The organism is Microvirga pakistanensis (assembly GCF_004458765.1).
GTDB classification, from domain to species: domain Bacteria; phylum Pseudomonadota; class Alphaproteobacteria; order Rhizobiales; family Beijerinckiaceae; genus Microvirga; species Microvirga pakistanensis.
In genome coordinates this window covers 170,656-226,169 of sequence record NZ_SPJX01000012.1, presented here as the reverse complement: position 1 = coordinate 226,169, position 55,514 = coordinate 170,656, and the positions used below count along the sequence as shown (strand labels likewise).

Genomic DNA, 55,514 nt, shown 5'->3' with positions numbered 1-55,514 from the left:
TCTGGCCGCGCTCGCGCCCGGCGGCGCCTTCGATCCCGGCAAGGCCCTTTCCGTTCTCTCCAGCCGGGCGGCCCTGCGGGCGGCTCAGGCGAGCCTGGAAACCGCCTTCCTGTCGAGCCTGCTGGCGGTCCCGCTCGGCACCGCGATGGCGTTGGTGCTGGGGATCACCGACATGCGCGGGCGCCGGCTCGCGTCGTTCCTCTTCGTCCTGTCCGTGATGATTTCGCCCCAGGTCATCGCGCTGGCCTTTCTGCATCTCGCCGGACCGGCCTCTCCGATCCTGAACAGCCTCGGGCTTGCGCCTGCGGCGGGCAGCGCGAACCTGATGCTCGGGCGCGGCGGAATCATCCTCGTGCTGGGCCTGCATCACGCGCCTCTCGTCTATGTGGTGGTGAGCGCGGGCCTCAAGCGCATTCCGCTTGCGGTCGTCGAAGCCGCGCGCGTGGACGGCGCAGGGCCCCTGCGCATTCTCGCCGACCAGGTGATGCCGCTGCTGCGCCCCCACCTCATGGGCGCGGGCCTGCTCGCCTTCGTGGCGGGCATCGGCAATTTCGGCATTCCGGCCCTGCTGGGCGCGCCGGTGAATTACCTCACCCTGCCGGTCCTCATTTACCGCCGCCTGTCGAGCTTCGGCACCGGCAGCCTCGGCGACGTGGCGGCGCTCGGTCTTCTCGTCGCAGCCATCGCCATCGTCTGCGTGGCGGCGAGCCAGATCCTGACGCGGCGCGGCAGCGTGCTCCTGGAGGACGATGCTCCGCTGGCCCCCTTCTGGCATCTCGACCGCGCCCGCGCGGCCGCCGAGATGTTCGTGGCGTTCGTCATCACGGCCGTTCTCGTCCTTCCCATGCTGTCCCTGCTCACGGCGGCGCTCGTGCCGTCCTACGGCATGCCGCTGAATCTCGGGACGATCACCCTCGACAACTTCGTCGAGGTCCTGGCGCGACAGGACGTGACCATGCGCGCCTTCGCGAATTCGTTCGCCTATGCGGGCGGCGCCGCGTGCCTGCTGGCCGGCCTGTCGATCCCCATGGCCTACGCCCTGGTGCGCCTGACGGGACCGGCGAGGATCCCCCTGACGGCTCTCCTCGAAACCTCCTATGTGCTGCCCGGCATCGTGCTGGCGATCGCGTGCATTCTCCTGTTCCTGAAGCCGCTGCCGCTGATCGGCCTCTCGCTTTACGCGACCCCGGCGATCATCGTCTTCGCCTATCTCGCCCGCTTCCTGGCGGTCGCCCTCAAGCCCGCGCTCGCGGGAATGGCGCAGATCGAGATCGCGCAGGAGGAGGCTGCGGCCCTCGATGGCGCGGGCCGCGCACGGCAGCTTGTCGACATCATTCTCCCGTCGCTCCTTCCGGCCGCCGTGGCCGGCGGCCTGATGACGTTCCTGCTCGCCTTCAGCGAGCTGACCGTGTCGGCCCTGCTCTGGTCGGCGGGCACCGAGACCATCGGTGTCGTGCTCTACAACCTGGAAGAGGCGGGCCTCGCGAGCCAGGCCTCGGCCGTGGGAGTCGTGATCGTCGCCGTCGTCATGCTCGCCATGCTGGCTCTTCACGCCCTGGGCCGGTCTCTTCCGGCCGGCACGCTGCCTTGGCACTGCCCGACGGAAGGCGCGGCCTTCTCCATCGCCAGGCCGGTGCGGGCGACCCCTCATGGCAGCATGCCCGGAGCGATCGACCCCAGGCCCGCCCTGAGCGCGTGAGACGCAGGCAGGCATGCCCCGCCAGGAGTGTTGAGCGCTCCTCCATCGTTGCGGGGCTGCGGGCGGAGGCGCTTCCGGCAATGATCCGGCAATGATCCGGCTTGTCCCCAAGCCTGGACCAAATCTGGAACCTTGCCCTATGCCGGCGCCCCCTCCCCGCTTTAACATCCTGTCATGGCTCACCTGTCTCACGATCCCTTTCACCTTGCCTTCAGCGAACCGTCCTGGGACGATCTCAGGATCTTCCTGGCCGTGGTGGCTCATGGATCGATGAACGGCGCGGCGAAGGCCCTGGGCCAAAGCCAGCCGACGGTCGCCCGGCGCGTCAGGACCCTGGAGGAGGCGCTCGGGATCGACCTGTTCCAGCGCGGCCCGAACAACCTCGACCTGACGGAGGCCGGCCGGGCGATCCTCGAGGCCGCCTCCCCCATGGGCGAGGCCGCCGCAATCGTGGCGCGCACGGCCGCCGCCTTCCGGCCCGATCCGGACGCGCCCGTGCGCGTGACCGCGACCTCCTCGGTCGCCCTGTTCCTGTCGCTGCATGCGGCGGAGCTGCACGGGGCCGCCGCGCCGGTGGAGATCGCCTACATCCCCACGCGCCGCAGGCTCGACCTCGCCTCGGGAGAAGCCGATATCGCCCTTCGCATGCGCGTCCTGCCCGAGGGCACGGACGATCTCGTGACGCGGAAAGTGGGGCAGATCGCCTTCGCGATCTACGCCACCACCGAGAATCCGGATGCCGTCATCGCCCCGCCCGAGGACCCGACCCTGTCCCGCCAGGCGGCCTACGTCGCCGAGTTCGCGCAAGGGCGCACCGTCGCGGCGCGCATCGGCGACATGCCGATCCGCTACCAGGCCGCGAAAGCGGGCCTCGGCGCGGCCTTTCTTCCCTGCTGGCTCGGCGATTCCGATCCCGATCTCGTGCAGGTGGTGAAGCCCGAGGGCGACCTGATCGAGGACGTGTTCCTGGTCATGCACCGCCGCAGCCGCAACCGGCCGAACGTCGCGCGCGTGGCGAATGCGCTGGCGACCTTGTTCAAGCGCAGTCAGAAGGCGCTGACGGGTGGATGATCAGCTTTCGGCCTTTGCGGGAGCCTTGTTGCCTGCACTCGCCTTCAGCCCCGGCAAGTCCCCCAGCGCATGCGCCAGCACCTTCTTCATGGCGCCGGGCAGCGCCTCCTCGTGGAGCTTCTGGCGCGGCGTCCAGCGCATGTCGTCGGGCGCCGGCGTGCCCCTGGGCACTTTCGCGAAGAGCACCGTCAGCTCCAGCGGGAAATGAGTGAAGACGTGGCGCACGGTGCCGGGCAGGCGCTGCCAGCGCGCCTCGATGGGAGCATCGAGCACCGCGCGGGAGGGCTCGTAATGCGGCTCCCAGTCGCTCGTCGGCGGCTCGGCCATGCCGCCGAGCAATCCGGTCGGCGGCCGCGTGCGCAGGAGGATCGTGTCGTCGGCGCGCAGCACCACGAAGGCCGCGCCCTTGCGCAATTGTCCCGCCTCCTTCTTCTGCTTCTTCGGGAAGGCCTCCTGCAGGCCCGCCGCGCGGGCCTGGCACGGCCTCATCCAGGGGCAGAGCGCGCAGGCCGGGCGCTTGGGCGTGCAGATCGTGGCGCCGAGATCCATCACGGCTTGCGCGAAATCCCCGGGCCTGTCCCCGGGCACGAGGTCCTCCGTCAGGGCACGGATGAGGGGCTTCGCCTTGGGCAGCGGCTCCTCAACCATGAAGACGCGGGACATGACCCGCTCCACGTTGCCGTCCACCGCGGCCGCCCTCTCGTTGAACGCAATCGCGGCGACGGCCGCCGCCGTATAGGCGCCGATGCCGGGAAGCTTTAGGAGTTCGGCTTCCGTCGCGGGAAAGAGCCCGCCGTGCTTGTCCACGACCGCCTTGGCGCAGGCATGGAGGTTGCGGGCGCGGGAATAATAGCCGAGCCCCGCCCAGGCCTGCATGACCGATTCGGCAGGAGCCTCCGCCAGAGCCTCCACGGTCGGGAACCGATCCAGGAAGTTCAGGTAGAACGGTTTGACCGCAGCCACCGTGGTCTGCTGCAGCATGATCTCCGAGAGCCAGACGCGATAAGGGTTTGCGGCCTCGCCGGGCTTGGCGCGCCAAGGCAGATCCCGCCGGTGACGGTCGTACCAGGCAAGCAGGTCCTGCGGGTCGGGCTTGGTCGCGCTCAAAGCGGGCGTTAACATGTGGCGTGGAATAACGGTCCTGCGACCATATTCCAACGCGGCTTTTGGACATTCAACATGAGACGACCGAGGCCATTGGCCCGCCCCCTCGCCGAGTTTCTCGAAGTCTGTCTCTCCCCGAGCCTGGCGGCGCAAGGCTTTGCGACCTCCGATATCATCATGGCCTGGCCCGAGATCGTCGGGGAGCGGCTGTCCGGCTTCACCCAGCCCCTCAAGATCGAGTGGAAGCGAAAGCCTGCCCATGCGGATCCGGAGGCGCGGCCGGAGCCGGCGACCCTCGTGGTGCGGGTGGAAAGCGCCTTCGCGCTCGAACTCCAGCACATGGCGCCCATCATCATCGACCGGGTGAACACCTATTACGGCTGGCGCTGCATCGGAAAGATCGTCCTGAAACAAGGCCCCGTGCGGCGGATCGAGAAGAGGAAGCCGGCGGCGCCCAGCCTCACGCCGGCCGAGAAGGCCAAGGTCAGCTCCGCCGTCGCCGGCATCGCGGAGGACGGCCTCAAGGCCGCCCTCGACCGGCTGGGCCAAGCGATCGTCAGCTCCGGTTCACGCACGAAAGAGTGAGATGGCGGCGCTTGCCTTGAGCCCTATCTCGTCTTACCGCAAAGCAGCATCTCTTCAGGAGTTCTCCCCCCATGATCACCCGGCGTCAGACGCTTCAGCTTCTCGGGACCGCAGCCGTTACCGCCACCCTCGCCATGAGCCTCCCGGCCTTCGCGCAGAACGTGGCCGTTCAGGATCTCGCCGTGGCCGGTCCTCTCGGCGACGTGGCCCTGGGCCCGGAGAACGCCAAGGTGACGATCATCGAGTACGCCTCGCTGACCTGCTCCCATTGCGCGAATTTCCACGCCACCACCTGGCCGGAGCTGAAGAAGCGCTACATCGACACGGGCAAGGTCCGGTTCGTCCTGCGCGAATTCCCCCTCGATCCCCTGGCGACGGCCGGTTTCATGCTCGCGCGCTGCGACGGGAACGACAAGTATTATCCGATCACGGACATGCTCTTCGAGCAGCAGAAGAACTGGGCCTTTGTGGACAAGCCCCTGGACGCCCTGCGCCAGCTCATGAAGCAGGCGGGTTTTTCACAGGAAAAATTTGATGCTTGCCTCCAGAACCAGAAACTTTATGACGCAGTCAACTCGGTGAAGAACCGGGGTATGGAACAGTTCAGTGTCGATTCCACCCCGACTTTCTTCATCAATGGTCAGCGCCGTCCGGGAAGCCTCTCGATCGATGAGATTGATAAGGTCATCAAGCCTCTGCTGGGCGAGTAAGCCCCAGCCGTCCGCCGCCGGACGGAACGGAAAGGCGCGTCCATGAAGCTGACGCGCCTTCGCATCGCCGGATTCAAGACCTTCGTCGAACCGACCGATTTCCTGATCGAGCCGGGGCTGACCGGCGTGGTCGGGCCGAACGGCTGCGGCAAGTCCAATCTCGTGGAAGCCCTGCGCTGGGTCATGGGAGAGAACTCCCATAAGAACATGCGCGCCACGGGCATGGACGACGTCATCTTCTCCGGCTCCGGCAACCGCCCGGCCCGCAACTGGGCCGAGGTGATGCTCACCATCGACAACGCCGAGCGCACGGCGCCTGCCGCCTTCAACGACACGGACCTGCTTGAAATCTCGCGCAAGATCGAGCGCGAGGAAGGCTCCACCTATCGGGTCAACGGCAAGGAAGTGCGCGCCCGCGACGTGCAGATCCTGTTCGCGGACGCCGCCACCGGCGCGCGCTCGCCTGCCCTGGTGCGCCAGGGCCAGATCAGCGAGATCATCTCGGCCAAGCCCCAGGCCCGCCGCCGCATCCTGGAGGACGCCGCCGGCATCGCGGGCCTCCACGCCCGCCGCCACGAGGCGGAGCTGCGCCTCAAGGCGGCCGAGGACAACCTGGTGCGCGTCGAGGACGTGATCCGGGAGCTGGAAAGCCAGATCGAAAGCCTGAAGCGCCAGGGCCGCCAGGCTTCCCGCTACAAGAATCTCTCGGCCGAGATCCGCCGCCTCGAAGCGCTGATGTACGCCATCAGCTACGCCGAGGCGCGGGAGCAGGCCGCCGCCGCCGAGAAACAGGTGGCCGAGAACCTCAAGGCCGTCGCCGACCTCACCGAGGAGCAGACCCGAACCGCGACGGCCCAGGCGGTCGCGGCCCACGGCATTCCCGCCCTGCGCCAGGCCGAGGCCGAGGCCGCCGCGGCCCTGCAGCGCCTGACCCATGCCCGCAACGAACTCGAATCGGAGGAACGCCGCTCCAAGGAGCGCGTGGTCGAGCTGGAACGCCATATCGGCGACCTGAACCGGGACATCGCCCGCGAGGCCGCCCAGCGCGCCGACGCGCAGGCCACCATCGAGCGGCTCCAGAGCGAGGCCGCCGAGATCACCCAGACCACCGACGGGGCCGACGATCTCCGCGCCGAGAGCGAGGAGCGGCTCCAGGCGGCCGAAGCCGCCCTCGCGGAGGCCGAGGCTTCCTTGAGCGCCCTTCAGGCCCAGACCTCGGATCTCAATGCCCGCCGCGCCGCCCTCGAGCGCTCCGTGCGCGACGAGATGGAGCGCGCCGCGCGCTTCCGCTCCGAGAAGGAGCGCCTGGAACGGGAGATCGTGGCCCTGTCCGCGTCGCACGAGGACGGCCCGCCGATCGACGATCTGCGCGAGGAGATGGCGCTCGCCGAGGAGACGGCCCAGGGCGCCGAGGAGGCGGTGATCGAGGCCCGCGAGGCTCTCAGCCATGTCCGCGAGGCGGAGCATCGCCTGCGCCAGCCCCTCCATGAGGCCGAGCGCAAGGCCCAGCGGCTCGAGACCGAGGCGCTCACGCTCGCCAAGCTCGTCACCTCCGCCACCGGCGACCTGTGGCCCCCGGCCCTCGACCAGATCACCGTGGAGAAAGGCTACGAGACGGCCCTCGGCGCGGCCCTCGGCGACGATCTCGAAGCCTCGACCAATCCCTCTGCCCCGCACCATTGGGAGATGACCGGCGCTGGCGAGAGCGACCCTTCCCTGCCGGACGGCGTCCGCTCGCTGGCCGATCTCGCCCGGGCTCCCGTGGAACTGCAGCGCCGCCTTCGCCAGATCGGCGTCGTGAGCAAGGCCGATGGCCTGCGCCTGCGCAACCTGCTGAAGCCCGGCCAGCGCCTCGTCTCCCAGGAGGGCGACCTGTGGCGCTGGGACGGCTTCACCACCGCGGCGGAAGCCCCCTCCCCGGCGGCTCGCCGCCTCGCGGAAAAGAATCGCCTGGGCGACCTGGAGCGCGAGGCCGCGGAGGCCCGGGAGCAGGCGGAGCACCTGCGCCACGAGGCCGAAGCGGCCCTCGAGGCCGTGCGTCTGACCGCCTCGCGCGAGATGCAGGCCATCGAGGCCGCCCGTCAGGCCCGTCAAGCGCTCGACGCCGCCCGCACCCGCCTCTCCGCCGCCGAACGCAAGGAAGCCGAGCTCGGCCAGCGGCGCTCGGCCCTCCAGGAGGGTCTCGCCCGCCTCTCCGAGAGCGAAGCCGAGGCCCTGGAGCGCGTCCAGGACGCGGAAGGCGCCCTGCAGGACCTCGCCCCCGCCCCCGACCTCGAAAGCCGGCTGCTCGAAGAGCGCACCCGCGTCGCCGAGCGCCGGGCCGCCGCCTCCGAGGCACGCGCGACCCTGCAATCCCTGATGCACGAAGCCGAGCTTCGCCGCCGCCGGCAGGATTCGATCAATGCCGACATCCGTCTCTGGACCGAGCGCGCCGCCCGCGCCGCCAAGGCCTTCGAGGATTTGGGCGAGCGCCTGGAGCGCGCCCAGGACGAGCATCAGCGCCTGCTGGAGGCGCCCGACACCTATCTCCAGCGCCGCCGGGCCCTCATCGCCCAGGTCGAGGAAGCCGAGGCCCGCCGCAAGGAGGCCGCCGACAGGCTCGCCGATGCGGAGACCGGCCTTGCCGAGACCGACCGCGCCGCCCGCGCGTCGCTCGAGGCGCTTGCCGCCGCCCGCGAGGCGCGGGCCGGATCGCAGGCGCGCCACGAGGCGGCCGTCCAGCGCCTGGCCGAGATCACCCGCGCCATCGCGGAGAATCTCGAGACCACCCCGGCCGGCCTCATCGAGATGGCCGGCCTCAAGGAGGCGACCGAACTGCCCTCCCATGCGCAGATCGAATCGAAGCTCCACGCCCTCAAGGCGGACCGCGAGCGCCTCGGCGCCGTGAACCTGCGCGCCGACGAGGAGCTGACGGAGCTGGAGGCCAAGTACACCGGCATCGCCACGGAACGCGACGACCTCGTCGAGGCCATCAAGCGCCTGCGCCAGGCGATCGGCAGCCTCAACCGCGAGGGCCGCGAGCGTCTGCTCGCCGCCTTCGACGTGGTGAACGCCCATTTCCAGCGCCTCTTCACCACCCTCTTCGGCGGCGGCACGGCGGAGCTGACCCTGGTCGATTCGGACGACCCGCTGGAGGCCGGCCTCGAGATCCTCGCCCGCCCGCCGGGCAAGAAGCCCCAGAGCATGACCCTTCTCTCGGGCGGCGAGCAGGCGCTGACGGCCACCGCGCTCATCTTCGCGGTGTTCCTCACCAATCCCTCCCCGATTTGCGTGCTCGACGAGGTCGACGCTCCGCTCGACGACGCGAATGTGGAGCGCTACTGCGCGCTTCTGGAGGAAATGGCCAGGCAGACCGAGACCCGCTTCGTGGTCATCACGCACAACCCGATCACCATGGCGCGCATGGACCGCCTCTTCGGTGTGACGATGGCGGAACGGGGCGTCTCGCAGCTCGTGTCGGTCGACCTGCAGAGTGCCGAGCGCATTCTCGAGGTGGCCTAAGGCTTTCAGGCCTGCCTTCGTTCAGCCTCAAAAACATGTGCGGTTTCGGGTCGAGCCTCCGAGAAAACGCGCTTAATTCATATATATCAACGACTTATATGTTTTCATACGGTCCTTGACAGGGTTGCCCCCCGCCCATATGTTGCGCCCGGCTTTCGGGGCTGGGCTTCCAAGCATTTCCCCGCAACGCTTTTCAGGAGATCGCAATGGCGGACCCTCGCGAGCGGAGCGGCGACAATGAGCGGAAACCGGATAGTGCCGATGACGCCGACCTGTCCGCGAGGCTGAAATCTCTCGATGCACGGATCTCCCAAGCATCCGTTCACCGGGCCGAGCCTGAACCTCGCAGCCGCCAGACTTCTGATACCAGCGCGATGGGCCAAGCCTTCAGGCTTTCGGCCGAATTCGTCGCAGGGGTCGTTGCCGGCGGGGTCATCGGTTGGCTCGTCGACTACTTCGCCGGGACTTCCCCTTGGGGCCTGATCGTTTGTCTCATTCTCGGCTTCTGCGCCGGCATGCTCAACCTCATGAGGGCAGCCGGACTGGTCAAGCCGGCCAAGTATGACGACAAGCGGTGACCTCAAGCCCGAATTTCGATAGCCGAACGGCAATGGACAACAGCGAGATTTAAGAGCGGATCATGGCGAGCCCGATCGAACAATTCCAGATCAAGCCCATCATCCCGGCTATCAACTTCACCAATTCGTCGCTGTTCATGGTCGGCGCGGTCGCCGTGATCGTGGGCGGCTTCATGTTGGCGACCCGCAAGCGCGCGGTGGTTCCCGGCCGGGGTCAGTCGATCGCCGAGATTCTGCACGACTTCGTGGCCGGCACCCTCACGGATGCCACAGGCCGAGAGGGGATGAAGTTCTTCCCCCTCGTCTTCTCCCTCTTCATGTTCGTCTTCACGGCGAATCTGCTCGGGATGATTCCTGGCTTCTTCACGGTGACGAGCCACATCATCGTCACATTCGCCCTCGCCATGCTCGTGATCGGCACCGTGGTCGTCTACGGCCTCGTCAAGCACGGCGTTCATTTCTTCGGTCTCTTCGTGCCGTCGGGCGTGCCCTCCTGGCTTCTGCCCTTCATCATCGTCATCGAGGTCATCTCGTTCCTGTCGCGCCCGATCTCGCTGAGCTTGCGTCTTTTCGCGAACATGCTCGCGGGTCACATCGCATTGAAGGTTTTCGGCGGCTTCGTCGTGGCGCTCCTGGGCGCCGGCGGGGCTCTGACGATCCTCGCTCCGCTGCCGCTCATCATGGCGGTTGCTCTCATGGCGCTCGAGTTCCTCGTCGCCGCTCTGCAGGCCTACGTCTTCACGGTGTTGACCTGCATCTACCTTAACGACGCGCTGCACCCGGGCCACTAGGTCTGCGCTCTCGTTACTCCCTCCCCTCCCGGTCACAGCACTACTCAAGGAGTTCACAATGGATCCGGTTGCTTTCAAGTTCCTCGGCGCGGGCCTTGCCTGCATTGGCATGGGCCTCGCCGCCATGGGCGTCGGCAACATCTTCGGCAACTTCCTGTCGGGCGCCCTGCGCAACCCGTCGGCTGCTGACAGCCAGTTCGCCCGCGCCTTCATCGGTGCGGCGCTCGCGGAAGGTCTCGGCATCTTCTGCCTCGTCGTCGCTCTCGTTCTGCTCTTCACCTAATTTCATAATGGTGATCGGGAGGTCGGGGCGCGGTCAGCGCCTCGCCTCGACAGGAGTGACGGCGGCGCCCCGCCGTCATTCGTTGTTTCTGGCATCGTGCGCGCAAGCGGGCCCAAGCTCCTCGCGAACATGATGCGGTGATAAGATCGAGCGTGCGATCCGGCTGCGCCGGACGGCACGACGCTCCAGGATTACTCATCCTTTTAGGATCTGCTCCATGGCCCAGGCTCAGGCTCAGACGACCCACGCCGAAACGCAAGCGCACGGCGGCGCTCACGAGGATGTCGGCTTCCCGCCCTTCGCGACCGAAACCTACGGCGGCCAGCTCCTCTGGCTGGTGATCACCTTCGCGGTGCTCTACACCCTGATGTCGAAGCTGGTCCTGCCGCGCCTCTCCGGCATCATCGAGAACCGGCGCTCCATGATCGCCCGCGACCTCGACGAGGCCGCCGCGATGAAGACCCGCGCCGAGGAGGCCGGGGCGACCTACGAGAAGGCTCTCGCCGAAGCCAAAGGCCGCGCCCAGGCCCTCGCGCAGGAGACCCGCGCCAAGCTCGCCGCCGAGAGCGACGCCAGGCGCAAGGCCCTCGAGGCGGATCTCAACAAGCGCCTCGCCGAATCCGAGGCCACCATCGCCGCCCGCAAGGCGGAAGCCATGGGCCATGTGCGCGGCATCGCGCGCGATACGGCCAGCGCCATCATCGAGCGCCTGACCGGCAAGGCTCCGGCCCCGCAGACGGTCGAGTCCGCCCTCGACCAGATCAACGCCTGATTAGGAGGCTTTCATGCAAGGCTTGTTAGGTAACGCCGAGTTCTGGGTTGCCGTCGCCTTCTTCATCTTCTGGGGCCTCATGTTCTATCTGGGCGTCCCCGGAAAAGTGCTGAACCAGCTCGATTCCCGCGGCAAGCGCATCGCCGACGAGCTTACGGAGGCCAAGCGCCTGCGCCAGGAGGCCGAGAAGCTCCTGCGGGAGTTCGAGACCAAGCGCGCCGCAGCCGAGCGCGAGGCCGCCGACATCGTGTCCGCCGCCAAGGATGAGGCCGAGCGTCTGGCGAGCGAAGCCCAGGAGAAGATGGCCGACTTCGTGAAGCGCCGCACCGCGTCCGCCGAGGCGAAGATCGCACAGGCCGAAGCGCAGGCCTCCGCCGAGGTTCGCGCCGCCGCCATCGACGCGGCCATCAAGGCGTCCGAGCGCGTCCTGCGCCAGGAGATCACCGGCAGCACCGCGAGCTCGCTGGTGACCCAGGGCCTCAGCGACGTGCGCACGAAGCTGCAATAAGCGGCCCGCCCATCGACTACGATTTCAGAGGCCGCCCCAAAGGCGGCCTTTTTGCTGGAGGCACCATGCTGCTGATTTTCGATTGCGACGGCGTTCTGGTCGATTCCGAGCCTCTCGCCTGCGAGGTCGATGCGGACGTTCTGACGGCGCTCGGCCTGCCTTATACGGCCGAGGACATCGCCCGGCAATTCGTCGGCAAGAGCATGAGGGACATGATCGCGCGGATCGAAGCAGATCACGGATGCACGCTGCCTGGCGACTTCGCCGACCAGATCAACCATGCCCTCTTCGCCCGCTTCGAGACGGACCTGAAGCCGATCGCCGGAGTCCGGGATGCGATTCTCTCCCTGCCCTTCCCGCGCTGTGTCGCCTCCTCCTCCGTGCCGGAGCGAATCGCTCTGTCCCTGCGCGTCACGGGCCTCGCCGATCTCTTCGAGAACGTCTTCAGCGCCACCCAGGTCGCGCGCGGCAAGCCTGCGCCGGACCTGTTCCTGTTCGCGGCCCGGCAGATGGGCGCCCGGCCCGAAGAGTGCCTCGTGATCGAGGATTCGCCCGCAGGCGTTCAGGGGGCGATCGCGGCCGGCATGCGCGTCATCGGTTTCACGGGCGGCGGGCATTGCGGGCCGGACCACGCGGAGAGGCTGCGCCAGGCGGGTGCGCCCGTCACGATGGCGCGGATGGCAGATCTGGCAGGGGTGGTGCAGGCCTGCCCTTAGCCGAGGCGCCATAGGCAATCTAGGCCTCTTCCCATATCATCACCGGCCTGTGCCGGTGATGACGCCTCTGTAAACCGCTCCGCTCTTCTACATCGAGATGGCCACGACAAACCCGGCCATGACAAACAAAAGCTGCCCGGCGCTAGGTCGGACAGCTGAGTCGCTGGAAGACCTTACTCCGCAGCCTCGGCCACCGGTACCGGCGGCGTCCACTTGAGCACTGGATTACGCGCGGCGCGGGTCTCGTCAAGGCGGCGGCGCGGGGCGTGGTAGGGAGCACCGGTGAAACGTTCCTTGTCGCCGTTTTTCGCGGCCATGGCGAGGTCGCGCAGGGTCGCGATGAAGAGGTCGAGGGACGCTTTCGATTCGGACTCCGTCGGCTCGATCAGCATCGCGCCGTGCACCACCAGCGGGAAGTACATGGTCATCGGGTGATAGCCCTCGTCGATCATGGCCTTCGCCACGTCGAGGGTGGTCACGCCCGTGTCCTTCAGCCAGGCGTCGTCGAACAGCACCTCGTGCATGCACGGCTTGTCGCCGAAGGGCAGCGACATCAGGTCGGAGAGGCCCGCGCGGATGTAATTGGCGTTGAGCACGGCATCCTCCGACGCCTGCTTCATGCCGTCCGAACCATGCGAGAGCATGTAGGACAGGGCGCGCACATACATGCCCATCTGGCCGTGGAAGGCCGTCATGCGCCCAAAGGGCTTCTCGGCCGCGTCGGAGGCCTGCTCCACCAGCTCGAAACCGTCCTGGCCGACGCGCACGAACGGCACGGGCGCGTAAGGCGCGAGGCGTTCGGAGAGCACCACCGGGCCGGAACCCGGACCGCCGCCGCCATGCGGGGTCGAGAAGGTCTTGTGCAGGTTGATATGCATGGCGTCGACGCCGAGATCCCCGGGCTTCGCCTTGCCGACGATGGCGTTGAAGTTCGCGCCATCGCAGTAGAAATAGGCTCCTGCCTCGTGGATCGCCTTGGCGATCTCCACGACCTGCGGCTCGAAGAGGCCGCACGTGTTAGGGTTCGTGAGCATGATCGCGGCCACGTCCGGACCGAGGCGCTCCTTCACGTCCTCCACATGCACCCAGCCGTCCTCGCGGGCCGGAACCGGCTTCACGACGAAACCGATGAGGGCGGCGGTGGCCGGGTTCGTGCCGTGCGCGGAATCCGGCACCAGCACCACGTTGCGGGTCGTGCCCTCGCCCTTCGCCTCGATGGCGGCCTTGATCGCCATCATGCCGCACAGTTCCCCGTGCGCGCCGGCCTTCGGCGACAGCGCCACGGCGGTCATGTTGGTGAGCGTAAGGAGATAGCGGCCGAGCTCGTTCATGAGCTCCAGCGCGCCCTGGACGGTCGAGACCGGCTGCAGCGGATGCACGTCCGAGAAACCGGCCAAGCGCGCCATGCGCTCGTTGAGGCGCGCATTGTGCTTCATGGTGCAGGAGCCGAGCGGGAACAGGCCCGTATCGATGCCGTAGTTCATCTGAGACAGGCGCACGTAATGGCGCATGGTCTCCGGCTCGGAGAGACCCGGCAGGCCGATGGCCTCCTTGCGTTCCAATCCGCCGAGGCGCGATTCGAACGCCTCCGGCTCGTCGATGTCGACGCCGGTCGTGTCATGGCGGCCGATCTCGAAGAGCAGCGGCTCGATCTGCGCCAGCGCCTTGTTGCCGGTGAAGGTCGGGTGAGAACCGGTGGCGGAGCCGGCGGCGCGGTTGGCGTCGCCCTGCAGGCGAGCGGCCTGATCGCCCATGCCGGCGGCTGGATCGGCCACGCCGTGGGCCTGAGGTGCGGAGGGACGTCCCTGGCGGTTCAACATCACAGTACCTCCTTCAAGGCGGCACAGAGGGCCGCGCGGTCATCAGCGGTGTTCACTTCGGTGGAGGCCACGAGCAGCAGGTCGTCGAGACCGGCGCCCGGCAGCAAGCGCGACACGGGCACCCCCGCGAGCACGCCCTTCTCAGCCAGACGCTCGACCACTTCAGCCGCGGGCTTCGCGAGCTTCACGGTGAACTCGTTGAAGAACGTCTTGTTGAGAACCTCGACGCCCTTCACGCCGGAAAGCTGGTCCGCGAGCTTGATCGCATTTGCATGGTTCACGCGAGCCAGACGCCTCAGGCCCGTCTCGCCGAGCAGCGTCATGTGGATGGTGAAGGCAAGGCAGCACAGGCCTGAATTGGTGCAGATGTTCGAGGTCGCCTTGTCGCGGCGGATATGCTGCTCGCGCGTCGAAAGCGTCAGCACGAAACCACGATGGCCGTCCGCATCCACCGTCTCGCCGCAAAGGCGGCCCGGCATCTGGCGGATGAACTTCGATTGCGTGGCGAAGAGGCCGACATAAGGTCCGCCGAAATTCAGCGCATTGCCGATGGACTGGCCTTCGCCCACCACGATATCCGCGCCCTGGCTGCCCGGCGAGGCCACGAGACCGAGCGACACGGCTTCCGTGAACACCGCGATCAGCAGCGCGCCGTGCTTGTGCGCCTTCTCGGCGATGGCTTCAAGGTCGCGCACGTTGCCGAACACGTCCGGCGACTGCACGACGACGCAGGACGTGGTGTCGTCGATCTGCGAGAGGATATCCTCGGTGCCCGACACATCCGGTTGCAGGGTGACGACGCTGTCGCTCGCCATGTCGGAGAGGGTGCGCACCACCTCGGCGTAGTGCGGGTGCAGGCCACCGGAGAGCACGGCCTTGCGGCGCTTGGTGACGCGGTGCGCCATGAGCACCGCCTCGCCCGTGCCCGTGGAGCCATCGTACATGGAGGCGTTCGCCACCTCCATGCCGGTGAGCGCGGCAACCTGCGTCTGGAACTCGAACAGGTATTGCAGCGTGCCCTGGGCGATCTCAGGCTGATACGGCGTGTAGCTCGTGAGAAACTCGGAGCGCTGGATCAGGTGATCGACGGTCGCCGGCACATGGTGCTTGTAGGCGCCTGCGCCCACGAAGAACGGCACGGAGGAAGCCGCCACGTTCTTCGACGACATGCGGGAGAGGATGCGCTCCACCTCCAGCTCGCCCTTGCGGCGCGGCAGATCGACCGGCTCCTTCAGGAGCAGGTTCTTCGGCACGTCGGCGAACAGCTCGTCCACCGTTTTGACGCCGATGCGCGCGAGCATCTCGCTGCGGTCGGTGTCGGAAAGAGGCAAATAACGCATCGGTTGAAAACCTTGGGTTAGTGCGAGGGAATGCCCTTCACCACGATCTCCGTGAGAACAGAGTTGGCGATGAAGCATTCCTTGTGGGCGAGGTGATGCATGTCGGCGATCTGTTCGGGCGTCGGGATCCTGTCACCGGAGAATTCGATCACCGGATCCAGCGTGACCTTGGAGACGAAGAGCTTTCCCTTCTCGTTCGGCGTCATCACGCCGAGCGCCCTGTCTTTGTAGGAATCGACGACGAAGCGCTTCTTGGCCGCAATCGACAGGAAGGTGAGCATGTGGCAGCTCGACACAGCCGCCACGAACGCCTCCTCCGGATCGACCGCGTCTTCGCGGGAGAGGGGCAGCGGCACCACCGAGGGTGACGCCGATGCCATGACCTCGATGCCGCCGTCGAACGACCATCGATGCCCACGACTGTATTTATTGTCGGAGAAGGCCTCGCCCTCTCCGCGCATCCAAAGCACCGTGGCCGTGTATTCGTGCGACATCGGATGGATCTCTGTGTTACGAAATCGACTTCACGAAATCCTGGTACTGCTCCTCGGTCATGAGACCGTCGAGCTCGCTCTCGTTCGTGAGGCGGATCTTCATGAACCAGCCGCGACCGGCCGGGTCCTCGTTCACGGTGCCGGGCGAGGCTTCGAGTTCGCTGTTGACCTCGACGACCTCGCCGGAGACCGGAGCATACACTTCGCTCGCGGCCTTCACGCTCTCGACGACGGCGGCTTCGTCACCCTTCGAGAGAGCCTTGCCGACGCTCGGCAGCTCCACGAAGACGACGTCGCCGAGCTGGGCCTGTGCATAGTCGGAAATGCCCACGATGCCGGCGTCGCCCTCGACGCGGATATATTCGTGGTCCTTGGTGTAGCGCGTTGTCATGATTGTGCTCCCTCGGGAATTAGCGCTTGTAGCGATGCGGTGCGAACGGCATGGCGGCCACCTTTGCAGGCAGCGGCTTGCCGCGAACGACGAGATGAAGATCGGTGCCCACAGACGACACGTCCCTCGCGACGTAGCCCATGGCCACGGGACCGTTGACGGTGGGGCCGAAGCCGCCGGAGGTCACCACCCCGACCTCGCGGCCGTCCGGCGTCGTGATGACGGTGCCCTCGCGGGCGGGCGCCCGGCCTTCGGGCCGGATGCCGACCCGCACGCGAGCGGGCCCGTCCTTGATCTCGCGCTGAACGCGCTCGGCGCCCGGAAAGCCGCCTTCCTCGCGGCGGCGCTTCTGGATCGACCAGATCAGGCCCGCCTCGATGGGCGAGGTGGTGGTGTCGATGTCGTGGCCGTAGAGGCATAGCCCCGCTTCGAGACGCAGCGAATCGCGCGCGCCGAGACCGATGGGCTTCACCTCCGGATCGGACAGGAGCCTGTTCCAGAGCTTCGCCGCATCCTCGGCCTTGCAGGAAATCTCGAATCCGTCCTCGCCCGTGTAGCCCGAGCGGGACACGTGGCACCAGACGCCGTCGATCTCAACATCGGCGGAGATCATGAAGGAGAGCCCGGCAGCCTCGGGCGAAAGCTTCGCCAGAACGGCTTCCGCGGAAGGACCCTGCAGAGCCATCAGCCCAAGGCCGTCCTTGCGGTTCAGGCTCACGCCCTTCGGCAGGCGGGCCTGGATGTGAGCGTAGTCCTGCTCCTTCATGGAGGCGTTCACCACGAGATAGAGCCATCCCTCGTGGCCCGGCGCGCCGACCCGCGTGACCATCAGGTCGTCGAGAATGCCGCCGTCGTCCGCGAGCAGTTGCGAATAGCGCTGCTGGTTGGGCTTGAGGTTGAGCACATCGGCGGGAATGAGAGCCTCGAGCGCCCTGGCCACGGTCTCGTGGTTCTTGTCCTCGGCGACGAGAAAGGCCTGGCCCATGTGCGAAACGTCGAACAGGCCCGCATGCTCGCGGGTCCAGTTGTGCTCGGTCAGGATGCCGGTGGGGTACTGCACCGGCATGTCGTAGCCGGCGAAGGGCACCATGCGGGCGCCAAGCGCGACATGCGCGTCATGAAGCGGCGTTTTCAAAAGCGGCTGGTCGCTGTTGGCTGGCTCGGCCATCGTGTTCCCTCAAAGGTGCGCGTTCCATCGGGCCTTGCGGCCCGCTGCGTTGCGCCCCCTCTGTCACGAGACCTGAGAGATTTCCCCGACCGCGCGAAGCGGCAGGTTACGCCCGTCGGTGGGCGACGCGTTCGAAGCGTCGCCGCTTTCCAGAGTGCCAGCTCCCGCGCGGTCCTTTGGCCTGAGCGTTTCCGGGGCGGTTGCGCCTTCGGCGCCGGGCTTGGATCCAAGCCCGGTCTCTTCCGCGGGGATCATCGGCCCCTTAGCTCTGAAGAGGAAAAGGGATCCTGTCAACAAATCAGGGCGCCGCATCGCGCGTCTCCCCGTGTTAATTGACGGAAGGCGATCAAACCTTCATGGTGAATCATCATTCACAGAAGGGGAAAGCGCGGCCTGGTCCGGTCGGCAGCTCCTGGCACCGTTGCTCGAACTGGTCATCGCACTCGCTCTCGTCGCCCTGAACGGGGTCTTCGCCCTTTCAGAACTCGCCATCGTTTCCGCTCGCAGGCCCCGCCTGAAGGCCATGGCCGAACAGGGCCGCTCCGGGGCCAGCACGGCCCTCACCCTCATGGAGGATTCGGGGCGTTTCCTCTCGACGGTTCAGATCGGCATCACCCTGGTCGGCATTCTGGCCGGCGCCTTCTCGGGTGCGGCCCTGGGAGACCGGCTGACCCAGATCCTCATGGCGCAAGGCATGCCGGAGGGCGCGGCGGAGCCCTTGGGCTTCGGGCTCGTGATCGGCGTCATCACCTATCTTTCCATCGTGGTCGGCGAGCTCGTGCCCAAGCAGCTCGCCCTGCGCCATCCCGAGGGCATCGCCTGCGCGATGGCTCCGCTGATGCTGGTGCTGTCGAAGGTGGCGGCCCCTGCGGTCTGGCTCCTCAACGCCTCCACCCGCCTGATCTTCAGCCTGTTCGGCCCGTCCTCCGGCGACGAGACGACGGTGACGGAAGAGGAGATCAAGATGCTCGTGGGCGAAGCCGAGAGCGCGGGCGTGATCGAGGAGGAGGAGCGGCGCATGATCTCCGGCGTCCTGCGCCTCGGCGACCGGACGGTGCGCGGGCTCATGACGCCACGCACCGATGTGGACTGGATTGCCCTGGAGGACGATGAGGAAACGATCCGCTCTCTCCTGATCGAGACGCCGCACTCGCGCCTGCCCGTGAGCGAGGGGTCACCGGACAACATCATCGGTGTCGTCCAGTCGCGCGCGCTTCTGGCCGCCCTGCTCTCCGGCGAACCCCTGGACATCCGGGCCCAGCTTCAAAGCGCACCGATCATTCCCGATACGCTCTACGCCCTGGACGCCCTGGCCACCTTACGCGATTCGGAAGTGCCCATGGCCCTCGTCCATGACGAATATGGCCATTTCGAAGGCATCGTGACCCCGGCCGACGCGCTGGAGGCGATCGTCGGCGCGTTCCGGTCCGACGGCGAGGCGCCCGAACCCGACGCCGTGCGCCGCGAGGACGGTTCCTGGCTGCTCGCCGGGTCCATGCCGGTCGACGAAATGGCGGATGTTCTGGGCATCACCCTGCCGGAAACCCGCAGCTATCATACGGTCGGCGGCCTGGTGATCAGCGAATTGCAGCACCTGCCCCATACGGGCGAGCAGGTGGACGTGCTGGGATGGCGCTTCGAGGTGGTCGATCTGGACGAACGCCGGATTGACAAGGTGCTCGCCATCCCCTTGAACCAGAGGGCGGGCTCCGCCGCCCTCCAGTAAGGCGTCGGGACAGCGCCCGAGGCTCAGCCGCGCCCGCCTCGCCCGCCGAGACCGACCTCGATCTCGAAGGTATTGGCGCGGGCCGCAGGAACCACGATGCCGTCCTCGACCACGGTCACGGTGGCCTGGGTGCCGCCGGCCGGAATGGCCGCCACGGCGGAGCGGCTGCGGTTGGCGATGACGGTCGAGCCGTCCTTGACGATGAACTGCACCGGAACGTTGTAGCGGCCGGCCGAACCGCCGCCGCCGAGGAGCGCGCGCGCCTCGACACCCACCTTCACGAGGGTGGATCCGTCGGGCTGCCCCTGGCATTCGCGGGCGAGATTGCTGATGGCGACCTGGCTGCGCAGGGCCGACGGATCCCCGGCGCGGCCGCCGGAATAAGCCTGGATCGCGGATCCGCCTTCGAAGATCGTGACGGGCGGGCAATAAACGTCGTCCAGCGGCCTGGCCTGGACCGGCGCCCGCGAAGCGCCCCCGGTCAGCAGCATCTCGCCAACGCCCATGCCGCCGCTCTCGCCGGGCGTCGTGCATCCGGCCAGAACCGAGACGCCCAGAACGGCAATGGCCACCCTGGCCTTCGTACCCGAACCCTTCATCAACGACCCCCTGCTCTCATATGTTTGCCCTTAGGGAAGAGCATCGAACCCGGTCGCGAATCCGTTCAACGACACGGGAATGCCGATGCCCTCCTCGGGCGTCTGGAACACGATGAAGGTGGCGGACTGCCCGGACTTCATCTGATTGATGAGATTATCTTCCATGACAACCTCGGCAACGCAACCCGTCGCGAGGCAGCGCACGAATCCCGCCCGGCCGATATCAGTCTGATCGATCTTCAGGCCGAGGCCCGACGGCAACAGGATACCCAGCGGCGCCACGACGCGCAGAAGGCGGCTTTTCGCATCGGCGGTTTTCAGCACGATAATGACCAGGGTGATGTTCGGCCGGTCCTCCGCCACCACGTTCTGGACGAGGGCGCATTGCTCGGCGGTCGCTCCCGCCGGGGTTTCGCAGCGCATCTGCCAGTCGCCATAGGTGTTCTTCACCATGCCCTGGGCATGGACGCCACCTGCCGCGGCCGAGGCCGACAGCCCGAGAAGCGCTGCCGCCCCATACCGGATCCATCGCGATACGCCCATCGGTCTCTCCTCCTCGAATCCTTGCGTCAAAGGCAGCGGCCCGGCCGCTCCGATCCCAATCGTTGGCCCGTTGGGACCATGGCAGGGGCTACAATGTCAAGCGAGAGCGGGATAAGTCGGGACCACAATCGCATTTGGCGGTTATGACGCACAAATTGCAGCCTGAGAACCGTTGCGCTTCGGCGCGTCCTGTGGTCTTTGACGTGGATCAAAGGTGATGGCGCAAGCCGGGCGCCGCTATTCGCACGTCCGGGGCGCCGCCTTTATGCTTTCGTGGCCGTCCGGCCACCATATCTTTAGGAGCTTTGGAACGCCGATGCGGATCGAGAATGGACGTCGATCGGTGACCGCCCTCTCCACGGCAGCGGTCGCACTTGTGTTGGGCATAAGTGAGGCATGGGCTGCCGCAGGCCGCCCCTCCCCCTGGGAAACCGGCATGCAGGAGATGGTGACCGAGTTGGGACAGAGCGTGTCCAACTTCCACACCTACCTGGTCTGGCTGATCGCGGCGATCTGCCTGTTCGTGCTGGCGCTGCTCCTGGTGATCATCGCCCGCTTCAACGAGCGGAAGAACCCGGTTCCCTCCCGGACCACCCACAACACCCTCCTCGAGGTGGCCTGGACGATCATTCCGGTGCTGATCCTCGTGGCGATCGCCATCCCCTCCTTCCGCCTCCTCCGCCAGCAGCTGGTTCCGCCGCAGGCCGATGTCGTGATCAAGGCCACGGGGTATTCCTGGTACTGGGGCTACGAGTACCCGGCCGATCAGGGCGGCTTCAAGTTCGACTCGAACATGATCACCGACGCCAATGCCCTGAAGCCGGACCAGCCGCGCCTTCTGGGCGCCGACAACGCCATGGTCGTGCCGGTCGGCAAGGTCGTGCGCGTTCAGGTCACGTCGGCCGACGTGATCCACGCCTTCGCCCTGCCGTCCTTCTACATCAAGGTCGACGCCATTCCCGGCCGCCTGAACGAAACCTGGTTCAAGGCCGAGAAGGAAGGCGTCTATTACGGCCAGTGCTCGGAGCTCTGCGGCAACGGTCACCCCTATATGCCGATCGAAATCCGCGTCGTGAGCGAGCAGCAATATGCCGCTTGGCTGACCGAGGCGAAGCAGCGTTATGCTTCCACGGACGGCTCAGGCCAGCTCAAGTTCGCGAACGCTCAGTAATCTAGTAAAGCAAGGACCTAGAGGTCGCATCATGGCACATGCAGCTGATGCCGCTCACGCGGATCACCACGATCATCTTCCCGGCTTCTGGCGCCGCTGGTTCTATTCCACGAACCACAAGGATATCGGCACCCTCTACCTGATCTTCGGATTCACGGCCGGCATCATCGGCGGAATTCTGTCGATCGCCATGCGCCTGGAGCTCCAGGAGCCCGGACTGCAGTTCTTCTCCAATCCGCAGGCCTTCAACGTCTTCGTGACGGGCCACGGCCTCATCATGGTGTTCTTCATGGTGATGCCCACCCTGATCGGCGGCTTCGGCAACTGGTTCATCCCGATCATGATCGGCGCGCCCGACATGGCCTTCCCGCGGATGAACAACATTTCGTTCTGGCTCACGGTTTCGGCCTTCGGCCTCATGCTCCTGTCGCTCTTCGTCGAGGGTGCTCCGGGTTCGCTCGGCTTCGGCGGCGGCTGGACCGTGTATCCGCCGCTCTCGACCGTCGGGCACCCGGGTCCCGCGCTCGACTTCGGCATCCTGGCCCTCCACCTCGCCGGTGCGGCCTCGATCCTGGGCGCGATCAACTTCATCACGACGATCCTCAACATGCGCGCTCCGGGCATGACGCTGCACAAGATGCCGCTCTTCGCCTGGTCCATGCTGGTGACCGCGTTCCTGCTGCTCCTGTCGCTGCCGGTTCTCGCGGGCGCGATCACGATGCTGCTCACCGACCGCAACTTCGGCACGACCTTCTTCGATCCGGCCGGCGGCGGCGATCCGGTGCTCTACCAGCACCTGTTCTGGTTCTTCGGCCATCCCGAAGTGTACATCATGATCCTGCCGGCCTTCGGCATTGTGTCCCACATCATCTCCACCTTCTCCAAGAAGCCGATCTTCGGCTATCTCGGCATGGCCTACGCCATGGTGGCGATCGGCGTCGTCGGCTTCGTCGTGTGGGCGCACCACATGTACACGGTCGGCCTGTCGCTGCAGACGCAGGCCTACTTCGTGTTCGCCACGATGGTGATTGCGGTTCCCACCGGCGTGAAGATCTTCTCGTGGATCGCCACCATGTGGGGCGGCTCCATCCGCTTCACGGCGGCCATGCAGTGGGCGGTGGGCTTCGTGTTCCTGTTCACGGTCGGCGGCGTCACCGGCGTCGTGCTCGCGAACGCTCCCGTCGACCGCTACATGCACGACACCTACTACGTGGTGGCTCACTTCCACTACGTGCTGTCGCTCGGCGCCGTGTTCGTGATCTTCGCCGCCATGTACTACTGGTTCCCGAAGATCACCGGCTACGTGATGCCCGAATGGATCGGTCAGCTGCACTTCTGGATCGCCTTCATCGGCGCCAACGTGCTGTTCTTCCCGATGCACTTCCTCGGCCTGTCCGGCATGCCGCGCCGCTATGCGGACTACCCGGATGCCTTCGCGGGCTGGAACATGGTGTCCTCGATCGGCTCCTACATCTTCTTCGCCGGTCTGTTCGTCTTCATCGGCGGCGTGATCTACGCCTTCGTCCGCAAGGAAAAGGCTGCCGGCAACCCGTGGGGCGAAGGTGCCACGACGCTGGAATGGACCCTGTCCTCTCCGCCTCCGTTCCACCAGTTCGAGACCCTGCCCCGCATCGTCGATACGGGCCACTAATCCAGCGGGCCGGGCGGCCATCGCCGCCCGCTCCTCCCCCGAGGGCTCGAGCGTTCGCTCGAGCCTTCCGGCGAGGAGCTGACATCAGGAGGCGCTCTCGCCTCATCCTTCAGCGTTTCGGAAGATCATTGGATATGAACACCCTGTCGAACAGTTTGACCGAATCCCACGCCGAGAGCCTCGACCGAACCGGCCTCTCCCAGGGCGACGTGTCCGACTTCTTCGCCCTTCTGAAGCCTCGGGTGATGTTTCTCGTCGTGTTCACGGCGCTCGTCGGGATGGTCGTCAGCCATCCGGACGTGAACCCCGTGCTGGCCTTCGTGTCCCTCCTGATGATCGCCGTCGGCGGCGGCGCGTCCGGCTGCCTTAACATGTGGTGGGATGCGGATATCGACGCGGTGATGACGCGCACGCGCAAGCGCCCGATTCCCGCCGGCAAGATCCAGCCCGGCGAGGCTCTCGCGTTCGGCCTCTCGCTCACCGCGGGCTCGGTGCTGATCCTGGGGCTTGCCAGCAACTGGCTCGCCGCGGGCCTCCTGGCCTTCACCATCTTCTTCTACGTGGTCATCTATTCCATGTGGCTGAAGCGCTCGACGCCGCAGAACATCGTGATCGGCGGCGCCGCGGGCGCCCTCCCGCCGGTCGTGGCGCAGGCCGCCGTCACCGGCCACGTGGCATGGGACAGCATCGTTCTCTTCGCCATCATCTTCATGTGGACGCCGCCCCATTTCTGGGCGCTGGCCCTGGTGAAGTCGAGCGACTACGAGCGCGCGGGCATTCCCATGATGCCCAACGTCGCCGGCCCAGATTCGACCCGCTTCCAGATCCTCGCCTATACGGTGCTGCTCGCTCCGCTCGGCATGGTGCCGGTCGCCATGGGATTCGGCGGCCTCGCCTATGCGATCGTCTCGCTCGTCGGCGGTCTCGGCATGCTGGCGCTCGCGATCCAGGTTTATCGCCTGCGGCAGGGCGAGCCCGCCATGCGCGTGGCCCAGCAACTCTTCGGCTTCTCGATCCTTTACCTGTTCTTGCTGTTCGCCACGCTGCTTGCCGAGCATGGCTTCGGCTTCTTCCATCCGGTTCTGGGGTGAGGAGCATGACGGATCGAAATTCATCCTACCGCCTCACCCCCGAGGAGCAGCAGCGCCGCAGGCGGCGCTCGATCGCCCTGGGCCTCACCCTCGGGATCCTGTGCATCCTGCTGTTCGCGATCACGATCGCGAAGCTGGGCCCTCAGGTTCTGAACCGCCCGCTGTGAGATGAGCTGAGCATGGCCGACATCCCGCACATCCAACGGAAGATGCACCGCACGGCCTTCGCCTGCCTGGGCGTTGCCGTGGGTATGGTCGGGCTCGCCTATGCCTCGGTGCCCCTCTACGACCTGTTCTGCAAGGTGACCGGCTTCGACGGCACGCCCGTCGTGCGCAGCAGCAATGCGTCCGAAATCATGGACCGGACGATCACCGTGCGCTTCGATTCCAACGTGGCTCCCGGCCTGAGCTGGAGCTTCTCGCCCGAGACGCCGCAGGTTTCGGTCAAGCTCGGCGAGACCACCACGGTCACCTACAAGGTCACCAACACGGGCGACAAGCCCGCCACCGGCATCGCGACCTACAATGTGCAGCCGGATCTGGCGGGAACCTATTTCTCGAAGCTCGAATGCTTCTGCTTCACCGAGCAGACCCTGCAGCCGGGGGAAACCCTGGAATCGGCGGTCGTGTTCTATGTCGATCCGCGCCTGGCGCAGGATCCCGACGTGAAGGATCTTTCTTCCATCACGCTGTCCTACACCTACTTCCCGTCCAAGGCGGGCAAGCCGGTGGCGGAGGCGACCTCATCCACCAAAACCATCGCTCAATAAGGGACGTGACAAGCTGGACAGAAACGTCTTAAAGCGAGGTCACAATCGAGGCACGGAGACGACAGACAATGGCCGAGGCCCACGCCAAGAACCACGACTATCACATTCTTGAACCGAGCCCGTGGCCGCTCATCGGCGCGGTCAGCGCCTTCCTGATGGCTTCCGGGTTCGTGACCTGGTGGAAGGACATCACCATCGGCGGCATGCACCTGGGTGCCTACATCTTCGGCGCCGGCATCATCGGCGTGCTCTACACCATGCTGAGCTGGTGGAGCGACGTGGTGCGCGAGGCCAATACCGGCTCGCACACCCGGGTGGTCCAGCTGCATCACCGCTACGGCATGATCATGTTCATCGCCTCCGAGGTGATGTTCTTCGCCGCCTGGTTCTGGGCCTATTTCGACGCCGCCCTCTATGCCGGCGACCCGCAGCTCTACTCGCGCGTCGAGGCTCTCGGCGGCGTGTGGCCCCCGAAAGGCATCGAGACCTTCGATCCCTGGCACCTGCCGCTGCTCAACACCCTGATCCTGCTGACCTCCGGCACCACGGTCACCTGGGCGCACCACGCGCTCCTGCACAACGACCGCCAGGGCCTCAAGGCCGGCCTGTGGCTCACGGTCATCCTCGGCATCGTGTTCAGCTTCGTGCAGGCCTACGAGTACAGCCACGCCGCCTTCGGCTTCAGCGGCAACATCTACGGCGCCACCTTCTTCATGGCGACGGGCTTCCATGGCGCGCACGTGATCATCGGCACGGTCTTCCTCGCCGTCTGCCTGCTGCGCGCCTATCGCGGCGACTTCACGCCCAAGCAGCATCTCGGCTTCGAGTTCGCCGCCTGGTACTGGCACTTCGTTGACGTGGTGTGGCTCTTCCTCTTCGCTGCAATCTACGTGTGGGGCTTCGGCGGAAGCGCAGCCGGGCACTAAAGCCGCTCACGATCAAACTTGGACAGGGCGGCTTCCGGGCCGCCCTTCGCTTTTCAGGCTCCCCGGCACTATCCGGTTTGGAGTTCGTTGACCGGCAACCCATTCGGAGAAAAGCCGTGGCCTATGACCCTTCCGCACCCTCCCCCGTCTCCACCGGCCTCAAAGGCCTGTGCCCCCGCTGCGGCAAGGGACATGTCTTCGAAGGCTACCTGAAGGTTCGGCCGAAATGCGAAGTCTGCGGCCTCGATCTCGCCTTCGCCGATACCGGCGACGGCCCGGCCTTCTTCGTCATGTCCATCGTGGGAATCGTGGTGGTGGCGCTCGCCCTCTGGGTCGAATTCGCCTATGCCCCGCCGATCTGGCTCCACCTGGTCATTTGGACGGCCCTGAGCATCATCATGAGCCTCGTCCTCGTGCGGCCGCTCAAGGGCGTTCTGGTGAACCTGCAATACCATCACAAGGCCGAGGAAGGACGCTTCCGGTAGTGACGGCCTCGTCCCGCAACATCCGCTCCCTGATCGTGCCGGGCCTCGCCACGCTCGTGGCGCTCGCGATCCTTCTCGGTCTCGGCACATGGCAGCTCCAGCGCAAGGCCTGGAAGGACGGCCTGATCGGGCAGATCGAGGCCCGCGCCTATGGGGAGCCCGGCGCCATTCTGCCCGAATCGGAATGGGCCGGCTGGCGCGCGGACCAGGACGAGTTCCGGAAGGTCCGGGTGACCGGCACCTTCCTGCACGACCTGGAAGCGCCGGTCTATGGGCTCGCACCCGGAGCCCGGCAGGGAGCGCCGCTCCAGGGCTATTACATCATCACGCCGCTCAGGCTCTCCACCGGGGCGATCGTGATGGTCAACCGGGGCATCGTGCCGATCGAGATGAAGGACCCGGCGACCCGGCCCCAGGGCCAGCCCGAGGGCGAGGTGACCATCACCGGGCTGGTGCGGGCGCCGGAGGCGCGGAATCTCTTCACGCCGAACGACGACCCCGCCAAGAACACGTGGTTTGCCCGCGACCCGCAGGCGATCGCCGAGGCCCGCGGCCTCGAGCGCGTCGCCCCCTTCCTCGTCGACGCCGATGCCACGCCCCATCCCGGCGGCTGGCCACGCGGCGGGCAGACCCAGCTCACCCTGCCAAACAACCACCTGCAATACGCCCTGACCTGGTACGGCATCGCCCTGACCCTCATCGGCGTCTTCGCAGCCTTCGCCTGGAAGCGCATCAGAGGCTGATGCGGTGTTGAAGCGGCTTGCCGCCGCCTCCCGCGCCACCTATTGTCCGGCCGCATTTTCAGGAGATTGACCATGCTCCATGTCTCGACCCGCGGGGAGGCTCCCGCGCTTGGCTTTTCCGACGCCCTTCTGACCGGCCTCGCCCGGGATGGCGGCCTCTACATGCCGGAAAAATGGCCAAGCCTGCCGGCGGACACGATCAGCGGCTTTGCCGGTCGTCCCTATGCGGAGGTCGCGAAGGCCGTGCTCGGCCCGCTGGTGGACGGCGATATCCCGGCGGCCGATCTCCATCGCATGATCGACGAGGCGTATGCCTCCTTCCGGCACGAAGCCGTCTGCCCGCTGACCCAGCTCGGCGACAACCTCTTCGTGCTCGAACTCTTCCATGGCCCCACCCTTGCCTTCAAGGACGTGGCGATGCAGCTGCTCGGCCGCCTCATGGACCACGTGCTGAAGGCGCGCGGGGCCCGCGCCACCATCGTCGGCGCAACCTCGGGCGATACGGGCAGCGCCGCGGTCGAGGCGTTCAAGGGCCTCGACCAGGTCGACATCTTCATCCTCTACCCGCACGGCCGCGTGTCGGAGGTTCAGCGCCGCCAGATGACGACGGTCGCCTCGCCCAACGTCCATGCCCTGGCGGTCGAGGGCACCTTCGACGACTGCCAGACCATGGTGAAGGGCATGTTCAACAATGCCCGCTTCCGTGACGAGCTGCAGCTCTCGGGCGTGAACTCCATCAACTGGGCGCGGGTGGCGGCGCAGGCCGTGTACTATTTCACCGCCGCCGTGGCGCTCGGCGGGCCGCACCGTCCGGTTTCCTTCTCCGTGCCCACCGGCAATTTCGGCGACATCCTTGCGGGTTGGGTCGCCAAGCGCATGGGCCTGCCGGTCGACCGGCTGATGATCGGCACCAACGCCAACGACATCCTGGCGCGCACGCTCCATGCGGGCTCCTACGAGATCAAGGGGGTCGAACCCACGACCTCGCCGTCCATGGACATCCAGATCTCCTCCAATTTCGAACGCCTGCTGTTCGAGGCCTATGGCCGCGACGGCGAGGCGATCCGCCGCCTGATGGCTGCCTTGAGCCAGTCGCACTCCTTCCTGATCGAGGCGGCTCCTCTCGCCCGCATCCGCGAGGAGTTCTCGGCCCAGGCCGTGAACGAGGCGAACGTGGCCGACGAGATGGCCCGCACCTACCGCGCGACCGGCTATGTGCTCGATCCGCACAGCGCCGTCGGCACCCGCGCGGGCCGCGCCCTGCTGAGGGACAGGCCCGAAGTGCCCGTGGTGGCCCTTTCCACCGCCCATCCGGCGAAGTTCCCCGGCGCGGTCGAGCGCGCCACGGGGGTGCGCCCCGCACTTCCGCCGCACATGGCTGATCTGATGGAGCGCAACGAGAGCTTCACCGTTCTTCCCAACGATCAGGCCGGGGTGGAGCGCTTCATCCGAGAGCGTGCCCGGGCGGTCAAAGGCGTCGCTGCATGAACCAGCACTTCATCCGCGAGAAGCGGGTCGACATCACGCGGTTGTCCAACGGCCTGACGGTCGCGACCGAGCAGATGCCGGAAATCGCCACCGCCACCCTCGGCGTGTGGGTCGGCACCGGATCGCGGCACGAGCAGGCCCATGAGCACGGCCTATCGCATCTCATCGAGCACATGGCCTTCAAGGGCACGGCGCGCCGTTCGGCGCGCCAGATCGCCGAGGACATCGAGAATGTCGGCGGCGACATCAACGCCGCGACCAGCGTGGAATACACGAGCTACACGGCGCGCGTGCTGGGCGAGAACGTGGACGTCGCCCTCGACGTGCTCGGCGACATCCTCATCAACTCTGTCTTTGACGAGGCCGAACTCGCCCGCGAGAAAGGCGTCATCCTCCAGGAATACGCCGCCGTCGAGGACACGCCGGACGATCTGATCTACGACGCCTTCATGGAAACGGCCTTCGCGGGCCAGCCCGTGGGGCGTCCCATCCTCGGCACGCCCGAGACGATCAGGAGCTTCGACGCCGAGACCATCCGGGCCTTCCTGGCCCGCGAGTACATTCCTGCCAAGATGGTGCTCGCCGCCGCCGGCAACGTGGACCATGCGCAGATCGTCGATGCCGCGGAGCGCCTCTTCGGGGCGATGCCGGCCGTCGAGGCCCGTTCGCCCGAGACAGGACATTACACGGGCGGCGAGCGCCGGCTCGCACGCAGGCTCGAACAGGCCAACATCGTGCTCGGCCTGCCGGGATTGTCGTTCAAGGATCCCGGCTATTACGCGACCCACCTCTTCGCCCATATCTTCGGCGGAGGCCTGACCTCCCGTCTCTGGCACGAGGTGCGTGAAACCCGCGGCCTCGCCTATTCCGTCGATTCCTTCCACTGGCCCTTTTCCGATTGCGGCCTGTTCGGCATCGGGGCCGGAACGGCAGGGGCGGATGTGAGCGAGTTCACGAAGGTCACGCTCGCCTGCATGCGCCAGGCGGCGCAGGACATCAGCGAAATCGAGATGGTGCGCGCCAAAGCGCAGATGAAGGTGGCTCTGCTGACGGCGCTCGAAACGCCCGGCGGGCGGATCGAACGCATGGCGCGCCAACTTCTCTCGTGGGGCCGGATCGTGGAAAGCGACGAGATCGTCCGGAAAGTGGACGCTCTCGACGAGGGTCACGTGCGCGAGGCCGGGCATCGCCTCCTGCAGGGGAACCCGACCGTGGCGGCCATCGGTCCGATCAAGGGACTGCCCTCCCTCGAGGCCATCACGGCAGGTTTGCGCGGCTGATTTCGGCTGCATTCTTCCGCTACGTCACGTCCGTTTTCTCCTCAATCCCGCCGCAAACGGACGCCATGCGCGTGGTTAACGATAACACCTGAGTCATGCGGACAAGTAGGGGCCCCTTGGGACTACGACTTGCCCTCAAGCTCCCTGACCGGTACCAATTCTCCCTTCAACCTTGGACCGGACGAAAGAACCGAAGCTTGCGGATCGTATCTTTCGCCATAGCCTTTCTTCTGGCGGCTTTTATGGGGCTTACGTGGCCGGCGACCGGCTGGGCGGTGGAGTCCGTGCGTGTCGACCCCAAGATCAAGGCGATCGATCTCACCCCAGCCATCGAGCGCTACCGGTCGGACGGCGACGAGATCCGCATTTCCACGGCCCCGGGCCGCGACGGCATCGTGCGCCGGATCGCCGTGAAGGCACGTGAGGCTGGCACCCGCCCCGACTGGATCGTCTTCGCGCTGACGAACGACACCGACGAGCAGGTCGATCGCCTGCTCGTGGCGCCGCATTTCCGCCTGACCGGCTCTGCCGTTCTCTGGCCGGATCTCGGCTCCTCGCGCATTGCCGCCGTCACGGCCAGTCAGGGCATCCGGCCGGAGCGTGACGACAGCCCCGACGCGGACGTGTTCCTCATCACCCTCGACCCGGGCACGACCGTCACCTTCGTGGCGGAGCTGCGCACCAACAATCTTCCCCAGCTCCATCTCTGGGATGCCGCCGCCTACAAGGAACGGATCAACGGCCTGACGCTCTACAAGGGCATCATCATCGGCATCGCGGGCCTCCTTGCCCTCTTCCTCACCATCGTGTTCGTGGTGAAGGGCGCCCTGATCTTCCCGGCGGCAGCGGCTCTGGCCTGGGCCGTGCTCGCCTATGCGAGCATCGATTTCGGATTCTTCCAGCGCGTGTTTCCGATTTCCGAGGCGACGGAGCAGATCTATCGCGCGGGTGCGGAGGCCGTGCTGGCCGCGACCCTGCTCGTGTTCCTCTTCGCCTATCTCAATCTGAACCGCTGGCACGTGCGCTATAGCCACGTGACGGCCTTCTGGCTGGCCTTCCTGGGCGGGCTCCTGGCGCTGGCCGTCGTCGACGCCGCCGTGGCCTCGGGCGTGGCGCGCATGTCGATTGCCGCCGTGGCCGGCATCGGCTTCGTCCTCGTCATCCATCTGGCGACGCATGGCTACGACCGCGCCATCATGCTCGTGCCCACTTGGATTCTGCTGATCGCCTGGACCGTGGCGGCGAGCTTCACGGTCCTTGGTCAGCTGAATTCCGACCTGGTGCCTCCCGCTCTCGTCGGCGGCCTGGTGCTGATCGTCATGCTCATCGGCTTCACGGTCATGCAGCATGCCTTCGCGGGCGGGGGCTTCGCCCGCGGGTTCGTCAACGACACCGAGCGCCGTGCGCTTGCCCTGACCGGGGCCGGCGACATCGTGTTCGATTGGGACGTGGTGGCCGACAACGTGTTCGTCAGCCCGGACATCGAGCATCAGCTCGGCCTCAAGCGCGGCGCCCTCGAAGGTCCGGCCTCGGCTTGGCTCGACCTGATCCATCCCTTCGACCGGGACCGCTACCGGCTCGCGCTCGACACCGTGATCGAGCAGCGCCGCGGACGCTTGGTGCAGGACTTCCGCCTGCGCTCCTCCTCGAACGCCCATCACTGGTTCCGCCTGAAGGCGCGTCCGGTGATCGGCTCCGACGGCGAGGTCATCCGCATCGTCGGCACCCTGTCCGACGTCACGAGTAGCAAGACCGCCGAGGAACGCCTGCTGCACGACGCCGTTCACGACAACCTCACGAGCCTGCCGAACCGCCAGCTCTTCTATGACCGTCTCGAGGCCGCTCTCACCTTCGCGAGCCAGGACGACTCGCTGCGTCCGACCGTGCTGGTGATCGATATCGACAGGTTCAAGGACACGAACGATCAGTCGGGCTATGCTGCCGGCGACTCGATCCTTCTCACCCTGTCACGTCGCCTCGGCCGACTGCTCAAGCCGCAGGACACGCTGGCGCGCATTTCGGGGGACGAGTTCGCGATCATCCTGCTCTCCGAGCGCGAACCGGATCGGATCATCGCTTTCGCCGACATGGTCAGGCGCATCGTGACCACCCCGGTCACCTATTCCGACCGCGAGATCTTCCTCACCGCCTCCATCGGCATTACCCTGCACGATCCGCAGATCGCCGCACGCCGCGAGGAGGTCCTGCGCAATGCCGAAATCGCCATGGCCCATGCTCGGCGGCACGGCGGCGACCGGATCGAGGTGTTCCGTCCCACCATGCGCTCGGATCGCAGCGATCACTTCACGATGGAAAGCGACCTGCGCCACGCGCTCGACCGCAACGAAATGAGGGTTCTGTTCAAGCCCATCGTGCGGCTCGAGGACCGGACCATCGCGGGTTTCGAGTCGATGCTGCGTTGGGATCACCCGCGTCTCGGTCGCATCTCGCCCGACGCATTCATCTCCATCGCCGAGGAGACCGGCCTCATCGTCAAGCTCAGTGTGTTCCTGCTGGAGCAGACCGCGCGCGAACTCGCCATCTGGCAGAGCGCCCTGGAGGTCGAGCCCCCGATTTTCGCCAGCGTGAACATGTCGAGCCATCACCTCCTGCGCCACGACCTGCTGCAGGAAGTGAAGACCGTGATCGCCCGCACGCGCGTTCTGCCCGGCTCCCTCAAGATCGAGATGACGGAAAGTCTTGTCATGGAGAACCCGGAGTATTCGGCCCAGATGCTGGACCGCCTGAGGGATCTCGGCGCCGGCCTGTCGCTCGACGATTTCGGCACGGGCTATTCCGCGCTCGCCTATCTGCTCCGTTTCCCGTTCGACACGATCAAGGTGGACGAGTCGTTCGTGCGCCAGATGGCCTCAGGCAATGCCGTCATCCTGCGCTCCATCGTGAAGATGGCGCACGAGCTCGGCATGGAGATCGTCGCGGAGGGCGCGGAGAGCGAGTCGGAGGCGATCGAGCTCTACCAGCTCGGCTGCGAATATGCGCAAGGCCCCGTCTTCGGCGAACCGATGTCGGTGATGCAGGCCCGCCAGCTCGTGGGCGCAACGACCACGGAAGCCGCCTGACCAGAGCATTTCCGGCGCAGTGACCCCGGTTCGTCGCTCGAAAATGCGGCAAGTCGAAGAAGAGAGCTGATTCCACGCAAGCGGGAACAGCTCTAGGCGTGGCCCGCTTCCATCGACAGCATGGCGGGCTCGATGCCGATCCGGCGCAGGGCCATCTCGTACCGGATATCGGCCGGCATGTTGAAGATCAGCTCGGCATCGGCCGGGCAGTTGAGCCAGCCGTTGGCCTGAAGCTCGAGTTCGAGCTGGCCCGCGCCCCAGCCCGCATAGCCGAGGGCGAGCACCGCATTCCGAGGCCCCCGTCCCTGGGCGATGGCACGCAGGATATCGATGGTAGCCGTCAGACAAATGCCGTCGTCGATGGGCAGCGTCGACTGGGCGATGTGGAATTCCGGCGAATGCAGCACGAAGCCACGGCTCGTCTCCACGGGACCGCCCATGAGAACCTGCATCCGGCCCACCTGCTCCGGCAGATGAATGCGCTCCATTTCCGGCACGATTTCAAGCTGGACCAGAAGATCGGGCATGTTCACATTGGCGGCGGGACGGTTGAGAATAATGCCCATCGCCCCTTCCGGCGAATGGGCACAGACATAGATCACCGCGCGGGCGAAGCGCTCGTCCATCATGCCGGGCATGGCCACGAGCAATTGCCCGTCGAGATACGGGGAGCCGGCGCCATAGGGATCTTGCTGAAAGCTCATGTCTCGCAATCTGCCTTGCTGGGCCAGCAACCCGATCACGGGATCGTGGATGGCAGACCCAAGTGAAAAACGCATAAAGGAAGCGCCTCAGGGAGGCGTCAGTTCCATGACAACGACATTCCGCATCGCCGCATCCGCCATTTTCATGATTCTGTCCTCTTTGGCCGCGTTTGGACAGTCCCCCCCTCCCGCGACGTCGGCGCAGGGGTTCCATTCGCAGGTGCGGCTGCTGTCCGGTGGAAAGCAGGGCGAACAATGGCTCGCCGGGATCGAGATCACCCTTGATTCGGGCTTTAAGACCTATTGGCGCAATCCTGGTGAATCCGGTCTTCCGCCGAGCTTCGACTGGTCGGCATCGGAGAACGTGGCCCATGTCGACGTGCAATGGCCTGCTCCGGAACGGCACGAGGACGCGGCCGGAATCGCCTATGTCTACAGCGGGGCGGTGATCCTGCCGGTGCTGGTGCGGCCCAAGGCTGCGGACAAGCCGGTCAAGCTCGCCCTCACGGTGGATTACGGCATCTGCAAGGATATCTGCATTCCGGCGCATGCCGATCTGCATCGGCCTCTCGCGGATCCCGGGCCCGACCGCACGACGATCGAGGGCGCTATGGCCAAGGTCCCGCGCAAGCAGGCCCTGGGCGGTCCAGGGGAGCTGGCGGTGCTGTCCGTCGAGCCGAAGGCTGGAGACACGCCTGCCCTGTCCGTCTCTGTTCGCGCCCCCACTGGCACGAGCCCCGTTCTCTTCGCAGAGGCTCCGGAGAATTGGTACGTCTCGACCTCGGCTGTGGAGGGCGGCCATCGCTTCACGGTCACGGTCGAGGAAAAGCCCAAGGATGCTCCGGGCTCCGTTCCCCTCACCCTCACGCTCGTGGCCGGTGGCAAGGCCGTCGAAACGCAGGTGAGTCTCGACGGCAGCGAACGGCCGCGCTAGTGAAGAACGATCCTCAACCAACAGCTTTGGAGCAAGATGCATGGCCATTCAGGTCGGAGAACGCCTCCCCCAGGTGACCTTCCGGGTCATGACCCCGGACGGACCGGTCGCCAAGACGACGGATGACCTCTTCAAGGGGCGCAAGGTGGTGCTCGTGGCAGTTCCCGGGGCCTTCACGCCCACCTGCCACCGCAACCATCTGCCGGGCTACGTGCAGAAGGCGGGAGAGATCAAGGCCAAGGGCATCGATGCCATCCTGGTCACCGCCGTCAACGACGTCTTCGTCATGGACGCATGGGCCAAGTCCGCAGGCGCCGACGGAATCGAGTTCCTGTCCGACGGCAACGGCGATTTCGCCAAGGCCATCAAACTGACCATGGACGGCTCGGGCTTCGGCCTCGGCACCCGCTCCCAGCGCTATTCCATGGTGGTTGACGACGGGGTCGTGAAGGCCCTCAACGTGGAGGACACGCCGTCCAAGGCCCAGGTGTCCGGCGCGGAGAACATCCTGAAGGATCTCTGACCCCATCCTGCCCTGAACAGAACGGCCCTTGCCTGCCCGGATGCGGCAAGGGCTTTTCTTTGGAAGCGCCTATCTCGGGCGCTTCTTGAACGGCTGCATGGCGGCGACGGCCAGCTCGTCGACACGGATGTTGGTGGGATCGTCCGCGTGCCCCTTGACCCAATGCCAGGCCACGTCATGGCGGGCTGCCGCCGCATCGAGCTCCCGCCAGAGATCCTCGTTCTTCACGGGCTTGTTGTCGGCAGTGCGCCAGCCGCGACGCTTCCAGTTGTGCATCCATTGCGTGATGCCCTGGCGTACATATTGGGAGTCCGTGAACAGATCGACGGCGCAGGAGCGCTTGAGAGCATTGAGTCCTTCGATCGCGGCCCTGATTTCCATGCGGTTGTTGGTGGTGTGGGCCTCCCCGCCGGAAATCTCCTTCTCGCTTCCCTTGAAGAACAGAATCGCTGCCCAGCCCCCCGGACCGGGATTTCCCGAGCAAGCACCGTCGGTGTAGATCAGGACGCGCTCAGGATTGCTCATGCCTCGAGCCCATATTCGCGGGCGTGCTTCACGTGCCGGTGGAAATGGAGCTTGCGGTCGTATTCCAGGGGGTCCTTCGGCTTCACGAGCGCGCCGGGCGGCACGTTGAGCCAATCCACGAGGCGCGTGAGCATGAAGCGCATGGCCGAGCCCCGGCAGAGAACCGGCAGGGCCTCGACCTCCTCGGGCGAGAGCCACCGGACCGCCTGGTAGCCCGCCAGCATCGCCTGTCCCTTCGTGAGATTGAACGAACCGTCCTGCTCGAAGCACCAGGCATTCAGGCAGATCGCCACGTCGTAGGCGAAGGCGTCCGTGCAGGCGAAATAGAAGTCGATCAGTCCCGAGACCTCCGTGCCGATGAAGAACACGTTGTCGGTAAAGAGATCGGCGTGAATGATGCCGGTGGGCAGGCCCTTCGGCCAGGCCTCCTGCAAATAGGCGAGCTCGCGCCGTGTCCGGTCGGCCAGCCCGCCCGACACGGTATCGGCCTGCGCCTCGGCCTGCGCGAAGAGCGGCGCCCAGCCGTCGAGCGACAGGGCATTCGGCCGGCTCATCGCGAAATCCCGGCCGGCCAGGTGGAGCTTGGCCAAAGCTCCGCCCAAGGCCTCGCAATGCTTCGACGTGGGGCGGCGAACGGCGATGCCGTCGAGAAAGGTGATGATCACGGCGGGCCGGCCCGCAACGCGGCCAAGAGCCTTCCCCTGGCGATTATTCACCGGCAGCGGGCATGTCAGGCCCTTGTTGGCGAGGTGCTGCATGAGCCCGAGGAAGAACGGCAGGTCGGCTTCCCTCACCCGCTTCTCGTACAGCGTCAGGATGTAGGAGCCTTCGGTGGTATGAAGGAAATAGTTGGTGTTCTCCACACCCTCGGCGATGCCCTTGTAGGACAGAACCGTGCCGATATCGTAGGTGTCGAGGAAAGCCGAAAGCTCCTCGTCGCTGACTTCCGTATAGACCGCCACCGTTTACTCCGCCGCCTGCTCACGCAACTCGCGCGGCAAAGGAAAGAACACGCTTTCGTCCGCCGTCGACACGCTTTCTACCGAGACCTCATAGCGTTCCGCAAAGGCGTCGATGATTTCTTCCACCAGGATTTCCGGAGCGGACGCACCGGCGGTGATGCCGAGGCTGCGAATGGTCCCAAAGAGAGACCAGTCGATATCCTCCGCCCGCAGGATGAGACGCACGAGCGAGCATCCTTCCCGTTCGGCCACCTCGCGCAGGCGCTGGGAGTTGGAGGAATTGGGCGATCCCACCACGATCATGGCCTCCACCTGCGGCGCCACGCGCTTGACCGCACCCTGGCGGTTGGTGGTGGCGTAGCAGATATCCTCCTTGTGCGGCCCGACGATGGTGGGGAAGCGCGCCTTCAGGGCGTCCACCATGTCCTGGGTATCGTCGACCGACAGGGTCGTCTGGGTCACGAAGGCAAGGTTCTCCGGATCCTCGGGCTGCAGCCGGGCGATATCGTCCACGGTCTCGACCAGGGTCGCCGCGCCGTCCGGCAGCTGCCCCATGGTGCCGACTACTTCCGGATGTCCCGCATGGCCGATCAGGATGATGTGCCGGCCCCGCTTGTGGTGAACCTGCGCCTCCCGATGGACCTTGGTCACGAGCGGGCACGTGGCGTCGATGGCGAAGAAATCACGGGCTTGGGCGGCCTCGGGCACGGATTTCGGAACCCCATGGGCCGAGAAGATCACCGGAGCCTTGGTGTCGGGGATCTCGTCGAGCTCCCGCACGAAGACCGCTCCCTTCCGCTTCAGGTTCTCCACCACGTATTTGTTGTGCACGATCTCGTGGCGCACATAGACCGGCGCGCCATGGATCGCCAGCGCCTTCTCGACGGCGTCGATGGCGCGGACAACCCCGGCGCAGAAGCCGCGCGGGGCGCAAAGCAGAATGTCGAGGGGTGGCTTCGTCATGATTTGGCGATGTGGCGAGACGGGACCCTTCCTGTCAAGCGGGAGCGACGGTTATTCGCGCCCCGCATGGTCTCAAGAAGGGCTCGCTCTTCCAGGGAAGACCCCCTAGAAAGGGGGGGTTCCCCTCACCGGATACGATTGCCCGATGGCCAGCCCAGCCTCCCATGTCAGCTTTCTTCCTCCGATCCTCACGTTCTGCGGGGCGGCGGTCATCGCCGTGCCGGTCTTCCGCTTTTTCGGCTTGAGCGCGGTGCTCGGTTACCTGGCCGCGGGGATCGCGATCGGGCCGTCGGGCCTGAGCCTCGTGGCCGACCCGGGGACCGTCGCCACCGTGGCGGAACTCGGGGTCGTGCTTCTTCTATTCATCATCGGGCTGGAACTGAAGCTCTCCCATCTCTGGTCCATGAAGCGGGACATCTTCGGGCTGGGCTCCGCGCAGTTGATCATCACGGCCCTCTGTCTCGGCGGCGCGGCGCTGGCCATCGGCTTCGGGCCCAAGGCGGCCTTCGTCATCGGCATCGCCGTGGCGCTCTCGGCGACCGCGATCGCGCTTCAGATGCTAGGAGAGCGCAACGATCTTCCGACAGCCTATGGGCAGCGCTCCTTCGCCATCCTGCTGTTCCAGGATCTCTCTGTCGTTCCCGTGCTCGCGATCCTGCCTCTGCTCGCCTCCGGAACGGCTGTCGAGGAAACCTCGGCGCTGGACCGGCTCCTGGCCGCCGGCGAGGCGATCGCCGCCATCGCGGCGGTGGTTCTGGTCGGCCGCTACGGTCTGAACCCCTTCTTTCGCATTCTGGCGCGCACGGGCTCGCGCGAGGTCATGACCGCATCGGCCCTGCTGGTGGTACTGGGCGCCGCCCTGCTCATGCAGGAGGTCGGTCTTTCCATGGCCATGGGTGCGTTCTTGGCCGGTCTGCTGCTGGCCGAATCGAATTTCCGGCACCAGCTCGAGGCCGATATCGAGCCCTTTCGTGGCATGCTGCTCGGCCTGTTCTTCATGAGCGTGGGGATGTCCATCGATCTCGCGCTCGTGCGCCAGCAATGGGTGCTGCTGGCCCTCGCGGCCCCGGTGGTGATCGTCGGGAAAACCCTCCTGATCACCGTTCTGTCGCGGCTGTTCGGAGCCACGTGGCGCGAGGGGCTGCGGTCCGGCACGCTTCTCTGCACCGCCGGTGAGTTCGCCTTCGTGCTCCTGCCCGTCGCCACGGCGGCCGGATTGATGTCCCCGGGCGAGGCGCAACCCGTGACGGCCCTTGCGGCCATCACGATGCTGCTCGGCCCCGTCTTCTCGACCCTTGTCGAGAGGGCCCTGCTCTCCCGCCCGGAACGGGCCGATGCCCCTGGCATGGACGATCTGACCGGGCAGGAAGGCGAATTGTCGAGCCGTGTTCTCGTGATCGGCTTCGGGCGCTTCGGACAGATCGTGAATCAGGTCTTGCTGTCGCAGAACGTCAACGCCACCGTGATCGACAATAATGTGGAGCGCGTCCGCGACGCTGCCCGCTTCGGCGTCAAGATCTACTATGGAGATGGAACCCGCCTGGACGTGCTCCGGGCAGCCGGCGCCGAAAAGGCGGAGATGATCTGCGTCTGCACGGACGCGCCCGAGACGATCGAGAAGATCGCCGAGATCATCCGGGGGAACTTTCCGAACGCCCGCAGTTTCGTGCGCGCCTTCGACCGTATCCACGCCGTGAAACTGCTGACGATCGGGGTCGATTACCAGCTTCGCGAGACGTTCGAATCCGCCATCGTCTTCGGCCGCTCGGCGCTCGAAGAGCTGGGTGTCGCGGCGGACGTCGCCGCCAACGCGGCACTGGACGTGCGCAAGCGCGATGTCGCGCGCCTGTTCCTGCAGAAAGAGATCGGAGCGAGCTATGGCACGGAACTGGTCGTCGGAGCCAAGATCACGCCCGAGCCGCTGACCTCGCCGACGGCAAAGGCCAGGGCCTTGAGCCCTGAAACGCGCGACATCCTCGGCGAGGGAGCCCTGTGATGGACGCTCGCCGCGCCGACACGCCCGTCTTCGTGCAGGGCTCGACCATGCGCCACGTGCTCGTGATGACGGGAACGGGCGCGGCCGGTCTGATCGCCATCTTCATCGTCGACCTCGTTTCGCTGCTCTACATCTCGTGGCTCAACGATCCGAGCATGACGGCGGGCGTCGGTTTGGCGACGGTCGTGATGTTCTTCACGGTTTCCATCAATGTGGGCCTCATGATCCCGATCGGCGCGCTCGTGTCGCGCGCGCTCGGCGCCCGCCGGCATGAGGATGCACGACGGCTTGCCACCTCCGGCACCCTTCTCATGGCGGCGATCGGCGCGGCCGTGAGCCTGATCGCATTGCCGTTTCTGCCTCAGATTCTCGGAGCCATGGGGGCGAGCGGTTCCGCTTACGACGTCGCGAGAGACTTCCTTTGGATTGCTCTCCCGACGAATGTGCTGATGTCCGTCGGCATGGCGTTCTCCACCGTGCTGCGTGCTGCGGGCGACGCCAAGCGCAGCATGTATGCGACTCTCTCGGTCGCCATCGTGACGGTTCTCCTCGACCCTATCACGATCTTCGTCCTGGATCTGAAGTCGAACGGCGCTGCGCTCACCATCAGCCTTGCGCGCGTCGTCTATCTGTATGTCGGCTATGTTTATGTCACCCGGGCCCACAATCTGCTCGCGAAGCCCACGCTGCCATCCGTGATCCAGGACGCTAAGCCGTTCTTCGCCATCGCCGTTCCGGCCGTTCTCACCAATCTCGCCGCGCCCGCGGCAAATGCCTTCTTCACCGCCATCATGGCCCAGTTCGGCGACCAGGCCATTGCCGCCTCCGCCATCATCGACCGGGTGACGCCGGTGTCCTTCGCGGGTGTTTTCGCGCTGGCAGGAGCCATTGGCCCGGTTCTGGGACAGAATTGGGGGGCGCGGCGTTATGATCGGATGAGGCAGACATTGAAGGACTCTCTCACCTTCATGATCGTTTATGTGCTGGGCGTATGGCTTGTGCTGGCCCTGCTGCAGGATCTCATCGTCCTGGCGTTCAACGCGCCGCCCCTGACGGCCGAGCTGGTGAAGTTCTTCTGCCAGCTGAGCGGCTTCATCTGGTTCTTCGTGAGCCTCGTGTTCGTTGCCAACGCTTCGTTCAACAACCTCGGCTATCCGCTGCTCTCAACCTTCTTCAACTGGGGCCGCGCAACGCTGGGCATGATTCCCTTCGCCTATTTCGGAGCCCAGATTGGCGGCCCGAAGGGCGCGCTGATCGGCATTGGCGCCGGATCCATCGTCTTCGGAATCGCGGCCATCATCACTGCGTTCTGGACAATCCGGCGATTAGAGAGGCAAGCTGTCCCAATGCCTTGAAAGGGCAAGCCGGTACCCGAGCATTCGAGGAGCCTGTCATGTTCAACTGGTTCGACCTGATGCGACAGGCGCAGACACAAGAGGGCTTCGAGACCCTGGCGCGGCAGTTCCAGCTCTCGGGCGATCAGCAGCAGCGGGCCATGGCGGCCCTCATGCCGGCCTTCATCATGGGCCTCCAGCATGCGATGACGCAGGATCCCAACCGGTTTCTGCAATTGCTGGCGAATGGTGGATACCAGCAGTTCTGGCAGATGGCGGGACGCTCCTTTTCCTCGCAGGCCCAGCAGGAGGGCCGACGCCTGCTCGACCAGTTCTTCGGCTCGGACGAAGCGAGCCGTCGCGTGGCGCACCAGGCGGCGGACTTCGCAGGCATCGGGGTCGAGACCATGCAGCAGATCCTGCCGCTCTACGCTGGCCTTGTCGCAGGCGGGCTGTCGCAGTGGATGACGGCACAATCGCGGGCCGTCCAGGGTTTCACGTCGCCAGGCGAGAGCGAGAAGCCCAAGCCGCAGACAGGCAATTCCTGGGCTGATCTTTGGACCGGGTGGATGAAAACTCCGGAACCCGAGAAGACGCCCGCCGCCAATCCGTTTCAGGAGATGATGGCGGCCTTCCTGCCGATGCCTGCCCCCGAGAAGCCGCAGGATCCCGAGCCCTCGTCTTCGGCCTCGTGGGGCGAAATGATGGAAAAGGGACGCGAGATGCAGCTGCAGTATCTCACGTCCCTTCAGTCGATCCTCGACGACGCCTGGGGAACAGGCCCGAAGAAGCCTTAAGTTCGGCTCACGAACGGAACCACGGGGCGTGGCTTGCGTGTGACGGCGGGCTCGTGCGCCTGGATGGGGTGGCTCGCACATCGCACCAACACCCATGACGGACGGTGATGAAGGGGCTCCGTCAGGGCGTTTTCCACATCGTCGCGCGTGAGGCCGATATCCTTGAGCATGCGCTCATCGAACTCGGCGAGATTCCTGACTTCCCGGCGGTCCTTGAATGCCTTGGCGAGGGAGACGAGCGAATGGGCGAACCAGCTCAGGATGTTGGCTCCTGGCAGAATTCTAAGGGATGCTGCGGACCGGATCATGACAGGTCTCCTTCGCTGTCGGGTGTTGCTCAGGCTTGTCGGCAGGGCAGTAGACGTTCCAGGATGTTCCAAGACCGCTCCAGGACGTGTTCCAAGACGTTGCAGGGAGCGTTCCAGGACGCGGGTGATGACGACCTACGGGTTTATCCTTTTAAGTCTCTGATATTCAGGCGTATTTTCTTCCCTGTTGGGATGTATACCATGGAGCGTTTCATCACTTGAAACGATTGTTTGAGATATGTATCATCATTGTCGTTGATGATGAGGCCAGGGCCATGCATTTGCTCGATATCGACCAGCTCCGAACCTTCGTGGCGATCGCCGATACGGGATCGTTCACCCGCGCGGCGGAGATCGTGCACAAGACCCAGAGCGCGGTGTCCATGCAGATGAAGCGGCTCGAGGACCGGGTCGGACGCCCGATCTTCGAGCGCGACGGACGCCTGTCCAAGCTCACCGACGAGGGCGAGCGGCTGCTCGATTACGCGCGCCGGATCGTGCGCCTGAACGCGGAATGCATGGCCTCCTTCAACGAACACGAGCTCACGGGCCGGGTGCGCCTCGGCCTTCCGGACGATTACGCCGACCGCTACCTGCCGGAGATCCTGGCGCGGTTCTCGCGCTCGAACCCGAAGGCGGAGGTGACGGTGATGTGCGAGCCCACGCACAATCTGATCGAGCGCGTGCAGCACGGCGACCTGGACCTCGCCATCATCACCCATGTGGACCGGCGCGGGCCCTCCGAGATCGTGCGCATCGAGCAGCTTCTGTGGGTCACCTCCGCGCGCCACGGCGTGCACGAGGAGAACCCGATCCCGCTGGCCCTGGGCCGCCCGAACTGCGACTGGCGCCATTCCGCCACGGAGGCGCTCGAAGGCGCCGACCGGGCGTTCCGCATCGCCTATGTGAGCTGGCATTCCACCGCCGTCGGCGCGGCGGTGCTGGCGGGCCTGGCGGTCTCGGTGCTGCCGGAAAGCGCCGTACGCCCCGGCATGCGGATCCTGGGCCCCTCGGACGGCTTCCCGGCCCTGCCCTCGTGCAAGATCGGGCTGATCCGCGCGCGTGGCGAGGAGAACCCGCTCGCGGACGCGCTCGGCTTCCACATCAAGCAGTCGCTCGACAACCTCGGCGCCATGCGCCCGGTCTACCCGGCCGCTGCGGAATAAGCGCTATTTCGCGGCAGGCTTGCTCAGCACCAGCACGTTGCCGGCGAGGGCGAACACCACGCCGATCACGGCGAGCACCGTCCACTGGTAGCCTTCGACGAGGGTGGACACCGCGAGCGCGATGATGGGGAACAGCACGGTGGAATAACCCGCCCGCGCGGCCCCGAGGCGGCGCAGCAACGTGAGATAGGCCATGAAGGCCAGGACCGACGCACCGACGGAGAGATAGAGCAGCGAGCCGATATACCGGACGGTCGGCTCGATGACGAAGGCGTTGCCGCGCAGCAGGTTGAGCGCCAGCAGCACCGCGCAGCCATAGGTCATGCCCCAGGCGGTGGCGGAGAGCAGCGGCACGCCCCGGCGCTGCACCACCGTCGAGACCATGTTGCCCGAGCAGAAGAACAGGGTGCCCATCACGCACAGGGCGAGGCCCTTGAGCGCATCCGCGTTGAAGCCCGCGCCGGCGATCTCGGGCCAGAACAGGAGGCCGATTCCGGCAACCCCGATCACGCCGCCGAGCGCCACGCGCGGCTCCACCCTCTGGCGGAAGACCACGAAGCTCAGGACGAGGTTGAACACGGAGGCGAGCGAGAACACCACCGAGAGCAGCCCCGACGGCACGCTCAAACCGCCGTAATAGAACGACACGAAATTGGCCGAGAACAGGCAGAACCCCACCGCCGCGAAGCGCAGGTGATCGGCAGCCGCGAAGCGCACCCGGTGTCCGGTGGCGAGCACCCAGCCCCACATGAGGGCGGCCGCCAGCAGGAAGCGCCACAGCACCGACATCTCCGGCGCCACGACCCCGAGCTGCGCATGGAGCGCGATCCAGCTCACGCCCCACAGGAAGACGGTGGCGGCATATAGCCCGAAGGTGGTTCCATCGAAGCGCCTGAGGTCCTGCTTGGCGTCCGGCGCGGACAGGGTGGCACTGGCCTGGGTCATGGGACATTCCGAATCTGCGACAGATATCCCGATTACGCCGAACGGCTCATCAGCACAAATGATGAAATGTCATCGATATCCCTTGGAACGGTGATGAGACGTTCCAGGGCGGTCCCGCAAGGGGATCTCCGGCTGGAGCAATCCCCGGAGCGGGATGGTCCAGGAGCCTCCCGCCCGGCCGGAGATCCCGCGCATCGGTCCGACCTTCTCCGTCATGGCCTTGAGCCGGCCATGACGGAGAAGAGGCCATGACGGTGGAGACCACGGAACGGCAGGCGCGGAATTGCGGCCTAACCGGCAGATGCCGCGCCGGAGCGGCCTATCGCACCGCCACCTGGTCCTTGATCCGCTCGTAGACCGAGCGCCGGACGATCCGGCGCTTCACGAGATCCTCCACCGAGGCGTAGGGGCGGTTCCTGATGATGGCGCGGCCGACGGGGCCGGCGTTGCGCAGCGCGTTGAGCTGCGCGAGGGTGGCCGTGTTGAGATCGATGCGCTCCCCCGCCGGATCGGGCTCGCCGGGCGGGCTCGCCCCGGTGACGGCGCCGGTCATCTCCGCATCGACGGGAGGGGCTACGTCGGAGACGGCGAGCGGGGCCCCGGACATGGGCGTGTCGCCGCCCGTGGGCGCGGCGGCCGGACCGCCGCCCGCGTCCATCGGCGCGGAGGCGGCATCGTCCTCAGCGGGCTGCTGCGGATCGGTCGGCGGCGCACCGCCATCCATGGAAGCGCCCGCGAGGGAAACGCCCGCGAGCGGGTCGGCCGTCGCGACCTGCACCGGGGCCGACGGCACCGGGGCGGCCTGAACGGCTTGCTGGGGGGCTTCGCCGGCGGCGGGCGCGGGGCCCGTGCCGTCGGGCAGCCGGTCGGCCGCCGCCACCTGTTCCAGCGCCCCCGGATCGCCGACCGAGAGGGACACGGCCAGGGCGCCCGATGCGGCGATGACCGTCACGATGAAAACCCGCATGACCTGGAACACGAAAGCTCCGCGCGACCTGAGGGACGCCTGGGGGAGATTGCCGACACGCATGATGACACCCGCAATATTTTTCATCATTAAGGCAAGCATCCAGTATTCCCGCGATCATGGCATATCAGTGGCAACAAAAAATCAGGTTATAGCGTTTGAATACAACAACCTTTGAAGATGAAGACACGGGTTTTGCATCGCCCGATCAAGATGTCGATCCGGCCCGTCCGCGACCTGAGCGACAGGAACTTGGGACTGTACGGAGAGACGTACTTTGGTATTACTGAGAGCTGTACTTGGACCTTACTAGACGCCTTGCTTCTGACCATCCTTGCCTCCGTCCCGGCGGCGTCCTCCATTGACCTTCCGGACGGATCGCCTAGCCTGATCTTGTTTGCGGAGGATCGATGCGATGCGGCACGGATGGCGGATGTCTCTGGTGGTCCTGGCGTCGTGGTTGGTGGCGCAGGCGTCCTCCGCACAGGAGGCGACGATTCTTCGGGTCGGGCATTTTCCCAACATCACCCATGTGCAGGCGCTCGTGGCCCGCGCCATGGAGCGGCAGGGCAAGAGCTGGTTCGCCGAGCGGCTGGGACCGGGGACCAAGATCGAATGGTATGTCTACAACGCGGGCCCGAGTGCCATGGAGGCGATCTTCGCCAAGTCGCTCGATCTCACCTATGTGGGCCCGAACCCGGCGCTCAATGCCTATGCGCGTTCGCGCGGAAGCGAGGTGCGCGTGATCGCGGGCGCCGTGAACGGCGGATCGGCCCTCGTGGTGCAGGGCGATTCCACCCTCGCGAAACCCGCCGACTTCAAGGGCAAGCGCATCGCGACGCCGCAATTCGGCAACACGCAGGATGTGGCCGCCCGCGCCTGGCTCGTCGCCGGCGGCCTGCGCATCACGCAGACGGGCGGCGACGCCCAGGTGGTGCCGACGAGCAATCCCGATCAGCTGTCCCTGTTCAAGGGCGGCCAGCTCGACGGGGTGTGGACCGTGGAGCCCTGGGTGTCGCGCCTCGAATCGGAAGCCGGCGGCAAGGTGCTGGTGGAGGAGAAGGACGCGATCACCACCGTGCTCGTGTCGAGCGCGGATTTCCTCGCGCGAAAGCGCGACCTCGCCCGGCGCTTCGTGGCGGCGCATCGCGAGCTCACCGCGTGGATCGCACAGAACCCGGACGAGGCGCAACGCCTTGCCCGCGAGGAGCTGCAGGCGTCGTTCAGGCTCGGCATGGAGCCCGAGCTCGTGGCGCGGGCCTGGGCGCGCATGATCATCACGGCCGACGTGACGCTGAACGCGTTCCAGTCTTTCGTCACGAGCGCGCAGGCCGTGGGCTTCCTGCGCGGCACGCCCGATCTCAACCGCCTGATCGAGGCGCCTTGATGGAGGGCTCCCCCGCCGTTTCATCCGAGACACGACCTCCCAAGCTCGTCATCGAGGGCGTGTCGAAATGGTTCACGCCCAAGCGCAACATCGTGCAGGCGTTAGACAACGTGTCCCTGTCCGTGGCGAAGGGCGAGTTCGTGTGCCTGCTGGGCCCCAGCGGCTGCGGAAAATCCACGCTGCTCGACATCGTCGCGGGCCTCACCAAACCCGACGAGGGCCGCGTCATCGCCGACGGCAAGGTGGTGGAGGGCCCCGGCCGCCAGCGCCTGGTGATGTTCCAGGAATCGGCCCTGTTCCCATGGCTCGACGCCTTCGGCAACGTGATGTTCGGCCTGAAGCTGCGGCCGGACCTCACCAACGCGGAGCGCCGCCGGATCGCGAACGAATATCTCGATCTCGTGGGCCTCGCGAAGTTCAAGCACGCCCATGTGCACGAACTCTCCGGCGGCATGAAGCAGCGCGTGGCGCTCGCGCGCGCTCTCGCGCCCGATCCGCACGTGCTGCTGATGGACGAGCCCTTCGCGGCGCTCGACGCGATGACGCGCGACCAGCTCTACGACGACATCCAGCGCATCTGGATGGAAAGCCGCAAGACCATCATCTTCGTCACGCACAACGTGCGCGAGGCGGTGTGCTTAGGGGATCGCATCGTGCTCATGTCGCCCTCGCCGGGACGCATCGCGCAGGTGTTCGAGATACCCCTGCCCCGCCCGCGCGACATCAACAGCCCCGAGCTTGCGTCCTACGCCTCGCGGATCGCGGCGGCCCTGAAGGGCAGCAAGAACGGAGTCGTATCCGAATGAGGCGCCTGGCCGTCGCTCTCCTCTTCTTCGCCGTGCTCATCGGCGCGTGGGAACTCGCCGTGCGCAGCGGACGCTGGTCCGCGGTGCTGCTGCCCTCACCCATCTTCGTGGGCGAGTACATCTGGGGCGCGATCCTCGACGGCACGCTCGTCGAATCCACCTGGGTGACCTTGAAGCGCCTGCTCGTCGGCTATGCGGCCGGAGTCCTCATCGGCCTGCCGCTCGGGCTTCTCACCAGCACGTCGCAGTTCCTGGAGGACACCGTCGGCGCGCTGGCGCTGGGCTTCCAGACGCTACCGAGCGTGTGCTGGGTGCCGCTCGCCCTCGTGTGGTTCGGCCAGACCGAGGGCGCGATGCTCTTCGTGGTGATCATGGGCACCGTGTGGTCCGTGATCATCGCCACCGATCACGGCGCGCGCAACATTCCGCCGATCTTCGCCCGCGCCGCGCGCACCATGGGGTCGGAAGGATTCCACAAGTGGACGCGGGTGATCCTGCCCGCATCGCTGCCCTTTCTGGTCAGCGGCATGAAGCAGGGCTGGGCCTTCGCCTGGCGCTCGCTGATGGCGGCGGAGATCTATGTCACGATCCTCACCGGCTTCGGGCTCGGCCACCTGCTCCATTACGGGCGCGAGCTCAACGCCATGGAGCAGGTGATCGGCGTGATGATCGTGATCGTGGTGATCGGCCTTCTCGTGGACCGTCTGCTGTTCTCGCCCTGGGAGCGTTTTCTGCATCTCCGCTGGGGCACGAACGTGAAGGAAACGTGAGGCCCGCCTTCGGCAGGCCTCTCACCGCCGGGACCGCCCGTCCTCACCCGTCGCGGCAAGGTGCTCGAGCACCGCATGCGCCGCCGTGATGCGCGCGGGAACCGGCACATTCTTGTTCGCCAGCATCACGATGCCGATCCTCCTCTCGGGCACGAAGGCGACATAGGACGCGAAGCCGTTCGTGGAGCCGGTCTTGTTGAACAGCGTCGGCCGCGCGGGCGCCTGCGGCGGGGCGAGCGGCGTCGCGGGCTGGGGCTGCGTCGCCATCGTGGCGGAATTGCCGGCGAGCAGCCGCTCCAACGAGACCGGATACGGGTACTGCTCCCACCCGAGCCCCTGCACCATCTCGCCGATCTTGAAGTATCCAACATGGGTGCCCTCGACGGCGCGCCGGATCGGCCCGTCGAGACTCTCGGGCCGCAGATGGGCCTCGACGTAACGGATCAGGTCGGCGGCGGTGGATTTGACCCCATAGGCCTGCGCGTCGAACATGCCCGGATTCACCCGGACCGGCTTGCCGGCCTTCGTGTAGCCCCAGGCATAGCGCGCCATCGCCGCCTCTGGGACCCGGACATGGCTGTCGCCGAGACCGAGTTTGGGGAAGATCTCCGTCTCCATCGCATCGGCGAAGCCGCGCCCCAGCGCCAGCGCGCCCATGTGCCCGAACAGGCCGAGGCTCGGATTGGAGTATCGCCGCTGCGCGCCCGGAGCGGCGGACGGCTTCCATTGCCGGAAATAGGCGATCATCGTGGCATCGTCCGCGACGGAATCGGGGAACTGGAGCGGCAGCCCGCCCGCGGTATAGGTCCCGAGCTGGAGGAGGCTCGCCCGGTCGATGGCGCTGCCGCGCAATGGCGGCACGTACTGGCCCGGGTGATCGTCGAGCGACACCTTGCCCAGGGCCTGCGCATAGGACACCAGAGTAGCCGTGAAGGTCTTGCTGACGGAGCCGAGCTCGAAGAGCGTGTCCTTCGTCACCGGAGCCCCGCTCTCCTTCGACGCGACGCCGTAGCTGAAAAAGGATGACCGGCCGTCGACCGTGACGGCCACGGCGATTCCCGGAACGTCGTATTGCTTCATGATCGGACGGACGGCGCGATCCACGATGCCGGCGATGGCGCCGGTCTCATCCGCGGCGCGGCACGCCATGGGAAGCAGGCCGGAGACGATTATGGCGGAAACGACGAGCCTTCCGGCCCTGGCAAGATAGGTCAACGAGCATCTCCCTTTCGGAAGACCGGTTCTAGAACACAGGAGCTTTCGGGAAGGTAAGCGGGCCGGGATTGCGGGCATCGTTCGACGAAGGTATCCGCCTCGCCGCACGATCGTGCGGCGAGGCGGAGAAAAGAGCTGGTTCCACGGGCGTGGAATCAGCTCCGACGCCGGATCGGCCCTCGCCGATCCCGCCTGTCGAGCCTCAGGCTCCGCCGGTCTTCGGCGTGCCTGTGTCCCGGTTCTCCGTCTGGCCGCCGCCGGTGCCGATGGAGCCGACCGAGGCGGCCGGGCTGGTGCCGGGGGAGGTTCCGCCGGGCTGCAGGGGCGTCGAGAGGCCGGAGGGCGCACGAGGCGGATTGGCGGACGAGAACCAATGCTCGTCCGATCCCGCGCCCGAACCGGCCGCGCCCGTGTCGCCCGATGCCGGGCGGTCCGTCCGCCCGGCGGTGGAGCCGGCTGCGCCCGTGGACCGCGATCCGTCTGCATCGAACGAAGAACCTGCAACGGCTCCTATGCCCGAAGACACCCCCAAGCCCTGATCTGAGCCCGTGCTGCGTGAGGAAGCCATGCCGCGCGAGGCTCCCGCGGGACCGGAGGAGGCGCGGCCTTCCAGGCCGCGGCGGCTCAGGGAGCGGTCGATCACGCCGCTGTCGAGCGGGAACGGGGGCTGGGGACGGCGCGGCGCGGGACGCAAGGGACGGTTCGCCCGCGAGGTCGTGCCCTTCGACAGGCTCCAGGCCAGGGCGGCGCCGCCGATGGCGAGCGCGCCCGCCAGAACGCCGAAGGTGAGGCCCGTCGGCATGCCGTAGCGGCTTGGCATCATCGCCTGCGGCATGAACCAGCGCGACGCCTCGTAGGAGGCGATCTTCTCGCGCTCGTAGGCGCGCCGCAGCGCATCCGCTTCCTCACCGGAGATGATCCCGCGGGCCGCCACCAGGGCGCCGTTCTCCTCCAGGCTGAAGGCGTGGCGGATCACGCCGACGAGTTCCTTGAAGTCGAGCGCCCATTGGCGCGTGTTCTTGTTCGGCTGGGCGGCGAGCGCATCGAGCCTGCGTTGAATGTCGCGATGCTCGTCGTCGAGCTCGTGAAGATAGGTTTCCGTGCGTCCGTCCTCGGCAAGCGCCGGATAGAGAACGTTCTGCTTGGCCGAAATGTGGCGCTCGAACTCGTCCTGCAGATCGGCAAACAATTCAGCGCGGCTGTTGGGGCCCGTCGGTGTCGCGTCGATCACCTCGCGGCAGAGCTCCTCGATATTCGCGTGCTCCGACAAAATCATCCGCCACAGATCCATGGCGAGCCTCCTCTCGAGATTGCTTCAGCGGAGAACGGCTTCGGCTGGCCAGCGTTCCGCCGCCGCGCCGTGACGGCGGCTGCCCTTAAGGGGAGTTCACCCGTCGCGCTTCGCAGAGACGTGTCGCTCCCACACCGTCACCCCCGCACTGCGCCGTCATGGTCTCCTGCCATCATGGCCGCGCCTGTTGCGGCCATCCACGTCTTGACGAACCGCGCCGGGTCAAAGAGGTGGAAGTCCATGCCCTCGGCGCGGCCCTTCGGGTCCGGCTTAAAGCGCCGGGCATGACGTGGAGAGGGTCGGTGACGACGAGGAGGGCATGACCGGGAGAGGCTGACGACACCTCTCCGTCATGCCCCTGCCCACGGCCGCGACATGCGCCTTGTCCAGGTTCCCACACATGCTATGCCTGCCGGAGAGAACCGAACCTTGAGAGACCGGCAGGCTCCTCCCGGGAACCTGCATCGCGTAGGATGAGCCATGACGATCACGAACCCCGCCGCGCCTGCCCCCGCCGACAAGCCGAGCCTTCCCACCTACGACGACGTGACCACGGCGGCGTGGCGGATCGCGGATGTGGCCCATCGCACGCCCGTGCTCACCTCTCGCACGGCCGACGAGCGCACCGGCGCCAAGCTGTTCTTCAAGGCGGAGAACCTGCAGCGGGGCGGCGCCTTCAAGTTCCGCGGGGCCTACAACGCCATCGCGCGGCTGCCGGACGACGCGAAGCGGCGCGGCGTGGTGGCGTTCTCCTCGGGCAATCACGCGCAGGCCATCGCCTATGCGGGCCAGCTCCAGAACGTGCCGACCGTGATCATCATGCCCAAGGACGCGCCCGCCATGAAGGTGGCCGCCACCAAGGGCTATGGCGGCGAGGTGGTGCTCTACGACCGCTACAGCGAGGACCGGGAGGAGATCGGCCGCAGGCTCTCGGCCGAGCGCGGCCTGACGCTCATCCCACCTTATGACCACGAGGACGTGATCGCCGGCCAGGGCACCGCCACGAAGGAACTGATCGAGGAGGTCGGGCCACTCGACATGCTGCTCGTCTGCGTCGGCGGAGGCGGGCTGCTGGCGGGCTCGGCGCTCGCCGCCCGGGCGCTCTCCCCCGCCTGCCGCATCTACGGCGTGGAGCCGGAAGCGGGCAACGACGCGCAGCAATCCTTCCGCACAGGCGCCATCGTGCGCATCCCGGTGCCCGTCACCATCGCGGACGGAGCCCAGACCACGTATATCGGCCAGAAGACCTTCCCGATCATCCGCGCGCTCGTGAACGACATGGTGACGGTGAGCGACAGCATGCTGGTGGACACGATGCGCTTCTTCGCCGAGCGCATGAAGATCGTGGTGGAGCCCACGGGCTGCCTCGCCGCGGCGGCGGCCCTCCACGGAATCGTGCCCTGCAAGGGCAAGCGCGTCGGCGTCATCATCAGCGGCGGCAACGTGGACCCGAAGGCGTTCGCGGGCTTCCTCGCCGGGACCCACCCTTAAGCGCGCTATCGGCTCGCCCGCAGGACAGCCGCCTGTCCGTCGTGATCGCCGGTCGTCAGCGCCGGATCGTCCGTCAGGCTGTTGCCGAGGCTGACGGACCCTGCCGCCTTGTAGGCGGTGCTGCGGTCGAGCCGCCGGGCGAAATCGTCCCGGGCCTGGTTGAAGGACGCGTAGCGATGGCCCGGCCAGCGGAACGGGTCGACCCGCTCGCGGCTGAAGGCTCCCGTGAAGAGATAGGATGGCCCCAGCCGGTAGGGGCCGAAGAGCCGGCCATGATTGTTGCTGAGCTCGAACACCTCGTCGGACAGGGCGTCGTCCCAGCCCTTGGGCAGCTGCGCATAAAGCTCTCGGCCGATCAGCGCCTGGTAGCCGGTGGAATGCCCAAGGCGGACGGGATAGCCCGCCCGCGCCGCCGCCGCGAGCAGCCGCGCGGTCGCATCCTGCGCGCTGACGGCGGCGTCGTCGATGACGATCACGTTGATCGGCTCGCGCAGAACCTTGCCCTGGTAGATTTCCCCGAGCCAATCCGACGGCACGCCCTGCGCCGTGAGCATCCACTTGCCGATCGGGGGCAGGCCCGGCGGGTCCGCGGCCTCAAGGCCGGGATCGGGAAGCGGCTGGGACCGGGACGGCGCGGCCGAGAGGGCGAGCAGCGCCGCGCCGAGAACCGCCATGCGGCGGGCCGCCCTCATGATTGTCCCTGCGGGGCGAAGAAGCAGACGATGGCCCGGGTGGTGGGCTCCTCGCACATGTGGAAGTGCCGGTCGGGCGACGGCTTGGCATTCTCCCGACGGATCAGGCGGCCGTCCCAGAGCCGGTAGCCGTCCTCCGTTTCGGTGACGGTTTCACCCCTGACGCCCCCCAGTTCGCGGCAATCGTGGTCGCTGCAGCACCAGGCCGGATACCAGCTATGGGCCAGCGCCTGCGACCCCGCCAGGATGGCCGCCGCCGCGACCGCGGAGATTCGCCTATGAGTCCTGCGTGAGACCATGCGGGACAAGCCTTTCTCGAGGACGAGCCTCCTCGGCAAGCTTGTCTTGAATCTTGGGCGCGATGGTCCCGCGTCCAGTCGTCGGGCCGGGTTGCGTTCCGACGGGCGCACCGTTTCCCACCCGTCACGGCGCCTCCCCCACAGCCCCTCTCGTCATGACCCGCTCTCGTCATGGCCGTGCTTGTCACGGCCATCCACGTCTTGGAAGCGCAACGTCAGAAGACGTGGATCCCCAGGCCAAGCCTGGGGATGACGGAGGAGAGGCGAGACGATGAAGGAAGGGCCCTAGCGCCCCTTCTTCGACGGTCCGGATCGGGCGAGGCTGTTCAGGGCGCCGCGCACGCGGTCCGGCTCGAGGCCCGGGAGCTGCGCTTCGACGGCCGCATGAAGGTCGCGCCAGACCGGCACCGCCGCGGCCAGCAGGCTTCGCCCCTTCTCGGTGAGGTGCAGAAGGCGGCTGCGGCGGTCGTCAGGGTCCACGGTCACGGCCACGAAACCGTCGCGCTCGAGCGGCTTCAGGGCCGCCGTCAGGGTCGTCCGGTCCATGGCGAGCAGGTGCGCGACCGCCCCGATCGCCGGCGGCTTCGGCCGGTTGAGGGCATTGAGAAGGGAGAACTGTCCGGAGGTGAGCCCGAGGGGCTGGAACGCCTCGTCGAAGAGCCGGGACAGCGTCCGCGCGGCCCGCTGCGCATGCAGGCACAGGCAGGTGTCACGCACCAGGAGGGTCGTTTCGAACGAGTCGGCACGGCTGTTTGACATGCCTCGATTATGTTGATATCAACCTAAATGTCAAGAACAGAGACAGATGGGAGACGCCGATGCCGTACGTGGATGGATTCGTTCTGGCCGTGCCGGCCGACAGGAAGGAAGAGTACCGCAGGCACGCTGCGTCCGCCGCGCCGCTGTTCAAGGAATTCGGCGCGACCCGCATGGTCGAGTGCTGGGGCGACGACGTGCCGGACGGCAAGCTCACCGATTTCCGCATGGCCGTGAAGGCGCAGGACGGCGAGGTGGTGGTGTTCAGCTGGATTGAGTATCCCTCGAAGGAGGTCCGGGACGCGGCGAACCACAAGATCATGACCGATCCGCGCATGAAGGCCATGGCCGACGAGATGCCCTTCGACGCCAAACGAATGATCTTCGGCGGCTTCGCGCCGATCCTCGACGTGTAGGAGATCCCCGATGGCCAATCAGCATGGCGATTTCGTCTGGTACGAACTCCTGACCACCGACGCCGACGCGGCGGCGCGGTTCTATGGCGCCGTGATCGGCTGGCGGAGCCGGCCCGCGGAGGGATCCGACAGGGGCTACCGCCTCTTCGGGATCGACGGCACGGACGTGGCCGGGTTCATGACGCTCCCGGCGGGAGCCGAGAATGCTGGCATGCGACCGATCTGGCTAGGCTATGTGGGCGTTGAGAACGTCGACGCGGCGGCGGCCCGCGTGGTGCAGGCCGGCGGCGCTCAGCCCATGCCGCCCACCGACATCCCGGGCGTGGGCCGGCTCGCGATGCTGGCCGATCCGCAAGGGGTCCTGTTCTACGTGATGCGTGGCGCCATGGACGCCACGAGCACGGCCTTCTCCCCGACCGAGCGCGGCCATTGCCACTGGAACGAGCTCGCCGCCCGCGATCAGACATCGGCGCTCGCGTTCTACGCCGATCTGTTCGGCTGGGAGAAAGGCGATGCGATGCCGATGGGGGAGATGGGCGACTATCAGTTCATCACGCACCAGGGCCAAACCATCGGCGCAATGATGAACCGGACGGAGGGCGGCCCTCCCCCGGCCTGGACCTTCTATTTCGGCGTCGAGGAGATCGACCGCGCGGCGCAGGCCGTCTCGGAGAACGGCGGCACGATCCATTACGGCCCCGCCGAAGTCCCGGGCGGCGTCCACATCATCGTCGCGAGCGATCCGCAGGGCGCGATGTTCGGGCTCGTCGGCCCCCGCGCGGCCTTCTCCGGGAGATAGCCCATAGGGTCGTCATCTCCGGCGTTGACCCGCACTGCATAACACGTGGATGGCCGGGGCACGCCCGGCCATGACGGGAGGAGGACGGATGGTCGAGCATGACGCCGGGTGTGCGGAGCCTCCGCAAGACCCGATCATGGCGGCTGGACAGCCTCGCGCGCCCGCTGCCTCTCCGGATTATTTGACGCTCCCCCGAACATCCCGGGCCCAGCGACATTTCCTCGTAAGACGCAACCGCCATACCATGAGGATGGGCCGTGACCGCGAAGAAATCAGAGGACGACCTCGTCGATGCAGGCTCGGAATATTCCTTCCCGGCCAGCGACCCGCCGTCCTACATGGGCGGCGCGCTGGTGACCGGCGCTCCTCCGCACGACGGATCGC

56 protein-coding genes and 1 riboswitch (2 of these 57 only partly in view) are annotated in these 55,514 nt (G+C 66.4%); of the genes, 36 read left to right on the top strand and 20 right to left on the bottom strand.

From position 1 onward, the window contains the following. Together E4K09_RS01090 and E4K09_RS01085 are read left to right on the top strand one after the other, a co-directional pair. A protein-coding gene (locus E4K09_RS01090) for an ABC transporter permease (RefSeq protein WP_134494415.1) crosses the window boundary here: on the top strand, positions 1-1,699 show its 3' portion. Its footprint begins 113 nt before the window's first position; the window shows 1,699 of its 1,812 coding nt (coding positions 114-1,812); the start codon falls outside the window, past its left edge; its stop codon occupies positions 1,697-1,699. Positions 1,700-1,873: 174 nt separating this feature from the next. After that, positions 1,874-2,770, top strand: a complete 897-nt coding sequence (locus tag E4K09_RS01085) for a LysR family transcriptional regulator (RefSeq protein WP_134494413.1) — start codon at positions 1,874-1,876, stop codon at positions 2,768-2,770. Here the strand turns inward: E4K09_RS01085 and mutY are convergent, their stop codons facing one another. Beyond that, positions 2,771-3,892 carry an A/G-specific adenine glycosylase gene (mutY, locus tag E4K09_RS01080; protein WP_134494411.1) on the bottom strand — a complete coding sequence of 374 codons (1,122 nt, stop codon included), beginning with the start codon at positions 3,890-3,892 and terminating at the stop codon, positions 2,771-2,773. A gap of 57 nt (positions 3,893-3,949) precedes the next feature. Here mutY and E4K09_RS01075 point away from each other — a divergent pair, with 57 nt between their 5' ends. The 9 genes from E4K09_RS01075 to E4K09_RS01035 all read left to right on the top strand — a co-directional run bounded on the left by E4K09_RS01075 (position 3,950) and on the right by E4K09_RS01035 (position 12,318). Beyond that, positions 3,950-4,459, top strand: coding sequence for a DUF721 domain-containing protein (locus E4K09_RS01075; protein WP_244610299.1), 510 nt, complete (start codon positions 3,950-3,952; stop codon positions 4,457-4,459). 71 nt (positions 4,460-4,530) lie between these two features. Then, positions 4,531-5,169 (top strand): DsbA family protein, encoded by a 639-nt coding sequence (locus E4K09_RS01070; RefSeq protein WP_134494409.1) that lies wholly within the window; start codon positions 4,531-4,533, stop codon positions 5,167-5,169. Positions 5,170-5,211: 42 nt separating this feature from the next. Further along, positions 5,212-8,670: a chromosome segregation protein SMC gene (gene smc / locus E4K09_RS01065; RefSeq protein ID WP_134494407.1), complete on the top strand. Its 3,459-nt coding sequence runs from the start codon at positions 5,212-5,214 to the stop codon at positions 8,668-8,670. A 206-nt stretch (positions 8,671-8,876) separates the two neighbouring features. After that, positions 8,877-9,248: an AtpZ/AtpI family protein gene (locus tag E4K09_RS01060; protein ID WP_134494405.1), complete on the top strand. Its 372-nt coding sequence runs from the start codon at positions 8,877-8,879 to the stop codon at positions 9,246-9,248. A gap of 62 nt (positions 9,249-9,310) precedes the next feature. Further along, complete coding sequence (locus E4K09_RS01055; RefSeq protein ID WP_134494403.1) at positions 9,311-10,039, top strand: F0F1 ATP synthase subunit A; 729 nt, start codon at positions 9,311-9,313, stop codon at positions 10,037-10,039. Positions 10,040-10,097: 58 nt separating this feature from the next. Beyond that, positions 10,098-10,322 carry a F0F1 ATP synthase subunit C gene (locus E4K09_RS01050; RefSeq protein ID WP_134494401.1) on the top strand — a complete coding sequence of 75 codons (225 nt, stop codon included), beginning with the start codon at positions 10,098-10,100 and terminating at the stop codon, positions 10,320-10,322. Positions 10,323-10,539: 217 nt separating this feature from the next. Beyond that, positions 10,540-11,094: a F0F1 ATP synthase subunit B family protein gene (locus tag E4K09_RS01045; protein ID WP_134494399.1), complete on the top strand. Its 555-nt coding sequence runs from the start codon at positions 10,540-10,542 to the stop codon at positions 11,092-11,094. Positions 11,095-11,107: 13 nt separating this feature from the next. Continuing rightward, the gene (locus tag E4K09_RS01040; protein WP_134494397.1) at positions 11,108-11,602 is read left to right on the top strand and encodes a F0F1 ATP synthase subunit B family protein; all 495 of its coding nucleotides are present in this window, start codon (positions 11,108-11,110) and stop codon (positions 11,600-11,602) included. A gap of 65 nt (positions 11,603-11,667) precedes the next feature. After that, entirely contained in the window at positions 11,668-12,318 is a 651-nt protein-coding gene (locus tag E4K09_RS01035; RefSeq protein ID WP_134494395.1) for an HAD family hydrolase, read from the top strand. A gap of 173 nt (positions 12,319-12,491) precedes the next feature. Here the strand turns inward: E4K09_RS01035 and gcvPB are convergent, their stop codons facing one another. From gcvPB to gcvT, 5 genes are read right to left on the bottom strand one after another with little or no spacing between them, the layout of a single operon-like run. Then, positions 12,492-14,138 (bottom strand): aminomethyl-transferring glycine dehydrogenase subunit GcvPB, encoded by a 1,647-nt coding sequence (gene gcvPB / locus E4K09_RS01030; protein WP_244610298.1) that lies wholly within the window; start codon positions 14,136-14,138, stop codon positions 12,492-12,494. Then, complete coding sequence (gene gcvPA / locus E4K09_RS01025; protein WP_134494393.1) at positions 14,138-15,478, bottom strand: aminomethyl-transferring glycine dehydrogenase subunit GcvPA; 1,341 nt, start codon at positions 15,476-15,478, stop codon at positions 14,138-14,140. Before gcvPA ends, gcvPB begins: the two co-directional genes overlap by 1 nt. A 17-nt stretch (positions 15,479-15,495) precedes the next feature. After that, positions 15,496-15,972 (bottom strand): OsmC family protein, encoded by a 477-nt coding sequence (locus E4K09_RS01020; protein ID WP_134494391.1) that lies wholly within the window; start codon positions 15,970-15,972, stop codon positions 15,496-15,498. 16 nt (positions 15,973-15,988) lie between these two features. After that, positions 15,989-16,363 carry a glycine cleavage system protein GcvH gene (gene gcvH, locus E4K09_RS01015; RefSeq protein WP_134494389.1) on the bottom strand — a complete coding sequence of 125 codons (375 nt, stop codon included), beginning with the start codon at positions 16,361-16,363 and terminating at the stop codon, positions 15,989-15,991. Between the two features lie 19 nt (positions 16,364-16,382). Further along, complete coding sequence (gcvT, locus tag E4K09_RS01010; RefSeq protein ID WP_134494387.1) at positions 16,383-17,531, bottom strand: glycine cleavage system aminomethyltransferase GcvT; 1,149 nt, start codon at positions 17,529-17,531, stop codon at positions 16,383-16,385. A 159-nt stretch (positions 17,532-17,690) separates the two neighbouring features. Beyond that, positions 17,691-17,786: riboswitch (glycine riboswitch) on the bottom strand. Between the two features lie 166 nt (positions 17,787-17,952). On the opposite strand from gcvT, the gene E4K09_RS01005 reads away from it, so the two are divergent. Then, on the top strand, positions 17,953-19,257 hold the full coding sequence (locus E4K09_RS01005; protein WP_134494385.1) for a hemolysin family protein: 1,305 nt from the start codon (positions 17,953-17,955) through the stop codon (positions 19,255-19,257). A gap of 23 nt (positions 19,258-19,280) precedes the next feature. On the opposite strand, the gene E4K09_RS01000 is transcribed toward E4K09_RS01005, so the two are convergent. Together E4K09_RS01000 and E4K09_RS00995 are read right to left on the bottom strand one after the other, a co-directional pair. Beyond that, positions 19,281-19,856 (bottom strand): hypothetical protein, encoded by a 576-nt coding sequence (locus E4K09_RS01000; protein WP_134494383.1) that lies wholly within the window; start codon positions 19,854-19,856, stop codon positions 19,281-19,283. Between the two features lie 30 nt (positions 19,857-19,886). Further along, positions 19,887-20,399, bottom strand: coding sequence for an invasion associated locus B family protein (locus E4K09_RS00995; protein ID WP_134494381.1), 513 nt, complete (start codon positions 20,397-20,399; stop codon positions 19,887-19,889). A gap of 316 nt (positions 20,400-20,715) precedes the next feature. Here E4K09_RS00995 and coxB point away from each other — a divergent pair, with 316 nt between their 5' ends. From coxB to E4K09_RS00945, 11 genes are all read left to right on the top strand, one after another. Beyond that, positions 20,716-21,570, top strand: a complete 855-nt coding sequence (coxB, locus tag E4K09_RS00990) for a cytochrome c oxidase subunit II (protein WP_134494379.1) — start codon at positions 20,716-20,718, stop codon at positions 21,568-21,570. 31 nt (positions 21,571-21,601) lie between these two features. Then, complete coding sequence (ctaD, locus tag E4K09_RS00985; protein WP_134494377.1) at positions 21,602-23,221, top strand: cytochrome c oxidase subunit I; 1,620 nt, start codon at positions 21,602-21,604, stop codon at positions 23,219-23,221. A 134-nt stretch (positions 23,222-23,355) separates the two neighbouring features. Next, a complete protein-coding gene (locus E4K09_RS00980; protein ID WP_134494375.1) occupies positions 23,356-24,312 on the top strand; it encodes a heme o synthase in 957 nt (318 codons plus the stop codon). A 5-nt stretch (positions 24,313-24,317) separates the two neighbouring features. Further along, positions 24,318-24,479 carry a hypothetical protein gene (locus E4K09_RS28655; protein ID WP_166802087.1) on the top strand — a complete coding sequence of 54 codons (162 nt, stop codon included), beginning with the start codon at positions 24,318-24,320 and terminating at the stop codon, positions 24,477-24,479. 12 nt (positions 24,480-24,491) lie between these two features. After that, a complete protein-coding gene (locus E4K09_RS00975) occupies positions 24,492-25,082 on the top strand; it encodes a cytochrome c oxidase assembly protein (RefSeq protein WP_134494373.1) in 591 nt (196 codons plus the stop codon). A gap of 68 nt (positions 25,083-25,150) precedes the next feature. Then, a complete protein-coding gene (locus E4K09_RS00970) occupies positions 25,151-26,008 on the top strand; it encodes a cytochrome c oxidase subunit 3 (RefSeq protein ID WP_134494371.1) in 858 nt (285 codons plus the stop codon). A gap of 116 nt (positions 26,009-26,124) precedes the next feature. Next, the gene (locus E4K09_RS00965; RefSeq protein WP_134494369.1) at positions 26,125-26,493 is read left to right on the top strand and encodes a DUF983 domain-containing protein; all 369 of its coding nucleotides are present in this window, start codon (positions 26,125-26,127) and stop codon (positions 26,491-26,493) included. Further along, positions 26,493-27,236: an SURF1 family protein gene (locus E4K09_RS00960; RefSeq protein WP_134494367.1), complete on the top strand. Its 744-nt coding sequence runs from the start codon at positions 26,493-26,495 to the stop codon at positions 27,234-27,236. The genes E4K09_RS00965 and E4K09_RS00960 overlap by 1 nt, the downstream gene beginning before the upstream one ends. A gap of 72 nt (positions 27,237-27,308) precedes the next feature. After that, positions 27,309-28,724: a threonine synthase gene (gene thrC / locus E4K09_RS00955; RefSeq protein ID WP_134494365.1), complete on the top strand. Its 1,416-nt coding sequence runs from the start codon at positions 27,309-27,311 to the stop codon at positions 28,722-28,724. After that, positions 28,721-30,004, top strand: coding sequence for a M16 family metallopeptidase (locus E4K09_RS00950; RefSeq protein ID WP_134494363.1), 1,284 nt, complete (start codon positions 28,721-28,723; stop codon positions 30,002-30,004). The genes thrC and E4K09_RS00950 overlap by 4 nt, the downstream gene beginning before the upstream one ends. Positions 30,005-30,246: 242 nt before the next feature. Further along, positions 30,247-33,084 (top strand): EAL domain-containing protein, encoded by a 2,838-nt coding sequence (locus tag E4K09_RS00945; RefSeq protein ID WP_244610306.1) that lies wholly within the window; start codon positions 30,247-30,249, stop codon positions 33,082-33,084. A 92-nt stretch (positions 33,085-33,176) separates the two neighbouring features. Here E4K09_RS00945 and E4K09_RS00940 read toward each other — a convergent pair whose 3' ends face one another. Further along, positions 33,177-33,788, bottom strand: a complete 612-nt coding sequence (locus tag E4K09_RS00940; RefSeq protein ID WP_134494359.1) for a YqgE/AlgH family protein — start codon at positions 33,786-33,788, stop codon at positions 33,177-33,179. Between the two features lie 106 nt (positions 33,789-33,894). Here E4K09_RS00940 and E4K09_RS00935 point away from each other — a divergent pair, with 106 nt between their 5' ends. Both E4K09_RS00935 and E4K09_RS00930 read left to right on the top strand, forming a co-directional pair. Further along, entirely contained in the window at positions 33,895-34,722 is an 828-nt protein-coding gene (locus E4K09_RS00935; RefSeq protein WP_166802086.1) for a protein-disulfide reductase DsbD domain-containing protein, read from the top strand. Positions 34,723-34,762: 40 nt separating this feature from the next. Beyond that, positions 34,763-35,245: a peroxiredoxin gene (locus E4K09_RS00930; protein WP_134494355.1), complete on the top strand. Its 483-nt coding sequence runs from the start codon at positions 34,763-34,765 to the stop codon at positions 35,243-35,245. Between the two features lie 69 nt (positions 35,246-35,314). On the opposite strand, the gene rnhA is transcribed toward E4K09_RS00930, so the two are convergent. The 3 genes from rnhA to ispH are packed head-to-tail and all read right to left on the bottom strand — an operon-like array spanning position 35,315 to position 37,695. Next, positions 35,315-35,770: a ribonuclease HI gene (rnhA, locus tag E4K09_RS00925; RefSeq protein WP_134494353.1), complete on the bottom strand. Its 456-nt coding sequence runs from the start codon at positions 35,768-35,770 to the stop codon at positions 35,315-35,317. Beyond that, positions 35,767-36,732 carry a homoserine kinase gene (locus E4K09_RS00920; RefSeq protein ID WP_134494351.1) on the bottom strand — a complete coding sequence of 322 codons (966 nt, stop codon included), beginning with the start codon at positions 36,730-36,732 and terminating at the stop codon, positions 35,767-35,769. The genes rnhA and E4K09_RS00920 overlap by 4 nt, the downstream gene beginning before the upstream one ends. A gap of 3 nt (positions 36,733-36,735) precedes the next feature. Beyond that, the gene (ispH, locus tag E4K09_RS00915) at positions 36,736-37,695 is read right to left on the bottom strand and encodes a 4-hydroxy-3-methylbut-2-enyl diphosphate reductase (RefSeq protein WP_134494349.1); all 960 of its coding nucleotides are present in this window, start codon (positions 37,693-37,695) and stop codon (positions 36,736-36,738) included. 145 nt (positions 37,696-37,840) lie between these two features. On the opposite strand from ispH, the gene E4K09_RS00910 reads away from it, so the two are divergent. From E4K09_RS00910 to E4K09_RS00900, 3 genes are read left to right on the top strand one after another with little or no spacing between them, the layout of a single operon-like run. Further along, positions 37,841-39,691, top strand: a complete 1,851-nt coding sequence (locus tag E4K09_RS00910; protein ID WP_134494347.1) for a monovalent cation:proton antiporter-2 (CPA2) family protein — start codon at positions 37,841-37,843, stop codon at positions 39,689-39,691. Beyond that, complete coding sequence (locus E4K09_RS00905; protein WP_134494345.1) at positions 39,691-41,046, top strand: MATE family efflux transporter; 1,356 nt, start codon at positions 39,691-39,693, stop codon at positions 41,044-41,046. Before E4K09_RS00910 ends, E4K09_RS00905 begins: the two co-directional genes overlap by 1 nt. Before the next feature lie 38 nt (positions 41,047-41,084). Next, a complete protein-coding gene (locus E4K09_RS00900) occupies positions 41,085-41,822 on the top strand; it encodes a DUF937 domain-containing protein (protein ID WP_134494343.1) in 738 nt (245 codons plus the stop codon). Here E4K09_RS00900 and E4K09_RS00895 read toward each other — a convergent pair. Then, positions 41,819-42,130, bottom strand: coding sequence for a DUF1127 domain-containing protein (locus E4K09_RS00895; protein WP_134494341.1), 312 nt, complete (start codon positions 42,128-42,130; stop codon positions 41,819-41,821). The two genes, E4K09_RS00900 and E4K09_RS00895, sit on opposite strands and share 4 nt — an antisense overlap. Positions 42,131-42,405: 275 nt before the next feature. Between E4K09_RS00895 and E4K09_RS00890 the strand changes: the two genes are divergently transcribed. Then, positions 42,406-43,296, top strand: a complete 891-nt coding sequence (locus E4K09_RS00890; RefSeq protein ID WP_134494339.1) for a LysR substrate-binding domain-containing protein — start codon at positions 42,406-42,408, stop codon at positions 43,294-43,296. 3 nt (positions 43,297-43,299) lie between these two features. On the opposite strand, the gene E4K09_RS00885 is transcribed toward E4K09_RS00890, so the two are convergent. Then, positions 43,300-44,241: a DMT family transporter gene (locus E4K09_RS00885; RefSeq protein WP_134494337.1), complete on the bottom strand. Its 942-nt coding sequence runs from the start codon at positions 44,239-44,241 to the stop codon at positions 43,300-43,302. Between the two features lie 319 nt (positions 44,242-44,560). Further along, a complete protein-coding gene (locus E4K09_RS29955; protein WP_244610297.1) occupies positions 44,561-45,298 on the bottom strand; it encodes a helix-hairpin-helix domain-containing protein in 738 nt (245 codons plus the stop codon). A 343-nt stretch (positions 45,299-45,641) separates the two neighbouring features. On the opposite strand from E4K09_RS29955, the gene E4K09_RS00875 reads away from it, so the two are divergent. Genes E4K09_RS00875 through E4K09_RS00865 form a run of 3 tightly spaced genes read left to right on the top strand, consistent with a single transcriptional unit; the run spans position 45,642 to position 48,171 of the window. After that, the gene (locus E4K09_RS00875) at positions 45,642-46,595 is read left to right on the top strand and encodes an ABC transporter substrate-binding protein (RefSeq protein ID WP_244610296.1); all 954 of its coding nucleotides are present in this window, start codon (positions 45,642-45,644) and stop codon (positions 46,593-46,595) included. Then, positions 46,595-47,401 (top strand): ABC transporter ATP-binding protein, encoded by an 807-nt coding sequence (locus E4K09_RS00870; protein WP_134494333.1) that lies wholly within the window; start codon positions 46,595-46,597, stop codon positions 47,399-47,401. The genes E4K09_RS00875 and E4K09_RS00870 overlap by 1 nt, the downstream gene beginning before the upstream one ends. Next, complete coding sequence (locus tag E4K09_RS00865; RefSeq protein ID WP_134494331.1) at positions 47,398-48,171, top strand: ABC transporter permease; 774 nt, start codon at positions 47,398-47,400, stop codon at positions 48,169-48,171. Before E4K09_RS00870 ends, E4K09_RS00865 begins: the two co-directional genes overlap by 4 nt. Positions 48,172-48,192: 21 nt before the next feature. Here the strand turns inward: E4K09_RS00865 and ampC are convergent, their stop codons facing one another. Both ampC and E4K09_RS00855 read right to left on the bottom strand, forming a co-directional pair. Next, a complete protein-coding gene (gene ampC, locus E4K09_RS00860; RefSeq protein WP_425293798.1) occupies positions 48,193-49,320 on the bottom strand; it encodes a class C beta-lactamase in 1,128 nt (375 codons plus the stop codon). 268 nt (positions 49,321-49,588) lie between these two features. Further along, positions 49,589-50,677 carry a hemerythrin domain-containing protein gene (locus E4K09_RS00855; protein WP_134494327.1) on the bottom strand — a complete coding sequence of 363 codons (1,089 nt, stop codon included), beginning with the start codon at positions 50,675-50,677 and terminating at the stop codon, positions 49,589-49,591. A 480-nt stretch (positions 50,678-51,157) separates the two neighbouring features. On the opposite strand from E4K09_RS00855, the gene E4K09_RS00850 reads away from it, so the two are divergent. Next, on the top strand, positions 51,158-52,168 hold the full coding sequence (locus E4K09_RS00850) for a threo-3-hydroxy-L-aspartate ammonia-lyase (protein WP_134494325.1): 1,011 nt from the start codon (positions 51,158-51,160) through the stop codon (positions 52,166-52,168). 5 nt (positions 52,169-52,173) lie between these two features. On the opposite strand, the gene E4K09_RS00845 is transcribed toward E4K09_RS00850, so the two are convergent. The 3 genes from E4K09_RS00845 to E4K09_RS00835 all read right to left on the bottom strand — a co-directional run bounded on the left by E4K09_RS00845 (position 52,174) and on the right by E4K09_RS00835 (position 53,918). Then, positions 52,174-52,860, bottom strand: coding sequence for a hypothetical protein (locus tag E4K09_RS00845; RefSeq protein ID WP_134494323.1), 687 nt, complete (start codon positions 52,858-52,860; stop codon positions 52,174-52,176). After that, positions 52,857-53,168 carry a hypothetical protein gene (locus E4K09_RS00840; protein ID WP_134494321.1) on the bottom strand — a complete coding sequence of 104 codons (312 nt, stop codon included), beginning with the start codon at positions 53,166-53,168 and terminating at the stop codon, positions 52,857-52,859. The genes E4K09_RS00845 and E4K09_RS00840 overlap by 4 nt, the downstream gene beginning before the upstream one ends. A gap of 276 nt (positions 53,169-53,444) precedes the next feature. Then, positions 53,445-53,918 carry a MarR family winged helix-turn-helix transcriptional regulator gene (locus tag E4K09_RS00835; protein ID WP_134494320.1) on the bottom strand — a complete coding sequence of 158 codons (474 nt, stop codon included), beginning with the start codon at positions 53,916-53,918 and terminating at the stop codon, positions 53,445-53,447. A 59-nt stretch (positions 53,919-53,977) separates the two neighbouring features. Between E4K09_RS00835 and E4K09_RS00830 the strand changes: the two genes are divergently transcribed. The 3 genes from E4K09_RS00830 to E4K09_RS00820 all read left to right on the top strand — a co-directional run. Next, positions 53,978-54,331, top strand: coding sequence for a DUF1428 domain-containing protein (locus tag E4K09_RS00830; protein ID WP_134494318.1), 354 nt, complete (start codon positions 53,978-53,980; stop codon positions 54,329-54,331). Between the two features lie 10 nt (positions 54,332-54,341). Beyond that, complete coding sequence (locus E4K09_RS00825) at positions 54,342-55,130, top strand: VOC family protein (RefSeq protein ID WP_134494316.1); 789 nt, start codon at positions 54,342-54,344, stop codon at positions 55,128-55,130. A gap of 257 nt (positions 55,131-55,387) precedes the next feature. Next, positions 55,388-55,514 carry the beginning of a hypothetical protein gene (locus E4K09_RS00820; protein WP_134494315.1) on the top strand. Its footprint extends 137 nt past the window's final position, so only the first 127 of its 264 coding nucleotides appear in the window; the start codon lies at positions 55,388-55,390; the stop codon falls past the right edge of the window.

Coding starts and splice junctions, on each gene's coding strand:
- E4K09_RS00950 (WP_134494363.1), top strand. CDS start 28,721: ATGAACCAGCACTTCATCCGCGAGAAGCGGGTCGACATCACGCGGTTG.
- E4K09_RS00895 (WP_134494341.1), bottom strand. CDS start 42,130: ATGATCCGGTCCGCAGCATCCCTTAGAATTCTGCCAGGAGCCAACATC.
- E4K09_RS00935 (WP_166802086.1), top strand. CDS start 33,895: ATGACAACGACATTCCGCATCGCCGCATCCGCCATTTTCATGATTCTG.
- E4K09_RS00855 (WP_134494327.1), bottom strand. CDS start 50,677: ATGGATCTGTGGCGGATGATTTTGTCGGAGCACGCGAATATCGAGGAG.
- rnhA (WP_134494353.1), bottom strand. CDS start 35,770: ATGAGCAATCCTGAGCGCGTCCTGATCTACACCGACGGTGCTTGCTCG.
- E4K09_RS00890 (WP_134494339.1), top strand. CDS start 42,406: ATGCATTTGCTCGATATCGACCAGCTCCGAACCTTCGTGGCGATCGCC.
- gcvH (WP_134494389.1), bottom strand. CDS start 16,363: ATGACAACGCGCTACACCAAGGACCACGAATATATCCGCGTCGAGGGC.
- E4K09_RS01070 (WP_134494409.1), top strand. CDS start 4,531: ATGATCACCCGGCGTCAGACGCTTCAGCTTCTCGGGACCGCAGCCGTT.
- E4K09_RS00975 (WP_134494373.1), top strand. CDS start 24,492: ATGGCCGACATCCCGCACATCCAACGGAAGATGCACCGCACGGCCTTC.
- E4K09_RS00995 (WP_134494381.1), bottom strand. CDS start 20,399: ATGGGCGTATCGCGATGGATCCGGTATGGGGCGGCAGCGCTTCTCGGG.
- ispH (WP_134494349.1), bottom strand. CDS start 37,695: ATGACGAAGCCACCCCTCGACATTCTGCTTTGCGCCCCGCGCGGCTTC.
- mutY (WP_134494411.1), bottom strand. CDS start 3,892: ATGTTAACGCCCGCTTTGAGCGCGACCAAGCCCGACCCGCAGGACCTG.
- E4K09_RS01050 (WP_134494401.1), top strand. CDS start 10,098: ATGGATCCGGTTGCTTTCAAGTTCCTCGGCGCGGGCCTTGCCTGCATT.
- E4K09_RS00850 (WP_134494325.1), top strand. CDS start 51,158: ATGACGATCACGAACCCCGCCGCGCCTGCCCCCGCCGACAAGCCGAGC.
- E4K09_RS01045 (WP_134494399.1), top strand. CDS start 10,540: ATGGCCCAGGCTCAGGCTCAGACGACCCACGCCGAAACGCAAGCGCAC.
- E4K09_RS00905 (WP_134494345.1), top strand. CDS start 39,691: ATGGACGCTCGCCGCGCCGACACGCCCGTCTTCGTGCAGGGCTCGACC.
- ctaD (WP_134494377.1), top strand. CDS start 21,602: ATGGCACATGCAGCTGATGCCGCTCACGCGGATCACCACGATCATCTT.
- E4K09_RS01000 (WP_134494383.1), bottom strand. CDS start 19,856: ATGAAGGGTTCGGGTACGAAGGCCAGGGTGGCCATTGCCGTTCTGGGC.
- coxB (WP_134494379.1), top strand. CDS start 20,716: ATGCGGATCGAGAATGGACGTCGATCGGTGACCGCCCTCTCCACGGCA.
- E4K09_RS01035 (WP_134494395.1), top strand. CDS start 11,668: ATGCTGCTGATTTTCGATTGCGACGGCGTTCTGGTCGATTCCGAGCCT.
- E4K09_RS01060 (WP_134494405.1), top strand. CDS start 8,877: ATGGCGGACCCTCGCGAGCGGAGCGGCGACAATGAGCGGAAACCGGAT.
- E4K09_RS01020 (WP_134494391.1), bottom strand. CDS start 15,972: ATGTCGCACGAATACACGGCCACGGTGCTTTGGATGCGCGGAGAGGGC.
- E4K09_RS00980 (WP_134494375.1), top strand. CDS start 23,356: ATGAACACCCTGTCGAACAGTTTGACCGAATCCCACGCCGAGAGCCTC.
- smc (WP_134494407.1), top strand. CDS start 5,212: ATGAAGCTGACGCGCCTTCGCATCGCCGGATTCAAGACCTTCGTCGAA.
- E4K09_RS00870 (WP_134494333.1), top strand. CDS start 46,595: ATGGAGGGCTCCCCCGCCGTTTCATCCGAGACACGACCTCCCAAGCTC.
- E4K09_RS00885 (WP_134494337.1), bottom strand. CDS start 44,241: ATGACCCAGGCCAGTGCCACCCTGTCCGCGCCGGACGCCAAGCAGGAC.
- E4K09_RS00875 (WP_244610296.1), top strand. CDS start 45,642: ATGTCTCTGGTGGTCCTGGCGTCGTGGTTGGTGGCGCAGGCGTCCTCC.
- thrC (WP_134494365.1), top strand. CDS start 27,309: ATGCTCCATGTCTCGACCCGCGGGGAGGCTCCCGCGCTTGGCTTTTCC.
- E4K09_RS01085 (WP_134494413.1), top strand. CDS start 1,874: ATGGCTCACCTGTCTCACGATCCCTTTCACCTTGCCTTCAGCGAACCG.
- E4K09_RS01055 (WP_134494403.1), top strand. CDS start 9,311: ATGGCGAGCCCGATCGAACAATTCCAGATCAAGCCCATCATCCCGGCT.
- E4K09_RS00845 (WP_134494323.1), bottom strand. CDS start 52,860: ATGAGGGCGGCCCGCCGCATGGCGGTTCTCGGCGCGGCGCTGCTCGCC.
- E4K09_RS00865 (WP_134494331.1), top strand. CDS start 47,398: ATGAGGCGCCTGGCCGTCGCTCTCCTCTTCTTCGCCGTGCTCATCGGC.
- gcvT (WP_134494387.1), bottom strand. CDS start 17,531: ATGGCCGAGCCAGCCAACAGCGACCAGCCGCTTTTGAAAACGCCGCTT.
- E4K09_RS00910 (WP_134494347.1), top strand. CDS start 37,841: ATGGCCAGCCCAGCCTCCCATGTCAGCTTTCTTCCTCCGATCCTCACG.
- gcvPB (WP_244610298.1), bottom strand. CDS start 14,138: ATGTTGAACCGCCAGGGACGTCCCTCCGCACCTCAGGCCCACGGCGTG.
- E4K09_RS00930 (WP_134494355.1), top strand. CDS start 34,763: ATGGCCATTCAGGTCGGAGAACGCCTCCCCCAGGTGACCTTCCGGGTC.
- E4K09_RS00835 (WP_134494320.1), bottom strand. CDS start 53,918: ATGTCAAACAGCCGTGCCGACTCGTTCGAAACGACCCTCCTGGTGCGT.
- E4K09_RS01040 (WP_134494397.1), top strand. CDS start 11,108: ATGCAAGGCTTGTTAGGTAACGCCGAGTTCTGGGTTGCCGTCGCCTTC.
- E4K09_RS00970 (WP_134494371.1), top strand. CDS start 25,151: ATGGCCGAGGCCCACGCCAAGAACCACGACTATCACATTCTTGAACCG.
- E4K09_RS00945 (WP_244610306.1), top strand. CDS start 30,247: ATGGGGCTTACGTGGCCGGCGACCGGCTGGGCGGTGGAGTCCGTGCGT.
- gcvPA (WP_134494393.1), bottom strand. CDS start 15,478: ATGCGTTATTTGCCTCTTTCCGACACCGACCGCAGCGAGATGCTCGCG.
- E4K09_RS28655 (WP_166802087.1), top strand. CDS start 24,318: ATGACGGATCGAAATTCATCCTACCGCCTCACCCCCGAGGAGCAGCAG.
- E4K09_RS01075 (WP_244610299.1), top strand. CDS start 3,950: ATGAGACGACCGAGGCCATTGGCCCGCCCCCTCGCCGAGTTTCTCGAA.
- E4K09_RS29955 (WP_244610297.1), bottom strand. CDS start 45,298: ATGATGAAAAATATTGCGGGTGTCATCATGCGTGTCGGCAATCTCCCC.
- E4K09_RS00830 (WP_134494318.1), top strand. CDS start 53,978: ATGCCGTACGTGGATGGATTCGTTCTGGCCGTGCCGGCCGACAGGAAG.
- E4K09_RS00940 (WP_134494359.1), bottom strand. CDS start 33,788: ATGAGCTTTCAGCAAGATCCCTATGGCGCCGGCTCCCCGTATCTCGAC.
- E4K09_RS00900 (WP_134494343.1), top strand. CDS start 41,085: ATGTTCAACTGGTTCGACCTGATGCGACAGGCGCAGACACAAGAGGGC.
- ampC (WP_425293798.1), bottom strand. CDS start 49,320: ATGGCGTGCCGCGCCGCGGATGAGACCGGCGCCATCGCCGGCATCGTG.
- E4K09_RS00825 (WP_134494316.1), top strand. CDS start 54,342: ATGGCCAATCAGCATGGCGATTTCGTCTGGTACGAACTCCTGACCACC.